General features: G+C 63.2%; 44 protein-coding genes (1 of these 44 running past the window's edge). 31 read left to right on the plus strand and 13 right to left on the minus strand.

Annotated features, from left to right (window positions below):
* From ACWGS9_RS21575 to ACWGS9_RS21600, 6 genes are all read left to right on the plus strand, one after another.
* On the plus strand, positions 1–676 hold the 3' portion of the coding sequence (locus ACWGS9_RS21575; RefSeq protein WP_454507143.1) for a hypothetical protein. It extends 470 nt beyond the left edge of the window; only the last 676 of its 1,146 coding nucleotides appear in the window; the start codon falls outside the window, past its left edge; its stop codon occupies positions 674–676.
* A gap of 22 nt (positions 677–698) precedes the next feature.
* Positions 699–2,609 carry an AAA family ATPase gene (locus tag ACWGS9_RS21580; protein ID WP_454507144.1) on the plus strand — a complete coding sequence of 637 codons (1,911 nt, stop codon included), beginning with the start codon at positions 699–701 and terminating at the stop codon, positions 2,607–2,609.
* 99 nt (positions 2,610–2,708) lie between these two features.
* Complete coding sequence (locus ACWGS9_RS21585; RefSeq protein WP_454507145.1) at positions 2,709–3,125, plus strand: endonuclease domain-containing protein; 417 nt, start codon at positions 2,709–2,711, stop codon at positions 3,123–3,125.
* A gap of 106 nt (positions 3,126–3,231) precedes the next feature.
* A complete protein-coding gene (locus tag ACWGS9_RS21590; RefSeq protein WP_454507146.1) occupies positions 3,232–4,542 on the plus strand; it encodes a DUF6638 family protein in 1,311 nt (436 codons plus the stop codon).
* A gap of 14 nt (positions 4,543–4,556) precedes the next feature.
* Positions 4,557–5,681, plus strand: coding sequence for a DUF2333 family protein (locus ACWGS9_RS21595; protein ID WP_454507147.1), 1,125 nt, complete (start codon positions 4,557–4,559; stop codon positions 5,679–5,681).
* A gap of 430 nt (positions 5,682–6,111) precedes the next feature.
* Complete coding sequence (locus ACWGS9_RS21600) at positions 6,112–7,791, plus strand: formate--tetrahydrofolate ligase (protein WP_320312107.1); 1,680 nt, start codon at positions 6,112–6,114, stop codon at positions 7,789–7,791.
* A gap of 68 nt (positions 7,792–7,859) precedes the next feature.
* On the opposite strand, the gene ACWGS9_RS21605 is transcribed toward ACWGS9_RS21600, so the two are convergent.
* Positions 7,860–9,173 carry a hypothetical protein gene (locus ACWGS9_RS21605; protein ID WP_454507148.1) on the minus strand — a complete coding sequence of 438 codons (1,314 nt, stop codon included), beginning with the start codon at positions 9,171–9,173 and terminating at the stop codon, positions 7,860–7,862.
* A 396-nt stretch (positions 9,174–9,569) separates the two neighbouring features.
* Entirely contained in the window at positions 9,570–10,211 is a 642-nt protein-coding gene (locus tag ACWGS9_RS21610) for a cysteine hydrolase family protein (protein WP_454507149.1), read from the minus strand.
* 126 nt (positions 10,212–10,337) lie between these two features.
* On the opposite strand from ACWGS9_RS21610, the gene ACWGS9_RS21615 reads away from it, so the two are divergent.
* Positions 10,338–11,327: a helix-turn-helix domain-containing protein gene (locus ACWGS9_RS21615; protein ID WP_454507150.1), complete on the plus strand. Its 990-nt coding sequence runs from the start codon at positions 10,338–10,340 to the stop codon at positions 11,325–11,327.
* Between the two features lie 52 nt (positions 11,328–11,379).
* Here the strand turns inward: ACWGS9_RS21615 and ACWGS9_RS21620 are convergent, their stop codons facing one another.
* Together ACWGS9_RS21620 and ACWGS9_RS21625 are read right to left on the minus strand one after the other, a co-directional pair.
* Positions 11,380–11,940, minus strand: coding sequence for a cytochrome b/b6 domain-containing protein (locus ACWGS9_RS21620; protein ID WP_454507151.1), 561 nt, complete (start codon positions 11,938–11,940; stop codon positions 11,380–11,382).
* A 5-nt stretch (positions 11,941–11,945) separates the two neighbouring features.
* Positions 11,946–12,212: a PepSY domain-containing protein gene (locus ACWGS9_RS21625; protein ID WP_454507152.1), complete on the minus strand. Its 267-nt coding sequence runs from the start codon at positions 12,210–12,212 to the stop codon at positions 11,946–11,948.
* Between the two features lie 184 nt (positions 12,213–12,396).
* Here ACWGS9_RS21625 and ACWGS9_RS21630 point away from each other — a divergent pair, with 184 nt between their 5' ends.
* The gene (locus ACWGS9_RS21630; protein WP_454507153.1) at positions 12,397–13,056 is read left to right on the plus strand and encodes a response regulator; all 660 of its coding nucleotides are present in this window, start codon (positions 12,397–12,399) and stop codon (positions 13,054–13,056) included.
* Positions 13,053–14,432 carry an ATP-binding protein gene (locus ACWGS9_RS21635; protein ID WP_454507154.1) on the plus strand — a complete coding sequence of 460 codons (1,380 nt, stop codon included), beginning with the start codon at positions 13,053–13,055 and terminating at the stop codon, positions 14,430–14,432. Before ACWGS9_RS21630 ends, ACWGS9_RS21635 begins: the two co-directional genes overlap by 4 nt.
* A 35-nt stretch (positions 14,433–14,467) precedes the next feature.
* On the opposite strand, the gene ACWGS9_RS21640 is transcribed toward ACWGS9_RS21635, so the two are convergent.
* Positions 14,468–15,025, minus strand: coding sequence for a sugar O-acetyltransferase (locus ACWGS9_RS21640; RefSeq protein ID WP_454507155.1), 558 nt, complete (start codon positions 15,023–15,025; stop codon positions 14,468–14,470).
* A 132-nt stretch (positions 15,026–15,157) separates the two neighbouring features.
* On the opposite strand from ACWGS9_RS21640, the gene ACWGS9_RS21645 reads away from it, so the two are divergent.
* The 6 genes from ACWGS9_RS21645 to ACWGS9_RS21670 all read left to right on the plus strand — a co-directional run bounded on the left by ACWGS9_RS21645 (position 15,158) and on the right by ACWGS9_RS21670 (position 22,987).
* Positions 15,158–15,619 carry a DUF4126 domain-containing protein gene (locus tag ACWGS9_RS21645; protein WP_454507156.1) on the plus strand — a complete coding sequence of 154 codons (462 nt, stop codon included), beginning with the start codon at positions 15,158–15,160 and terminating at the stop codon, positions 15,617–15,619.
* The gene (locus ACWGS9_RS21650; RefSeq protein ID WP_454507157.1) at positions 15,616–16,992 is read left to right on the plus strand and encodes an FAD-containing oxidoreductase; all 1,377 of its coding nucleotides are present in this window, start codon (positions 15,616–15,618) and stop codon (positions 16,990–16,992) included. Before ACWGS9_RS21645 ends, ACWGS9_RS21650 begins: the two co-directional genes overlap by 4 nt.
* A gap of 218 nt (positions 16,993–17,210) precedes the next feature.
* Positions 17,211–18,383: an MFS transporter gene (locus tag ACWGS9_RS21655; RefSeq protein ID WP_454507158.1), complete on the plus strand. Its 1,173-nt coding sequence runs from the start codon at positions 17,211–17,213 to the stop codon at positions 18,381–18,383.
* Positions 18,384–18,543: 160 nt separating this feature from the next.
* A complete protein-coding gene (locus ACWGS9_RS21660) occupies positions 18,544–19,599 on the plus strand; it encodes a peptidase M14 (RefSeq protein ID WP_454507159.1) in 1,056 nt (351 codons plus the stop codon).
* A gap of 237 nt (positions 19,600–19,836) precedes the next feature.
* Entirely contained in the window at positions 19,837–22,026 is a 2,190-nt protein-coding gene (locus tag ACWGS9_RS21665) for an anthranilate synthase (RefSeq protein ID WP_454507160.1), read from the plus strand.
* A gap of 31 nt (positions 22,027–22,057) precedes the next feature.
* Positions 22,058–22,987, plus strand: coding sequence for a cation diffusion facilitator family transporter (locus ACWGS9_RS21670; protein WP_454507183.1), 930 nt, complete (start codon positions 22,058–22,060; stop codon positions 22,985–22,987).
* Positions 22,988–22,993: 6 nt separating this feature from the next.
* Here ACWGS9_RS21670 and ACWGS9_RS21675 read toward each other — a convergent pair whose 3' ends face one another.
* The 3 genes from ACWGS9_RS21675 to ACWGS9_RS21685 form a co-directional block, all read right to left on the minus strand.
* Positions 22,994–23,380, minus strand: a complete 387-nt coding sequence (locus ACWGS9_RS21675) for a type II toxin-antitoxin system VapC family toxin (protein WP_454507161.1) — start codon at positions 23,378–23,380, stop codon at positions 22,994–22,996.
* The gene (locus ACWGS9_RS21680) at positions 23,377–23,622 is read right to left on the minus strand and encodes an antitoxin (protein WP_454507162.1); all 246 of its coding nucleotides are present in this window, start codon (positions 23,620–23,622) and stop codon (positions 23,377–23,379) included. The genes ACWGS9_RS21675 and ACWGS9_RS21680 overlap by 4 nt, the downstream gene beginning before the upstream one ends.
* A 77-nt stretch (positions 23,623–23,699) precedes the next feature.
* The gene (locus ACWGS9_RS21685) at positions 23,700–24,800 is read right to left on the minus strand and encodes a hypothetical protein (protein ID WP_454507163.1); all 1,101 of its coding nucleotides are present in this window, start codon (positions 24,798–24,800) and stop codon (positions 23,700–23,702) included.
* 100 nt (positions 24,801–24,900) lie between these two features.
* Here ACWGS9_RS21685 and ACWGS9_RS21690 point away from each other — a divergent pair, with 100 nt between their 5' ends.
* From ACWGS9_RS21690 to ACWGS9_RS21710, 5 genes are all read left to right on the plus strand, one after another.
* Positions 24,901–25,335, plus strand: a complete 435-nt coding sequence (locus ACWGS9_RS21690) for a DsrE family protein (RefSeq protein ID WP_454507164.1) — start codon at positions 24,901–24,903, stop codon at positions 25,333–25,335.
* A gap of 66 nt (positions 25,336–25,401) precedes the next feature.
* On the plus strand, positions 25,402–26,175 hold the full coding sequence (locus ACWGS9_RS21695; protein ID WP_454507165.1) for an SDR family NAD(P)-dependent oxidoreductase: 774 nt from the start codon (positions 25,402–25,404) through the stop codon (positions 26,173–26,175).
* 51 nt (positions 26,176–26,226) lie between these two features.
* A complete protein-coding gene (locus ACWGS9_RS21700) occupies positions 26,227–26,538 on the plus strand; it encodes a putative quinol monooxygenase (protein ID WP_454507166.1) in 312 nt (103 codons plus the stop codon).
* Between the two features lie 36 nt (positions 26,539–26,574).
* On the plus strand, positions 26,575–26,820 hold the full coding sequence (locus tag ACWGS9_RS21705; RefSeq protein ID WP_454507184.1) for a type II toxin-antitoxin system Phd/YefM family antitoxin: 246 nt from the start codon (positions 26,575–26,577) through the stop codon (positions 26,818–26,820).
* Positions 26,821–26,891: 71 nt separating this feature from the next.
* Entirely contained in the window at positions 26,892–27,995 is a 1,104-nt protein-coding gene (locus tag ACWGS9_RS21710; protein WP_454507167.1) for an AbrB family transcriptional regulator, read from the plus strand.
* A 129-nt stretch (positions 27,996–28,124) separates the two neighbouring features.
* On the opposite strand, the gene ACWGS9_RS21715 is transcribed toward ACWGS9_RS21710, so the two are convergent.
* From ACWGS9_RS21715 to ACWGS9_RS21725, 3 genes are read right to left on the minus strand one after another with little or no spacing between them, the layout of a single operon-like run.
* Positions 28,125–28,439, minus strand: a complete 315-nt coding sequence (locus tag ACWGS9_RS21715; protein ID WP_454507168.1) for a nuclear transport factor 2 family protein — start codon at positions 28,437–28,439, stop codon at positions 28,125–28,127.
* Positions 28,439–29,215, minus strand: a complete 777-nt coding sequence (locus tag ACWGS9_RS21720; protein WP_454507185.1) for an esterase family protein — start codon at positions 29,213–29,215, stop codon at positions 28,439–28,441. Before ACWGS9_RS21720 ends, ACWGS9_RS21715 begins: the two co-directional genes overlap by 1 nt.
* 4 nt (positions 29,216–29,219) lie before the next feature.
* Positions 29,220–30,386: an ATP-grasp domain-containing protein gene (locus ACWGS9_RS21725; protein ID WP_454507169.1), complete on the minus strand. Its 1,167-nt coding sequence runs from the start codon at positions 30,384–30,386 to the stop codon at positions 29,220–29,222.
* Between the two features lie 506 nt (positions 30,387–30,892).
* Between ACWGS9_RS21725 and leuA the strand changes: the two genes are divergently transcribed.
* The 4 genes from leuA (at position 30,893) to ACWGS9_RS21745 (ending at position 36,315) form a co-directional block, all read left to right on the plus strand.
* The gene (leuA, locus tag ACWGS9_RS21730; protein ID WP_454507186.1) at positions 30,893–32,560 is read left to right on the plus strand and encodes a 2-isopropylmalate synthase; all 1,668 of its coding nucleotides are present in this window, start codon (positions 30,893–30,895) and stop codon (positions 32,558–32,560) included.
* Between the two features lie 315 nt (positions 32,561–32,875).
* Entirely contained in the window at positions 32,876–34,666 is a 1,791-nt protein-coding gene (locus ACWGS9_RS21735; protein WP_454507170.1) for a tetratricopeptide repeat protein, read from the plus strand.
* A gap of 154 nt (positions 34,667–34,820) precedes the next feature.
* Positions 34,821–35,624 (plus strand): alpha/beta fold hydrolase, encoded by an 804-nt coding sequence (locus ACWGS9_RS21740; RefSeq protein WP_454507171.1) that lies wholly within the window; start codon positions 34,821–34,823, stop codon positions 35,622–35,624.
* A 73-nt stretch (positions 35,625–35,697) separates the two neighbouring features.
* Positions 35,698–36,315: a hypothetical protein gene (locus ACWGS9_RS21745; RefSeq protein WP_454507172.1), complete on the plus strand. Its 618-nt coding sequence runs from the start codon at positions 35,698–35,700 to the stop codon at positions 36,313–36,315.
* On the opposite strand, the gene ACWGS9_RS21750 is transcribed toward ACWGS9_RS21745, so the two are convergent.
* The gene (locus ACWGS9_RS21750; protein ID WP_454507173.1) at positions 36,305–37,252 is read right to left on the minus strand and encodes a metallophosphoesterase family protein; all 948 of its coding nucleotides are present in this window, start codon (positions 37,250–37,252) and stop codon (positions 36,305–36,307) included. The two genes, ACWGS9_RS21745 and ACWGS9_RS21750, sit on opposite strands and share 11 nt — an antisense overlap.
* Positions 37,253–37,320: 68 nt before the next feature.
* Between ACWGS9_RS21750 and ACWGS9_RS21755 the strand changes: the two genes are divergently transcribed.
* Both ACWGS9_RS21755 and ACWGS9_RS21760 read left to right on the plus strand, forming a co-directional pair.
* Positions 37,321–37,824: an NUDIX domain-containing protein gene (locus tag ACWGS9_RS21755; protein ID WP_454507174.1), complete on the plus strand. Its 504-nt coding sequence runs from the start codon at positions 37,321–37,323 to the stop codon at positions 37,822–37,824.
* A 75-nt stretch (positions 37,825–37,899) separates the two neighbouring features.
* Positions 37,900–38,382 (plus strand): ABZJ_00895 family protein, encoded by a 483-nt coding sequence (locus ACWGS9_RS21760; protein ID WP_454507175.1) that lies wholly within the window; start codon positions 37,900–37,902, stop codon positions 38,380–38,382.
* 19 nt (positions 38,383–38,401) lie between these two features.
* Here ACWGS9_RS21760 and ACWGS9_RS21765 read toward each other — a convergent pair whose 3' ends face one another.
* Positions 38,402–39,388, minus strand: a complete 987-nt coding sequence (locus tag ACWGS9_RS21765; protein WP_454507176.1) for a glutathione S-transferase family protein — start codon at positions 39,386–39,388, stop codon at positions 38,402–38,404.
* 289 nt (positions 39,389–39,677) lie between these two features.
* On the opposite strand from ACWGS9_RS21765, the gene ACWGS9_RS21770 reads away from it, so the two are divergent.
* The 5 genes from ACWGS9_RS21770 to ACWGS9_RS21790 all read left to right on the plus strand — a co-directional run bounded on the left by ACWGS9_RS21770 (position 39,678) and on the right by ACWGS9_RS21790 (position 43,550).
* Positions 39,678–40,283, plus strand: coding sequence for a GNAT family N-acetyltransferase (locus tag ACWGS9_RS21770; RefSeq protein ID WP_454507177.1), 606 nt, complete (start codon positions 39,678–39,680; stop codon positions 40,281–40,283).
* A gap of 27 nt (positions 40,284–40,310) precedes the next feature.
* A complete protein-coding gene (locus ACWGS9_RS21775) occupies positions 40,311–41,072 on the plus strand; it encodes a 3-hydroxyacyl-CoA dehydrogenase (RefSeq protein WP_454507178.1) in 762 nt (253 codons plus the stop codon).
* A gap of 5 nt (positions 41,073–41,077) precedes the next feature.
* The gene (locus tag ACWGS9_RS21780) at positions 41,078–42,262 is read left to right on the plus strand and encodes a CaiB/BaiF CoA transferase family protein (RefSeq protein ID WP_454507179.1); all 1,185 of its coding nucleotides are present in this window, start codon (positions 41,078–41,080) and stop codon (positions 42,260–42,262) included.
* A gap of 21 nt (positions 42,263–42,283) precedes the next feature.
* On the plus strand, positions 42,284–43,054 hold the full coding sequence (locus tag ACWGS9_RS21785) for a HugZ family pyridoxamine 5'-phosphate oxidase (RefSeq protein ID WP_454507180.1): 771 nt from the start codon (positions 42,284–42,286) through the stop codon (positions 43,052–43,054).
* A 157-nt stretch (positions 43,055–43,211) separates the two neighbouring features.
* Entirely contained in the window at positions 43,212–43,550 is a 339-nt protein-coding gene (locus tag ACWGS9_RS21790; RefSeq protein ID WP_027165048.1) for an ArsR/SmtB family transcription factor, read from the plus strand.
* Positions 43,551–43,723 lie beyond the last annotated feature (173 nt).

Here is a 43,723-nt window from a genome sequence, read left to right on the forward strand (position 1 = left end):
GAAGACCATGCGGCCCTATTATCTCGTCCACTGGGCCTCGTTCGACGGCAGCGCCAACCTGCCGCTGGTCTACATGGTGACTGTGGAGGACTCCTCCGAATGCATGGTGCGCCAGCTGGTCGACGTGAACGGCAAGCTCAACGAGCGTGTCGACATTCCCCTCCCCGTTGACGGCCTGCTCAATCCGGAGCTTGCCCACCGCTTCGACGATTTCACCGAAAAGAACTCGGCCTATACGCTGTCGCCAGCGACCATTGCGGTCAATCTCGACAAGGATTTCGAGCCGCTGCATCCCAAGCAGCTCCGGCGCGTCGTGCTCGGACCCTTCTACTCGGCCGGCATCACCGAAAACAATTCGACCGTGACCGAGGTGCTCGCCAAGGTACGCAAGCCGGAGAACGCCTGGCTGCTCACCTGGACCATCCAGGAAGTCTTTTCCAAGAGCGAGAAGCCCGGCCGCAAGGGCCTGTTCTCCAGCGAGAAGACGACGCAGGAATTCTTCATCAACACCGACGATCTGGAAGCGGCGCGCCAGGGCGTCTCGAGCTACGAGAACCATGCGCTGATCCCGCACGAGGCCTACCAGGCGCTCTACGCCGCGGGCGAGGCGCAGAAGATCTTTTCCGGCTACAAGGTCCACATCCTGTCCAACGGACAGGTCATCAGCGACGTCTGATTTCAACCGCGGAGCATCCTTCATGGACACCGGCCTGACCACGATCTCGGAAGCGGCAATCGAAAAGCACCGCGCGACCGCGCAGAGCTTCATCACCCGCATCGTCGTGCTGGAGGACCCTTCGCGCGAATCCGGCACCGCGCTCGCCGGCACCAACCGCCGCTTCGTCTCGACGGTGTCGGTCGGCTCGGTGCGCCGCACGCGCGAGGTCGAGCTCTCGAAGACGGTCGCGGCCGCCCACCCCGATGACCAGTTGATGACGATCCCGCAGCACACGCTCCTGTTCCGCGCCCGGCGCGGCCTGGCGATCGCGCTGGCCATATCGGATGTCTTCGCCGAAGGCTCCGATCTCGAAAGCCTGCAGGCCAGGAACGTCCGCGCGCCGCTCGAGGGCGATGAAGCGTCGACCTTCAAGAAGCTTTTGTCGGCTTCGGCTTACGTTTCGGCCTTCAGCTTCGCCTCCTACCTGTTCCAGCTGATCGACAGCGACGGCGAAGCGCCGAACGACATTCCCGAGCCCGACTTCCTGTTCGATACGCCGCAGGACGCGGTGAAGTCGATCGTCGCCGGCCTCGACAAGGCGATCGCCGGTTCGAAGGACGACGCCGACCTGACGACGCGGGCGCGCGCCTTTGCCCGCGCCGCCATCGACGGTCTGTTGGCGCGAAAAGGTCGCTTCGACGGCATCGGCCCGTTCGAGAACGCGCATATCCGCATCGATGTCGACGATTTTACCCTCGACGGCTTCGACATCGCGCCCGGCAAGCGCTCCAAGCCGCTGGTGATGACCTTCAAAAAGCCCGAAGAGGTCGTCGGCAACCACATCGCCAAATTCCAGTCGGTCAGGCTGGCCAAGATGCTGATGGCCTACGATTTCGAGCGCGAGCTGAACCCTTTCGTCGAGCTCGGCGGCTTCCTCTTCACCTTCATCGGCGACGGTGCGCCGGGCACCGGCAAGACGACGCTGATCCAGATGATCGCCGGCCTCGTCAACGGCTATTGCCAGGTGGCCGGCTACCCCTTCGCCTACGAGAATTTCGGCGTCGACCAGATTTCGTCCTACCAGGGTAAGTCCGGCCAGAACTGCCGCCAGTTCATCAACAACGTGCTCAATCCGCGTGTCATCGGCTTCGGTACCATCGACGACATCGACCAGGTCGCCGCGCGCCGGTCCGACGACCGCGCATCGGCCGGCCAGCAGGAGATCACCGGCGTCTTGATGGATGCCTTTGCCGGCGCCTCGACAGTGGTGCGCGGCAACTGCTCCTTCGGCATGTTTTCCAACTATCCCGAAAACGTCGACGACGCGCTGCGCCAGCGCGCTGGCGCCCGCTGGCTGGTCGATGGTCCGCAGACCCGCGACGACTATATCGACATCTTCGTGCTGCTCGCCGGCAAGAACCACAGGATCCCGCTTGGGCCGCACGAACTCTATGCCGCGCAGGAGATCCAGCGTGCCGTGACCGAGGCCTATGAAGAGCACGAGAAGCCGCAGGAAGACGGGCTGATGAAGGTCTATGAGCGCTACATGAAGGAGAACGGCGCGCCGAAGACCATGGCCGATGTCGGCACCTACCTGCACATGATCAAGGACGCCGAGCCGCGCTTCACCGGCCGCGCCATCAAGAACGTCACCGACGCCATCAAGATGCGCGCTATGGACATCGAGTTGCCGGACGACTGGTTCGAGAAGCCGGAAGCCTTCATGCACAAAAGCTACGACGACAAGAAGGCGATGATCGAGGAACTGCGCGGACCATTTTCGATGGATATGGTCATGCAGGAGATCAACCGCTACGCCGACAGCGAGTTCCGCTATTCCGACAAATCCGACGACGCGGCCGTGGAGAAGCTGCTGCGTGACGCGAGGCTGCGCGAGCGCGCGGCGCGCGAGATGGAGGAGATGAAGAAGAAGGGCCTGTGGAATGCTTGAGGTTGCTTTGCTGCCCACAGGTGCTGAAAGGCGTGGCTCCAACGCTTGGCCCCCCTCTCCCCGTTCTTCACGGGGAGAGGGTAGGGTGAGGGGCAGCGCATGCGTGGGCCGGTAATCGAGACGACGAAGCGAGCAAGGCGATTGCGCCAGTCAGACAACGATGCCGAAGGCGCACTTTGGTTGGAGCTACGTGGCCGCAGATTGAACGGCCACAAGTTCGTGCGGCAGTTCCCGATAGGCTGGTATTTCGCCGATTTCGCCTGCAGAGGATGCCAGCTAGCTATCGAGATTGATGGCAGCCAGCATGCCGATAGCAAGTATGACCAAGTCAGGGATAGCTTCATAGTTTCAAACGGTTGGTCCGTCCTTCGCTTTTGGAACTTTGACGTATTGAAAGCTCAAGAAGAAGTGCTCGAAACGATACTCGCTGCCGTGGAAGGGCGACTCGATCGACGTATTGAAACGCATGAGCTTCGATTCATTGCGGCTCAAGGTTACGGGGAGCCACGTCCTTGACCGCTGGCGCCGCCCCTCACCCTTACCCTCTCCCCGTGAAGAACGGGGAGAGGGGGGCGTCAGCGTACGCGCCTAGTCTTCCACCCAATTCCATGGATGCACGCATATGAACCGTCATCCCGCCAAAAAACCCGACCTTTTGCGCGACAACGATCTGATCTACGGCCGCTTGCTCACCGTCGACGAGCCGCATCTTGTCCAGCGCTACAACAAGGCGCTTGCCGCCTTCGGCCTCCAGCCGACCAAGCTTGCGAGCTTCCAGATCGATCGCACCGGCTTCTCGCCCGAGGTCGCCGAGGAGTGCGGCGACTACGACTATCTCGACCCGAACGAGGTCAACCGCCGTTTCATCATCCTGACGCCGTCGCAGATCGACCTGCCGGTGGTCCACACTGCCTTCTCCAACACCTCGCAACTGATGTTCGAGTTCATGTCGAAGAACCAGCGCGCCATCGACGCGCTGACCATCAAGGACGTGATCTACGGCGAGATCGAGGACTCCGTTCCAAAGGTCAACGACATCGAGGACCTGCTGTCGATCAACCAGGTCGAGTTCAAGGTGTTGTCGGCCGAGGACGTGCTGGGCAAGGCGGCCGAGCTCGGCAAGCTCGTCGACCGGCTGAAGCAGGAGCCCGACGCCTGGCGCGACAACGCCATGCTCGAGCGCATGGTCGATCTCGCCAAGATCTGCGGCGACATCCGCGAGAACGCGCTGGTGCCGGACCAGGTTATCTTCCGCCACAACGCCTACTGGACCAGCCATTTCGGCGGGCTCTACGTCTTCGTCGACCCCGACATGACGACGGTGATCTGCGATCCGGCCGCTCCCGGCTTCCGCCGCTCGCGCCCCTGGCAGGTGAGCTATCTGTCGATCAACGACGCCGACAAGGTGTTCCGCTTCCTTGCCGCCACCGGGCGCCTCGACCTGCCGCGCGCCTCATGGATCGAGGCTTCCGGCTATCTCGAACACCGTGCCGAGATGGTCGTGCGGGCACTGATCCGCGACACCGAACCCAACCGCAATCTGACCGATGTCGACAAGGTCTGGCTGCAGACCTGGATCCACGGCCATGCCGACCTGATCGCAAGCGACGGGAACTTTCCCTTCCTCAACGCCGCCAAGCGCGAGATCGCCCAGTACGGCCATCTCAAGATCGAGGATGTGCCGCCGCGCCAGCGCTTCCTGGTCGTGCGCGCCAAGCCCGATCATCCCGATGCCTGGCTGACCAACCAGCTGATCTCGGATTTCGTGCCGCAGGACTTCGTCTCCCGTTACGTCTTCAACAAGCCGGGCTTCTACAAGGACTATGACGGCTACAGCGACGCCTGGCGGTCGCATGTTGTGGACGTTCTGAAAACCACATATTTGACGGACAAGGCGGCGTTCCGCGCGCGCCTTTACGGCCTGACTGACTGAGGGGTGTCACAGCCATGCTCGACCCGATCGTGAACTTCTTCACCCAGATCTTCCAATGGATAGGCCGCGGCATCGGCTTTATCATCGGCGTCATCCTGTGGCCGTTCATGTGGGTCGGCCGCTGGTATGGCCAGCGCGGCTGGATCCTCAAGGCGGTGGTCGGGCTTGCTATCGTCGTGCTGATCGGCCTTTACGCCAATTTCTTCTACGCCACCCAGTGGTGGAACAATTTCGATCCAAACTATCCCGACAAATACACCTTCGAGAAGCGCAACGTTTCGGCCGGCGAGCAGGTTGCGGCCGGCGCCGGCACCGATACGGCCAAGACCTGCGGCAATTCGGCGATCGCCCAGGTTGCGGCCGATCTGACGGACTTCAACGTCAACCAGAATGCCTGGATCTCGTCGATGATCCTCTACAAGCTCGGTCTGTTCAGCATCAACTGGGACGACACGCCATGGATGGACAACAAGGCGTCCTTCCAGCGCGGCATCAATCAGGCGGTGCGGCGCACCGCGACCGAGCTTGCCGACAATCTCGGCCGCGTGCGCACCACCTCGCAGATCGACGCCGACCTGCAGGACGCGCGCGGCAATCTGCAATTCGACGAGTACACCTGGTATTTCGGGCTCAATCCGTTCGGCCCCAAGACGCCGACGCCGAGCTACTATCGCGACGCGGTGCGCAAGCTGCGCTCCTTCAACGCCCGTCTCGCCACCTGCCAGGCGACCTTCGATGCGCGCGCCGACAATTTGAAGCAATATATCGACCGCATCTCGTCGGACATCGGCTCGACCTCGGCGATCCTCAAGGAGCGCGCCGAAAACCATAACAATGGCTGGTTCGATACCCGCGCCGACGATCGCTTCTGGTTCGCCTATGGCCAGCTCTATGCCTATTACGGGCTCATGAAAGGCGCGCAGGCCGATTTCGAGGGCGTTATCAAGGAAAAGCACCTGCAGAACCTGTGGGACACGATGGACCAGCAATTCGTCTCGGCGTTGCGCATCCAGCCCTTCATCATCGCCAATGGCCGCGAGGATGGCTGGCTCCTGCCGACGCATCTGACGACGATGGGGTTCTATATTCTCAGGGTGCGCTCCAACATGGTCGAGATCAGTAACGTTCTGACGCAATAGGGCTGGCGTCCGTCAGTCGGGGCGATGGCGGATTTGCGCCTTCGCCCCTGTCGCTTTTCGCGCATTGGGCGGCTGTTTTGAGACGGCGAAGCGGCCCCCGCTCTGGCTTCTATACGGCGCGAGCGACCGGGCACCGCAGACCCGAAGCGGGTCGCACCGGGAACAGCAATATTCTTTCTTTACAGGAAACATAGTTGCATGAAAGTTGACGCCTAGGCAGCGACAGGGTTAGAAAACGCCGTGGAGGCGGATGATTTCAGGTCGAATCGACCTGAAATCGGAATCCGCCTCCAAAATCAAAGAGGAGCATGATGTCGTCCGAAAACCGCTTCACAATTTTCGGCATCATGCTCTAGCCCATGCGGCGTTCCGAACATGCACAATTGATCAAAACCGTTCCTTCCACCGCCCAATCCAGAGGAAAGCCGTCATGGCCGAAGTGAAGTCCGACATCGAGATCGCCCGCGCCGCGAAGAAAAAACAGATCCAGGAGATCGGCGCCAAGATCGGTATCCCGAACGAGCATCTGCTGCCCTATGGTCATGACAAGGCGAAGGTCTCGGCCGAGTTCATCAAGTCGGTGAAGGGCAACAAGGACGGCAAGCTGATCCTGGTCACCGCCATCAACCCAACGCCTGCCGGCGAAGGCAAGACGACCACCACGGTCGGTCTCGGCGACGGCCTGAACCGCATCGGCAAGAAGGCAATCGTCTGCATTCGCGAAGCCTCGCTCGGCCCGAATTTCGGCGTCAAGGGCGGCGCTGCCGGCGGCGGATACGCGCAGGTGGTGCCGATGGAGGATATGAACCTCCATTTCACCGGCGACTTCCATGCCATCACCACAGCGCACAACCTGCTTTCGGCGCTGATTGACAACCACATCTACTGGGGCAACGAGCTCGGCATCGACACCCGCCGCGTCGCCTGGCGCCGTGTCATGGACATGAACGACCGGGCGCTGCGCGAGATCATCTGTTCGCTCGGCGGCGTCGCTAACGGTTATCCGCGTGAAGCCGGCTTCGACATCACCGTCGCCTCGGAAGTGATGGCGATCCTGTGTCTCGCCACCGACCTCAAGGACCTCGAAAAGCGCCTCGGCGACATCATCGTCGCCTATCGCCGCGACAAGTCGCCGGTCTTCGCCCGCGACCTCAAGGCCGACGGCGCCATGGCCGTTCTTTTGAAGGATGCCATGCAGCCCAACCTCGTGCAGACACTGGAGAACAACCCGGCCTTCGTCCATGGCGGCCCGTTCGCCAACATCGCGCATGGCTGCAACTCGGTCGTCGCCACCACGACGGCGCTGAAGCTTGCCGACTATGTGGTGACCGAAGCCGGCTTCGGCGCCGATCTGGGTGCCGAAAAATTCTTCGACATCAAGTGCCGCAAGGCAGGCCTGAAGCCGTCGGCGGCCGTCATCGTCGCCACCGTGCGCGCCATGAAGATGAATGGCGGCGTCAAGAAGGAAGACCTCGGCAAGGAAAACATCGAGGCGGTCAAGAAGGGCTGTCTCAACCTCGGCCGCCACATCGAGAATGTGAAGCAGTTCGGCGTGCCGGCCGTGGTGGCGATCAACCACTTCACCACCGACACCGACACCGAAATCCAGGCGATGAAGGACTTCGTCAAGGCGCAGGGCGCCGAGGCGATCCTGTGCAAGCACTGGGCGCAAGGCTCGGCCGGTATTGAGGACCTTGCCAGGAAGGTCGTCGAAATCGCCGAATCCGGCGCCTCGCAGTTCTCGCCGCTCTATCCGGACGAAATGCCGCTGTTCGAGAAGGTCAACACCATCGTCAAGCGCATCTATCGCGGCGACGAGGCGATCGCCGACAAGTCGGTGCGCGACCAGTTGCATGCCTGGGAGCAGGCCGGCTACGGCAATTTGCCGGTCTGCATGGCCAAGACCCAGTACTCCTTCTCGACCGACCCGAACCTACGCGGCGCGCCGACCGGCCACACCGTGCCGGTGCGCGAGGTCAGGCTTTCGGCCGGCGCCGGTTTCGTCGTCATCATCTGCGGCGAGGTCATGACCATGCCCGGCCTGCCGAGCAAGCCGTCGTCGGAGAAGATCTTTCTGAACGAAGCCGGCCAGATCGAAGGCCTGTTCTAAGACAGGCCCACTTGAACGAAAGCGGGCGCCGCAGCGATGCGGCGCCTTTTTTTGTTCGCACGGATCGCTCAGGCCACCGTCGAGGTGCCGAACTTCTTGATGCCAGCGACCGACATCGAGACGAACTGGTCGAGGATGGTGAAGAAGATATCCAGGCTGAAGCCGAACAAGAAAGCGAAGGTGAACAGGCTGAAGCCTATGCCGGTGACCTCGCCGCCGAGCTTGGTGCCCGGCGCCATGAACCAGGCCAGGATCATCCCGGCCAGCCCGCCGAGCGCGATGCGGTGGATGAGCCGCGCCAGCGGCGGATTGGGCAAAAGCGGGTTGAGGATCATGCGCATGTGGAACATGATGCCGCCAAGCGCGCCGTAGAGCGCCGGCAGGATCCACAGCGCATAGGGGCTTAGCACCTCGCCCAGCGTCTTGGCCTGCAATGTCAGCGTCGAGATCGAATTCGGCGTGATCGTGATGACGCCTTCGCATTGCAGGTTGCGGGTCGCTTCATCGAAATCCGCGTTCACGTCCTCGACCTCGCCCGCCGTTCCGGTGGCGCTGATGACCTCGGTCTTGGGTTGGCCGTTGTCGCCGTTCTTGCAGTCGAAATCCGACTGTTTGAGCGGCTGACTGCTCTCAGTGCCGCTTTGCTGCTGCCCCAGCGCGACCTGCTGGTTGCAGAATTGGTTTATCGCCATCTGCCTCGGGTTCGAGAAATCGAGCGGCGCGCCGGCCTTGGCGGCGGAGGCGGAGAGCTTGCAATAGGCCCATTGCATGCCCCAGATCGGGAACGGCGCCTCCTGCGTCATGAACCCTTGCGCCCTCACCAGCAGCGACGAAAAGCGCTGATCGAGAGAATGCAAATTGTCGACGGAATTGTAGTAAGCGTCTTTGAGCAGCGTCAGGTCGGTCGTCGATGCCGGCCGCGCCGTGGCCAAGCTCAGCTGTTTCTTAGTTGCCCAGACCTGCCGGATGGATTGTCCGAACCGGGCGCTGAAATCGTTGTTGTCGATCTCCTGCAGCTCGGCGCTGATCGAAACGCCCCTGTTGTAGACATAGGTCAGCTTGCCGATGATGATCATCATCGTCACCGACAGCGCCACGAGGAAATAGGTCGCAAGCGCGGTCCGGCGCGACATGTCGCCCGGCGACCAGCCGGTGCGCAGTGCGGCCAGGGTGGAGAACGGCACGGTGCTGGAGCAGTCGTTGAGCACCGATTGCAGTTTCACGACCTCGGGCTGGCTTGCCGTCACATCGGTCAGCTTTTCCGCATCGCCGATCGCCGCGAACAGCGCGCTGTCCTTGAACACGCCGTAGCGGCCATAGCCGGCGACCAGCTTCGCATCCGCAAGCAGGCCGGAGACAAGAGGATCGTGGGATGCCGTCATCTCAGCCCTCCAACGACTAGCCCAGGTAACCCGGCACGAAGCCATATTGCGACGGGCACCCGCAAGGATAGCCGGGAGGCCCGGGCGGCTGCGCCCAGCACCAGAAGAATTGCGTGAAGCAGATCGTTCCCGGCGCGTGCGGCGGTACCTGCGCGAAGGCGGGCCAAGGCAATAGCGCGGCGCCGGCAGCGAGAGCCAGAACGAGGACAGTTCTTGCGACGCGCGCTTTCACTTCAGCCCCCAGCCAACCGCGCTAAACTTCAGAGCAGCGTGACTCTTCGAAAGAATAGGACCGATTTCTGTGAAATGGATCACGTCTTCTTGGATTATGGTTAAGCTCAAAGCAGAGGGCGCCGCATCGCTACGGCGCCTCGCTCCGGTCCGGAGCCGCGCGGTTCAGGCAGCGTTTCGCTTCAAGGCCCGCTGGTTCGATGCATAGATCGTATCGCGCTCAGGCAACTTGCCGGTCTTCAGGCAATCGATCCATTCGGCGGTCTTCAGCACCGCGGCGAAGCGCGACTGCAAAACGATGCTCACCACCCGATGGATGTCCTCGGCCGACGCATAGCCGGCGCTGTTGGCATAGGGCACCGAGCCGCTGGCATCCGAAAGGAACTCGACGGCAAAGCCCATATGCACGGCGTGGATGATGGTCGAAAGATCGCAATTGTGGGTCATGTAGCCGACGACCGCGATCGTATCGATGGCGTTGCCGCGCAGCCATGCCTCGAGATCGGTGCCGGTGAAGGCCGAAGGCAGCGTCTTTTCAACATAATGATCGCGTGCGCGCCTGGCGATCTCCGGATGCAGTTCGCCGCCATGGCTGCCCTTGGCGAAAATCGGCGAAGTCTCCGGCGCCATCTGCTTGACGACGACGATCTTGATGCCGGCCGCCGAGGCGGCATCCATGGCGCGTGCCACATTGGCGACGCTGTCGGCGAAAGGCGGATGCTGGATGGCGAGATTTCCGCCGTTGTAGTCGTTCTGGACGTCGACGACGACAAGCGCGCGGCGTGGCTGGCTGGCTGGTGCTGACATGGCGGTTTCCTTTCGACCGGGTTGATGAGCCGAAGCTAGGCGGGTGTTTCGCGAACTGAAAGTGACCCGATTGACATCGATCGAAATAATTGGGACATTCACCAATCAATCCAAACGATGCCTGCCATGAAGAATCCTATCATTGCCGCTGTCGCCTTCGACGGTATCAGCCCGTTCCACCTCTCAGTGCCTTGCCTAGTGTTCGGCGCGGACCGCACCAAGCTTGGGCTGCCACGCTTCGACTTCCGGGTCTGCGCCATGGAGGAAGGACCCATTCATACCGATGCAGGTCTGAGCATCGTCGTGCCGTATGGGCTTTGCGCGCTCGACGAGGCCGATATCGTGATCATTCCAAGCTGGAAGGACCTCGATGCCCCGCTGGCCGCGTCGTTCAAGGACGCGCTGCAACGCGCGCATCGGCGCGGCGCGCTGATCGTGGGCTTGTGTCTCGGCACCTTCGCCATTGCCGGAGCGGGATTGCTTGCCGGGCGAAAGGCAACCACCCACTGGGCCTATACGGACCAGTTGCAGACGCTGCATCCCAACGTCGCGATCGACGCGGACGTTCTTTATGTCGACGAAGGCGACATCATCACCTCCGCCGGCGTCGCCGCCGGGCTCGACTGCTGCCTGCACATCGTGCGCGCCCGCTATGGCGCGGAAGCAGCACTTCGGCTTGCCCGCCATGTCGTGCTCTCGCCGCACCGGCAGGGCGGACAGGCCCAGTTCATCGAACGCCCGCTTGCGCCGACGCCGACCGCGGACCGGTTCACGCGCGCGCTCGACCATGTGCGGGCGGCACTCGGCGAACCGCACAGCCTCGACAGCGTTGCCGATACGGCCGGCCTCACCCGCCGTACCTTCACGCGCCGCTTCCAGAAATCGATCGGTACCAGTTTCGGCGACTGGCTTGCCGACCAGCGTGTGGCGCTGGCGCAAAGACTGCTGGAGCAGACGGACAAGTCGATGGATATGGTGGCCTTCGAGGCCGGCTTCGGCAGCGCCACCTCGCTGCGCCAGCATTTCGCCGCGCGGCTCAGGACCTCGCCGACGCGGTACAGGCGCGAGTTTTCGAGACGGATCGATCAGGACGTGCGCACGGCTCGCGCGTCCTGAGAACAGCAAGGGCGCCGCATCGACGGGCCCATTGGCATTCACCAATCTGCCTTCAGACAACGTCCTGTGGCGACGGTGCGCGCTTGCGACCGGTGACCATTGCCCGAACCAGATTCTCGCTATGCCGCAGGCTGGCCAGAACCACGCCTCCTACATGAAGCCCGATCAGCACTAGGACACCGTTGCCCAGAACCTTGTGCGTGTCCTCAACCCAGGCCACGCCCCACCAGGCGTCGGTGGTCTGCATCCAGCCAGTCAGCGCAATTCCGGTGATGCAAGCCACAAGCGCCACCACCATGGCGCCGCCAGCAGGATTGTGGCCCAGATACCGCCTTTCGCGGCCCTGTACCACGTCGGCGAGATACGAACGCACGGCGCGTGGCCGGCGAACGAACTGATCGAAGCGCGTATATCTCGATCCGACCAACCCCGCGACAAGGCGAGACGCGATCAGAACCCCGGTGCAGTAGCCGGCCAACTCATGGACCTTCATGATCTCCCCGGAAGAAAGCCACGCCACCGCGACGCATAGGACCAGCGACCAGTGAAAGAGACGAACATAGGGGCTCCAGACCCTGACCAAGGTTTCCCGTGCTGCAACGGTGGCGTTCATGGCGATCAACCGTCGTCGGAATCGGAGCCGACCGACTCCAGCGTCTTGGGATTGAACACGCCTTCTAGCCTCTTGCCGTTGGCGTCGACCGCCTTGGCTTCGTAGCAGCCGTTTTCGGTCTTGATGCTGCGGACCTTCCAGCCCTCGCCTTCGAGCTTCTTTTGCAGTGCCTCGCGAGGCTGCCATTGATCGGTCGGCACGTCGCACCGGTCGGCTGCGAATGCCGGCCCAGCCAGGCCCAGTGCCAGCGCGGTCAGAACGATTGTCCTCATATCGGTTTTCTCCGTCGGTTGATTCCGATGTCGAAAACCTGCGACGGAAAGCTGACAGCAGCCTGAACGCCGGCTTGCTCGCCGGCGCAATGTCGCTTGGACAGCGGACGCGTCGATTGATCGGACCGGCGTTCAGACTACTGTCAGGCTTGTTCGCCAGGAATTGGGCTCGACTGGAGGCGGCGTGCGTGTTCTGTTGATCGAGGACGACCGCGTACTGGGTGAAGCAGTGCGCGACCACGTGGCTGCCGATGGCCATGCCGTCGATTGGAGCGGCACGCTGGAGGAAGCCCGTGAGCATTTGCATGTCGTGACTTATCAGCTGATGCTGCTCGACCTCCACCTGCCGGACGGCATGGGTTTGGAGTTCCTCAAGGCTTTCCGCCGCGATGGTCATCGTACGCCGGTCATCATCATGACCGCCCGCGATCAGCTCTCCGACAGGATAGACGGGTTGAATTCCGGTGCGGACGACTATCTGGTCAAGCCGTTCGATCTTGGCGAGCTGTCCGCCCGTCTGGCCGCGGTGGCGCGCCGCTACGCCGGGAACCCCAACCCGCTGATCCGGCTCGGGCCGGTCGAAGTCGACACTGCCCATCGCCGCGTGCTGGTTGGCGGCAAGGAGATTCAGTTGACCGCCCGCGAATGGACCGTGCTGGAACAATTTCTCGGCCGGCCGGGCGTGACCGTCAGCAAGGGTCGGATAGAGGACGCGCTTTACGCTTTTGGCACCGAGGTGGAGAGCAATACCGTTGAGGTCTATGTGAGCCGCTTGCGCAGAAAACTCGGCCGCGACGTGATCGCAACCGTGAGGGGGCTGGGCTATCGCCTTGTGGCCCGATGAGTTGGCGCTTCAGCCTCGTCGGACGACTGGTCGCCTCGTTGATCCTCGTGACGGTCGCGTTTGGAGTTGTCGCGGCTGCCACGGGAACCTTCACGCTGCATCGCGAAATCAACGAGGCCATGGACAATTCGATGCAAGAGGCGGCCCGAAGGTTGCTGCCGCTCGTCATCGACGACCTCTTTGGACGCGAAACGCTTCAGCCTCCACGCGAACTGGCGGAGGCTGTCTCGGAAGAAGATGGCCAACGGTTGATCTACCAGGTGCGAGACAGCCAGGGTCGCGTAACGCTCCATTCCTATGGCGCCCCGGCCACTCCGCTGACGACCGGGCTCACGCGGGGGTTCTCGGAAGACGCGGGGTGGCGGGTCTACACCGAGCCAGCGGTAAGCGGCACCTTGTTCGTCCAGGTCGCCGAGAGCGACGAGCGCCGCAACGAAGAGACGTTGGAAGCCGCCGCCGGCTTCCTCGTGCCGATGATTGCCCTGACCCCGCTCAGCGCGATACTTGCCTGGTTGACCCTGACACGGTTCATGCGCCCGATCGGAAGACTGCGTGCCGACATCAGCGCCCGCGACGGCGACAATCTCGCCGCGATCGACACCGAGCATCTCCCCGTCGAGCTCGCGGCAATCGCCAAGTCGGTCAACAGGCTGATGCGGCGGCTACACATGGCAATGGAAGCCGAAAAGGAATTCACCGCCAATGCCGCCCACGAACTGCGCACCCCGATCGCCGGAGCGCTGGCCCAGGCCGAACGCATGATCGCCGAGGCAACCGACGACGCGGGCATGAAGCGCCCACGTCAGATCAAGGCGGCGCTCGTCAGCCTGTCCAACCTTTCGGAAAAACTCATGCAGCTGGCGCGCGCCGACGCCGGAATTGCCGCCGGGAAATCGGCCGATCTGGCCGCCGTGGTTGCGCTTGTGGTCGCGGATTTCGAGCAGCATGCCGAGAGCAGATCCCGGCTGAGCCTGGAGATTCCGTCAAACGGCACGGTGGAGGTGGCGATCGATCCTGACGCGCTGGCGATCGTGACGCGCAACCTGATCGAAAACGCCCTTCGACACGGCGCCAAAGGTCGAACGGTGGTGGTTCGTGTCGACGACAGGGCAGGGCTGAGCGTGATCAACGAAGGCCCCGTTGTACCGGCGCCCGACAAGTTGCTGAGGCGCTTCGAGCGCGGAACGACGCATTCCGGCGGCTCGGGCCTCGGGCTGGCGATCGTCAGCAAAATCCTGCAGCAGACCGGCGCGACACTGAGCCTGAATTCGCCGGCATCGGGCCGCGAGAACGGTTTCGAAGCAACGATCCGGTTTGCCTTCGCCGCTGCAAGTCCAGCAAATCCGCGCGACGGTTTCCCGTCTGCAAGCGTGTAGAGCAGACCACAAGAACGCCCGGAACCGCAGGTTGCTCAGCGGTGCGCAACCGCCCGCGCCGGGTTGCCGACGACGGTCGTGTTGGCCGCCACGTCGCGCGTCACCACCGCGCCGGCGCCGACGATGGCGCCCTCGCCTATGCTGACGCCGGCCAGGATGACCGCGCTGCCGCCGATCCAGGCATGGTCGCCGATCGTCACCGGCCTGGCGATCTCCAGTCCGGCCTGCCGGCCGGAGGCTTCGCGATGATGCTCGGCGCAATAGATCTGCACATTGGGGCCGAGCAGCGTCCTCTTGCCGATGCGTACCGGCGCCGTGTCGAGGATGGTGCAGCCGGCATTGAGGAAGGCGCCATCGCCGAGGAACAGGTTGAAGCCATAGGCGCAATGGAACGGCGCCTCGATGCGAGCCCCCTCGCCCGCGCCGCCGAGCAGCGCCCGCAAGGCAGGACCCATATTGCCGCGCTGCCGGGGCGGCAGGCTGTTGTGCTCGAACACGGCATCGCGCGCAGCAACGCGCAACGCTTCCAGCTCGTCGTCGATGCAGCTGTACCATTCGCCGGCCGCCATCTTCGTTCGTTCGCTTGTCGTCATGGCGGCACCTCCAGATTTGTCTGCTGCCAAAGCATAATCCATCGTCAGGCAAAAGCCCGTGGCCAAACGCCCGGCCTATGCTAGCCTGCCTTCATGGAACCGTACGGGGTTCCGATTTTGAGGGGGTCGATCATGCTTTACATCCTTGCACTGCTGATAGGTGTCGTTGCCGGCCTGCGCGCCATGACCGCGCCCGCGGCCGTGGCTTGGGGTTCTTATCTCGGTTGGCTGCCGGTTGCCGGAACTTGGGCGAGCTTCATGGGTCACTGGATTGCCGTCGGCATCTTCACCATCCTGGCCATTGTCGAATTGATCACCGACCAGCTGCCGTCGACGCCGAGCCGGAAAGTGCCGCAGCAATTTGGCGCCCGGATCATTTCCGGCGCCTTCGCCGGCGCGGTGATCGGCGCCACTGCCGGCGCCACGGTCGGCGGCCTCGTTGCCGGCGCCATCGGCGCGGTGATCGGCACGCTGGGCGGCGCCGAAGCACGCGCCAGGCTGGCCGCCGCCTTCGGCAAGGATCCGCCTGCCGCCTTCATCGAGGACGCGATCGCAATCGTCGGCGGCCTGCTGATCGTGGCGGCGGTCGCATGAGCGCCAAAACTTTCGATGCCATCGTCATCGGCGCCGGCCAGGCCGGCACTCCACTCGCCGGCAGGCTGAACGCGGCCGGCATGAGCGTGGCGTTGATTGAGCGCAAGCTCATCGGCGGCACCTGCGTCAACACCGGCTGCATCCCCACCAAGACGATGGTGGCGAGCGCCTATGCCGCCCATCTCGCCCGTCGCGCCGCCGACTATGGGGTGACCCTTTCCGGTCCCGTCGGCGTCGACTACAAAGCGATCAAGGCGCGAAAGGACAAGGTGTCGGGTGCTTCCCGCACAGGACTCGAGACCTGGATCGCGGGCATGGAGAACTGCACGCTCTACCGCGGCCATGCGCGTTTCGAATCCGCCAACGTCGTGCGCGTCGGCGACGATGTGCTGACCGCGCCAAAAATCTTCCTCAACACAGGCGGCCGCGCCTCGGTGCCCGACCTGCCCGGCGTCAACGACGTCCCCTACCTCACCAACTCCTCGATGATGGATCTCGATGTGCTGCCCGGCCATCTCATCGTCGTCGGCGGCAGCTACATCTCGCTCGAATTCGCGCAGATGTTCCGCCGCTTCGGCTCGCAGGTAACGGTGATCGAGAAGGCGCCGCGGCTGACAGGCCGGGAAGACGAGGACACTTCCGCGGCCATCCAGTCCATCCTCGAAAACGAAGGCATCGCCGTTCATGTCGGCGCCGGCGACATCAGCTTCGCCAGGCAAGGCAACGACATCGCCGTCACCTTCACCGCCGGCAAGCCGGCGGCGGTGGGCTCGCATGTGCTGCTGGCGCTGGGGCGCACGCCCAACACCGACGATCTCGGCCTCGACAAGGCCGGCGTCGAGGTCGACCAGCGCGGCTTCATCGTCGTCGACGATCAGCTGCGCACCAATGTGCCGGGCATCTGGGCGATGGGCGACTGCAACGGCAGGGGCGCCTTCACCCACACCTCATACAACGACTTCGAGATCGTCGCCGCCAATCTGCTGGACAACGACCCGCGCAAGGTCAGCGACCGCATCGAAGCCTATGCACTCTATATCGATCCGCCGCTCGGCCGCTGCGGCATGACGGAAGCCGCCGTGAAGAAATCCGGCCGCCGCGCGCTGGTCGGACAGCGGCCGATGACCCGCGTCGGCCGTGCGGTCGAGAAGGGCGAGACGCAAGGCTTCATGAAGATACTGGCCGATGCCGACACCGGAGAAATCCTCGGCTGCTCCGTGCTCGGACCGGGCGGCGACGAGGCGATCCACTCAGTACTCGATCTCATGTACGCCAAGGCGCCGATCTCGACGCTGGCGCGCGCCATGCACATCCACCCTAATGTCTCGGAGCTTCTGCCGACCATCGCCCAGGAGCTGAAGCCGCTCGCCTAAATGCATGTCGCCCAGAAGTGTGCAGCGGTTCTGGGACAACGACATGCATCAAACAAAGACTTAAAAGCGCGTCGCCTGAATCCGGTTCAGCGCGAAGCGCTTTAAGCCCGGCCGGGGCGTTCTCCCGTTTCTGCATTGCTGCGTTGCAACAATGGCGCTTGTGCGCCGGGTGCATCCAGAGCCAGTCTCGATTTGAACCGATTCAGTCCGGACATCCCATGCCGCTGCCGATCCTAGCGCTTGCCATTGCATCCTTCTGCATCGGCACTACCGAATTCGTCATCATGGGCCTGCTGCCGGAAGTCGCGGCCGACCTCGGCGTCTCGATCCCATCGGCTGGCCTTCTGGTTACCGGCTATGCGCTGGGCGTGGTGTTCGGCGCGCCGATCGTGGCCATGGCAACCGCGCGCCTGCCGCGCAAACCGGTGCTTGTCGGTCTTGCCACGCTTTTCGTCATCGGCAATTTCTTCTGCGCCATCGCGCCGAACTACTGGCTGCTGATGGCGGCGCGCGTCTTCACTGCTTTCGGCCACGGCGCCTTTTTCGGGATCGGCTCGGTGGTCGCCGCGAGCCTCGTGCCGCGCAACAAGCGGGCCAGCGCCATCGCCCTCATGTTCGCCGGCCTGACGCTATCCAACATCCTCGGCGTTCCCGCCGGTACGGCGCTCGGCGAAGCCTTCGGTTGGCGCGCCACTTTCCTCGCCGTCGTCGGCATCGGCCTGATCTCGGTCGCTTCCATTGCCTGGCTGGTGCCGTCGGATGTCGCGGAGCCCAGCGGCGGCGGCCCGCTCGGCGAATTGCGCGTGCTCGGCAAACTGCAGGTGTGGCTGGCGATGCTGATCGCCTCGCTCGCCTCTGCCAGCCTGTTTGCGGTCTTCACCTACATCAAGCCATATCTCACCGACGTCTCCGGCCTGTCGACCGCGACCGTCACCTGGGTTTTGTTGCTGTTCGGCGCCGGCATGACCATCGGCAACATCATCGGCGGCAGGCTGGCCGACTGGAAGCTGATGCCGACCGTCATCGCCACGCTGTTCGCCATGGCCGTGCTGTTCGTCGCCTTCGCCAAGCTCGGCGCGGTTGCCATGGTCGCTGTTGCCATCGTCTTCCTGTGGGGCATGCTGATCTTCATCGTCGTGCCGCCTTTGCAGATACGCGTCGTCGAGGCGGCCGCCGAAGGACCGAACCTTGCCGCCACGCTCAACCAGGGCGCCTTCAATGTCGGCAATGCCGGCGGCGCCTGGATCGGCGGCCTCGCCATCTCCTGGGGCGTATCTTACGCCAACCTGCCGCTGGTGGGCGCGGCGCTTGCCCTTATGGCCGTCACGGTAGCCGTGGTTTCGCAGGCGCTCGACCGCAGAACTGTCCTGCAGCCACATCCGGCTGAATAAAGCTCGGCGTCTTCGCCGTAGCAGGCTCGGCGTCTTCGCCGGAGCAAGGTTCGGCGTCTTCGCCGTAGCCGCCCTGCCCCGACGGCCCGACGCGGCTGGACCACTCGACAGCCCGTTCGCAAAAATGCATGTGTGAAACCTCTTCACGCGGAGATATCCCATGCAGAAGACGATCGAGCGTATCGCCGGCGACAGCGAAGGCGTCGCTTACGAATTTCCGGTCTTCCGCTTCGAGGGCAAGGACAAGGCGGCCCCTTCCGCCTATCTGCAGGCCGCCCTCCATGCCGGCGAGTTGCCTGGCGTCGTCGCCATCGACGCGCTGATGCCAATGCTCGCCAAGGCGGAGGCCGAGGGTCGCATCAAGGGTCCGATCACGATCGTGCCCTGGGCCAATCCGATCGGCCGCGCGCAATATCATTTCGGTGAGCATCAGGGTCGCTTCAATCTCGGCACAAGGACAAACTTCAACCGCTCCTTTCCGCTGCTTGCGGCGCCCGATGCCAGGCTCTTGCCGGATGTCAGCCTTGGCGGCGCCGATCGCCGGCTGAAGAACCGGCTCGTGCAGCTCTCGCTCGGCAACGACATCGTCCTTGATCTCCATTGCGACGACGAAGGCCTCGCCTATCTCTACATCCACGCCAGCCTGTGGCCGCAGATGGCCGACTGCGCGGCCGCCATGGGCGCTGAAGCCGTCCTGTTGTGGAGCGAGGACAATACCGGCACCTTCGAAGGCGCCTCGATCATGCCTTACCAGAACGTGCCGACGAGCGTCGCGCGCTTCGAGCGGCGCGTCGTCACCACGGTGGAATATCGCGGCATGCTCGATGTCGATGGCGCGCTGGCTGCGTCCGATGCCGCAGGACTCTACCACCTGCTGGTGACACGCGGCGTCATCCAGGATCCATCGGCGCCGAAATTCGGTAAATTCGCCGGGCCCGTCGTGCCGCTCGAGAACATCGACATGATGCCGTCGCCCAGGGCCGGCGCGATCCTCTACGACGTCAAGCCCGGCGACCGCGTCAGGAAGGGCGACAGGCTGGCGACGATCGTTCACGCGCCCGGCGAGGTCGGCGGCCGCACCGAGGTGTTTGCCCCGCAGTCGGGCTTCATCCTGACCCGTCGCTCCCGCCGCATCATCCGCGCCGGCGAGGATCTTTTGAAGCTCGCTGGCGACGGCAGAAGCGGCGACGCACGCTCCGGCACGCTGGAGGACTGAGCACGCGCGGGCTTCGGCATCGATGTGAAATCCAGTTGCACGAACCTCCATTCGCCGCTATGGGAGTCGCCATGAACATGCGTTCGAACAAGACCGTTTGGTGGTGGGCTCGCTGACAGCGGCCGGTTCGAACGCGCGTGCGTAAAGAGAGGGTGGCCGCAACGGAATGTCCGGGCGGCCATTTGTTTTTTAAAGCCATTCCCGGGTCCGTTGCCCAAAACGCTGATGGAGACGGCAATGACGACTAAAGTTCTCGACAACGGGGCGGAGCGCTTCGTCACCGCGGGCGGCGTGACGATCACCCGCGAGCGGCACGACAGGCCCTATGAAGGTGCGATCGATGCCTATGTCGACGGCCTCAATTCGCGTCGCGGCGCGGTCTTTTCCTCCAATTACGAATATCCCGGCCGCTATACGCGCTGGGACACGGCCATCATCGATCCGCCGCTGGTGATTTCGGCGCGTGGCCGGGCGATGCGCATCGAAGCGCTGAACAAGCGTGGCGAAGTGCTGCTGCCGGTGATCGGCAAGGCGCTTGGCGAGCTCAGCGAAGTGACGATCGCCGAGACTTCGAAGACGCTCATTCGTCTCGATGTCGCCAAGCCCGGTCGGGTCTTCACCGAGGAGGAGCGCAGCCGCGTTCCTTCGGTCTTCACCGTGCTGCGCGCCATCACCGCGCTGTTCAAGACCGCGGAAGACGCCAATCTCGGCCTTTACGGCGCCTTCGGTTACGACCTCGCCTTCCAGTTCGACCCGGTCGACCACAAGCTCGAGCGCAGAGAAAGTCAGCGCGACCTCGTGCTGTTCCTGCCCGACGAGATCCTCGTCGTCGACCATTATTCGACCAAGGCCTGGACCGACCGCTACGACTATTCGGGCGAGGGTTTTTCGACCGAAGGCTTGCCGCGCGACGCCCATGCCGAGCCGTTCAAGATCGCCGATCGCATCCCCCCGCGCGGCGACCATGAGCCGGGCGAATACGCCAACCTGGTGCGGCGCGCCATGGAGAGCTTCAAGCGCGGCGACCTGTTCGAGGTCGTGCCCGGCCAGATGTTTTACGAGCGCTGTGAGACCCAGCCTTCCGACATCTCGCGCAAGCTGAAATCGATCAATCCGTCGCCCTACTCCTTCTTCATCAATCTCGGCGAAAACGAATATCTGATCGGCGCCTCGCCCGAGATGTTCGTGCGCGTCAACGGCCGCCGCGTCGAGACCTGCCCGATCTCGGGCACCATCAAGCGCGGCGACGACGCCATTTCCGATAGCGAGCAGATCCTGAAGCTGCTCAACTCCAAGAAGGACGAGTCCGAGCTCACCATGTGCTCGGATGTCGACCGCAACGACAAGTCGCGCGTCTGCGAGCCGGGTTCGGTGCGCGTCATCGGCCGGCGCCAGATCGAGATGTATTCGCGCCTGATCCACACCGTCGACCACATCGAGGGGCGCCTGCGCGAGGGCATGGACGCTTTCGACGCGTTTCTCTCGCATGCCTGGGCGGTCACCGTCACCGGCGCGCCGAAACTGTGGGCCATGCGCTTCATCGAGCAGAACGAGAAGAGCCCGCGCGCCTGGTATGGCGGGGCGATCGGCATGGTCAACTTCAACGGCGACATGAACACCGGACTGACGCTCCGCACCATCCGCATCAAGGACGGCATCGCCGAGGTGCGCGCCGGCGCCACGCTGCTCTTCGACAGCGTGCCCGAGGAAGAAGAAGCCGAAACCGAACTGAAGGCATCCGCCATGCTCTCCGCCATCCGCGACGCCAAGACGGGCAACGCCACCGGAACCGAGCGCACCACCGCGCGCGTCGGCGACGGCGTCAACATCCTGCTCGTCGACCATGAGGACTCTTTCGTCCACACCTTGGCCAACTACTTCCGCCAGACCGGCGCCAATGTTTCCACCGTGCGCTCGCCGGTGCCGGAAGAAGTCTTCGAACGGCTGAAGCCGGACCTCGTCGTGCTCTCGCCCGGCCCGGGCACGCCGAAGGATTTCGACTGCGCCGCCACGATCAGACGAGCGCGCAGCCGCGACCTGCCGATCTTCGGCGTCTGCCTCGGCCTGCAGGCGCTGGCCGAAGCCTATGGCGGGGAACTCAGGCAATTGCACATCCCGATGCATGGCAAGCCGTCGCGCATCCGCGTCTCCAAGCCCGGCATCATCTTCTCAGGCCTGCCCAAGGAAGTGACCGTCGGCCGCTATCACTCGATCTTCGCCGATCCGGTGCGCCTGCCCGACGGTTTCGTGGTTACGGCCGAGACCGAGGACGGCATCATCATGGCCTTCGAGCACCGCAAGGAGCCGATCGCGGCGGTGCAATTCCATCCGGAATCGATCATGACGCTCGGTCACAATGCCGGCATGCGCATCATCGAAAACATCGTCGCGCATCTGCCGCGCAAGGCTAAGGAAAAGGCCGCCTAGGCGGCATGTCGGGATGAGCGCGGCAATGACAATGTCGACGGCGGAAGCAAAAGCGGCGACCAGGCAAAAGGTCGCCAGCCTCGCATTCTGGTCGATCATCGTCGCCGGCGTCGTGCTCGCCCTCAAGGTCGTCGCCTGGTACATCACCGGTTCGGTCGCGCTCTATTCGGACGCGGCGGAATCGATCGTCAACGTCATCGCTTCGGCCGCTGCTTTCTGGGCGATCCAGGTCAGCTACAAGCCGGCCGACCAGGACCATCCCTTCGGCCATCACAAGGCCGAATACTTCTCCGCCGTTCTCGAAGGGGTGCTGATCGTCGTCGCGGCGCTCCTGATCATCAGCGAGGTCTGGCGATCCTGGCAGCAGCCGGCGCCGCTCGAGCAGCCCTGGCAGGGCCTTGCCGTCAACGGCATCGCGACAGTCATCAACGCCATCTGGGCCTGGATGCTGATCCGCGCCGGTCAGAACGCGAGGTCGCCCGCTTTGACCGCCGATGGCCAGCACATCATGACCGACGTTGTGACGTCCGTCGGCGTGCTCGGCGGCCTTGTCGGCGCGGTGCTTACCGGCTGGCAAATCCTCGACCCGGCGCTTGCCGTGATCGTCGCGCTCAACATCCTGTGGCAAGGCTGGCATGTCATCGGCTCGTCGATGAACGGGCTGATGGATCGCGCCGTCGACAACCAGGAACACATGCAGATCCGCGACATCATCTCGGCCAATTCGAAGGGCGCGCTCGAGGTGCATGACCTGAAGACGCGCATTGCCGGGCGCGCCACCTTCATCGAATTCCACCTCGTCGTCGACGCCGACATGACGGTCGGCGCCAGCCATGTCATCTGCGACCGCATCGAGGATGCGCTGAAGGCCGAGATCCCCTCGGTGCGCGTCACCATCCATGTCGAGCCCGACGACGAGGCCAAGCTGCCGAAAGGCACCACGGCGGTGCCTTTCGCCTGACGCGCTTTACCACGTCTCGATCGCGAGGTCTTTGATCCGTTCGAACTCCCGGACGTTACGGGTCATCAGCGTCAGGTTCCGTGCAAGCGCTTGCCCGCCAATCAGTACGTCGTATGGACCAATCGGGATTCCTGAAATCGCCATCGTCGCCCGGATCTCGCCGGCATGCCTTGCGTCTTCCAGATCGAATTCGAGCACCGGAAACTGAAGCGCTTCGATGCGTGCCACATTGTCAGCCTTTCGCTGGCTCTTTGCGGCTCCATAGTAGAGTTCGTGCACAACGACGGCTGAGAGAGCGAAGTCCTGTGGCCTGTGCCGCTTGAGCCGTGCCAGCAATTCATCGTCGCCTTTCATGACGGCAATGACGGCGTTAGTGTCGAGCAGATAAATCATTTGAAGATGTCGTCCAGGGCCGGTCGTTCTTGCCCAGTTGGCCGCTCAAGCGCTGCTTCGACGAAATCGTCGTCAAGCGCTCCAGTAACCTGGTCGAGCCAAGCCCAATCCTGAGCGACCGGTTCGAGGATCACACTCTGGCCGTGACGACGGATCGAGACCTCGTCAGTTTCGAAACGAAATTCCTTTGGCAAGCGCACCGCCTGCGAGCGGCCTGACCAGAACACCTTTGCCTTCTCCATCACGCCACCTCATTAGTGATATATGGCAAAGATATATATCATCCTCCGCCGCAGACAAGATGGTCGGTTCCCAAATCTCAAGGCGCGCAGGCAGACTGCGGCATGGGCTGCAGCCGATACACTTTGTCGTCGGACTTCGTCTTGCCGTTCGCCGCCTTCGAGCACAGATCGACGACCGCCACAGCATTGTTGGGATTGGCGAGCATCATCGTGCCGCTGGCGCCGCGCTTGAGGAAAATCTCCTTCCGCGAGATGTCGCAGGAAAAATCGCTCATCTTCGAGCTGGCCGAGCAGCGCCACTGGTCGGCCTCGCCCTGGCAGGAATAGGTCTGCGTGACCTTTGCCCCCTTCTGTTTGGTGGTCACCGAGACGGCGATGTCGGCGCCATCCGGCCAGTTCGCGGTATCGCCGCTTGCGGCGAAGGAGGCGAGCTCGACCGGGCCGCGGAAGACGCGGATCGATTGCGTCAGCTGGTTGGGATGCGACTTCAGATGCGCATCGTCGTAATCACGCCCGAAGCAGAACGGTTGATCGGGCTTAAGCCGCACGCGCAACGGATCCCCTAGCGCCGGATCGATCGTGTCGATGTGCGCGAACTCCGCCTTGCAGGTCCCGGCCGGCATCGGGTCCAGCTTGAAATTGTCGTCCTCGCTGCCCAGCGCCTGCTTGTTGTACTCCGCCTTGCTGAGCGACTCCGCCGAGTCGGCGTCGAGATAGATATCGGGCGACAGGTCGGACAGGAGAAGCTTCCCCTTGTCGTCGACCTTCAGCGAGGCCAGCGTGCGGTCGCAGTCCATACCGCAGCGGATGCCGCTCGACGGATCGCTCGGGTCGTTCTTGTTGCACCAGCCGCCGGCCCATTCCGGCGCCTTGGCTCCGCGCACAGTGGTGGTGAGAAAGCCGTTGTAAGAGCTGTCGGCGCTCGTGGCCGGCTCCTCGTTCGGCCGGCTGACCGGGTCGTGGCCATAGTAGAAGAAAATACGCACCACTTTCTGGTGCGGATGCGCCTTGAGATGAGCAGCATCGTAGACGCGGCCAAAACAGGCATCAGCGCCATTCGGGCTGAGTTCTTTAAGGCTGAGAGCATTGTCGGCGCGCGCCGCACCGGCAAAAGCGGCAAGGACAGCGCCAAGCATAGCGCCCGCCATGGTCCTCGCTACCATGGTCCTCGATGTCATGTGATCCTCCTCCCACCGACAGGACTGGGGTTATGCTAGTCTAGGAGTGCGGCCCGGACCATGCAAAATTGCGCGAGAGGGCAAGGCTAGGGAGGATGCAATGTTGCGCCGTGATGTTTTTCGTGCCGGTCTTGCCGGCGCAGCAGGCCTTTTCGGCCTGAGCCGGGCTAATGCGGCAGCAGCCGAGGAAAGGCTGAAAGTCGCCTATCACCTCAGCGACGCGGACAAGGTCAACTTCGTCCTTGGCAACATCAAGAACCACTATGAAGGCACCAACGGAAATGTCGATATCGTGCTTGTGGTGCACGGTCCGGCTCTTGTCGCCTTCAAGTCCAAGGGCGCTTCCGGCGCTATTTCCAGCCGCTTTGCCGGCCTTGTCCAGCAGGGGCTCGTCCCGCAAGCCTGCGGCAACACCCTGCGCGGCATGGACATCACGTTGACCGACCTGCTGGCGGGCTTCCAAGTTGCCGAAAAGGGCGGCGTCGTGCAACTCGCCGAACTGCAGCACCAGGGTTATGTGTATCTGAGGCCCTGAACGCGCGCACTTGAACGGCAGGCCGGCAATGGCCTACGAAAGATGGCAACCCGGAGGCCGGCCGACATGACGACACTTGCCATCCCCGATCTTGCCGGCAAGGCGGTGCTGGTTACCGGCGCCTCGACCGGCATAGGCGCAGCACTTGCGCGTGCTTACGCGGCGCAGAGGTGCCGGGTCGCGCTGCACTACAATGCGAGCCGCGAGGCCGCCGAAAACCTGGCCGAATCCATCCGTGACGATGGCGGCGAGGTGTTCCTGGTCCAGGGCGATTTTTCCGTCGCCGCCGATGTAGAACGCGTCGTCGAGGACAGTGCTCGGCACTTCGGCCGGCTCGACGGCCTCGTCAACAATGCCGGCGGCATGCTCGGTCGCGTCGCCTATGCCGATCAGGACGAAGCGCAATACGACGCGGTGATGGACCTCAACGCCCGCTCGGTGCTGACCGCCTCGCGCAAGGCGATCCCGTGGCTGAAGCGTCAGGGCGGCTTCATCATCAACACGTCCTCGATCGCCGCCCGCAACGGCGCCGGCGGCGGCGCCGGCCTCTACGGCTCGTCCAAGGCCTTCGTTTCCAACGTGACGCGCGGCATGGCCAAGGAGCTGATCGGCTCCGGCATCCGCGTCAACGCGGTCGCGCCCGGCACCATCCTGACGCCGTTCCACGAACGCTATTCGAGCGCCGAGCAGGTCAAGGCCATGGTCGCCACCATTCCGCAAGGCCGCGCCGGAACGGCGCAGGATTGCGTCGGCGCCTATCTGTTCCTGTCGTCCGATCTGTTGAGCGGCTACATCATCGGCCAGGTGATCGAGGTCAATGGCGGCCAGTTGATGCCGTGAGCTGGCAACTGCATACTGAGTTCCGCGTGTAACCTGGAGGGAGATCAAGGCATGTACGGACTGATCGGCAAGATGCGGGCGGCGCGCGGCCAGCGCGATGCGGTCATGGACGTGCTGCGCGAAAGCACCGGCGCGCTCCCCGGCTGCCTGAGCTACATCATCGCCACCGATCCGGTTGACGCCGACGCGATCTGGGTCACCGAAGTGTGGACCGACCAGGCGAGCCACAAGGCCTCGCTGCAACTGCCGGAAGTCCAGGCGGCGATCGCCAGGGCACGTCCCTTCATCGCCGGTTTCGAATTCCAGATCGAGACCAAACCGGTCGGCGGCTTCGGCCTCCCCTCGCCCGAAAAGGCCGATTGACCAAGGGAGCAGCTCTATCGTCTGTTGGGCACCTTGATGCGGAGCGTGAGTATCCACCGAGCAAAGACCTGCCTATCGCGGCTTGTGGACCGAGCCGCGAAAGGTGAGGCGTTTATCATTACCAAGGCTGGCAAGCCGTTGGTGAAGGTTGTGCCGATCGATCAACCTACCGCTGCACAGATGCGGCGTATCGGCTTTATGGCTGGCCAGTTTTCGGTCCCCGAAGATCTCGACCGCATGAGCGGCGAAGAAATCGAAGCGCTGTTTGGCATGAGCAAATGAGGGCGTTGCGGCCCTGCCAACAAGGTGCCTCGGGGGTTCGCATTTCCCACCTCCGGGTCTAAGACCAAAAGATGGATTCCTCGCCAGAGCGACCATCCCAGGACCAAGCGTTGCCTGAACGCATGGCACGGCTGCGCCCGCCACGGCAGTGGCTGATCCTCATGGTGCTTTCGATGCTCTTCGCCGGCGCGCTGGAGCTTGCCGCCCTGCCGGCGGCGCTGCTGATCGGCCCGATGCTTGCCGCGATCCTGGCCGGCACCAACGGCGCCACCGTGCGCGTGCCCCGCCCGCTGTTCGGATCGGCCCAAGCGATCGTCGGCTGCCTGGTCGCAAATTCGATCTCGGCCGACATCTTTCCGGTGTTCTATGACGAATGGCCGCTTTTCCTCGGCGTGGTGATCTCGACCGTCGCCGCCTCCAGCCTGCTCGGCTGGCTGATCAGCCGCTGGCGCATCCTGCCCGGCACCACGGCAGTCTGGGGCTCCTCGCCCGGTGCGGCCACCGCCATGGTGCTGATGGCCGGCGCCTTCGGCGCCGATCAGCGTCTCGTCGCCTTCATGCAGTATCTGCGCGTCATCTTCGTCTCGATGACGGCAGCACTCGTTGCCAAGATGTGGGTCGACACATCCGGCGTCGAGGTGCCGCCCATCGTCTGGTTTCCGCCGATCGATCTCCTCGCCTTCGCCGCTACCATCGGCATCGCGGTCGTGGGCGGCCTGCTCGGAAAGCTGGTCAGATTGCCTTCGCCCTTCTTTCTCGGCGCCTTCATTTTCGGCGCGGTGATCCATCTCGACCTCGGCGTGCCGATGCAACTGCCGCCCTGGCTGCTGGCGATCAGCTACGCCATGGTGGGCTGGTCGATCGGGCTGAATTTCACCCGGCCGATCCTGCGCCATGCGGCGCGCGCCCTGCCGCAGATCATCGGTTCGATCGTCGCGTTGATCGCCTTTTGCGGCGGCATGGCCTTCGTCATCAGCCGCCTGCTCGGCATCGACCCGCTGACCGCCTATCTGGCGACCAGCCCCGGCGGCATGGACAGTGTCGCCATCATCGCCGCCGCGGCGCGGCGCGTCGACATCTCCTTCGTCATGGCGCTGCAGTCGGCGCGCTTCCTGGTCGTGCTGCTCATTGGGCCAAGCCTAGCCAAGCTGGTGGCGCGAAATGTCGGGGCCTGATCCGGGCTGTCCGGTGCAGGGGAGCGGAGGATAAGTGACCATGTAACGCCGTCAGAATGCCGTCGATCTTTTCCGGCCGCGCCGCCGTGGTGACAGGTGGCGCGCAAGGCGCCATGACGCCATGTGGCCTCAACTGATGATCAGGCTTGCGATCCGGTCGCCGTCCAGCGTGAAGGCCATGTCGCCCTCGCCGTTGAAGCCATTGCCCGTCACCGCGACGCGGGCATGGTAGACGCCGTCGCGATGCGCGACGCGCACGATGCGAAGATTGGATTGCACGCCGATATTGTCCGACTGGTTCCATCGCGCGACCTCGTCGCGGCCATGGAAATCGCGTCCCCAGTCACTCAGGAAAGCATCGTCGGTGAATGTGCCCAGAAAAGCCTCGGTATCGCCGGCGTTGGTGGCTTCGACAAAACGGCGGATCGGGTCGGGCGTGCTCATCAATCTAGCCTGTGCATCAGGTCGTCATCCAGCCAACGGCCGAAGAAATAGACCAGCTGCTTGTGCCACCATGGCCAGTCATGGCTGACATCGCCGCCCCAATAGTCGACCCAGGCAGGGATGGACTTGTCGCGCAGCACCTGTTCCAGCTCGCGCGTTTCGACAAGCATGCGCTCTTCCCAGGCGCCCTGGCCGCAGCAGAAGATCAGCCGCAGCGCCCGCAGCCGCCCGAGCAGCTTCTGGTCGACGATGCCCGGCAGATAGTCGAGCGGCGAATTGAAATAGATGTTGCCTTCCAGCGTCCGGCCGAAAAAGTCGCGGGCCGAATAGACGCCCGACAGCGAGATCACGCCGCTCGCCAGTTCCGGGAAGCGGAACACGAAATTCGACGAATGGTAGCCGCCCATCGAGCAGCCGCAGAACAGCGGCTTCAGGCTGCGTCCGCCATTGGCCTTGGCGGCAGTCGCCTGCAATTCCGGCAGCGCCTCCTCGCGGACATAGCGGAAATAGGCCTCGTGACGGGCGATGCGATGCGCCGCATCGGCGTGCTTGTCGAAGAAGGATTCCGAATCGATGCCGTCGAGTGTGAACAGCTGGATGCGGCCGGTGTCGATGAAGTCGGCAAGTGCTGCGACCCCGCCCGAATCCTCGAACTGATAGAACCTTCCTTGCGAGGTCGGGAACACCACAACCGGGCGCCCGGCATGGCCGTAGCGCTTGTATTCCATGTCGCGGCCGAGATTGCGGGCATGACCCTTGTGATAGGAGACGTCCATCGGCTCAGGCCCTTTGCGCATGGATATAGTCGACCGCCTGGCGCAGCGCCTTCGGATCCTTCGAACGCATCTGGTAGGCGTAGTTGCCCATGGCGCGGCTGAAGACCTCTTCGATGGCCTGGTGATGGACGATCTTGTCGCCGTGGGCGGCTAGCACGTCCGCATGGCTGTGCAAATAGTCGATGTGGCGTTTGCGGCTGGCATAGGCGGTGAAATACTTGCCCTTGTAGGGGCCCCCGGCGGCATCCTTGACCACCATATCGGCCCATGCCGCATAGACGTCGATGTCGAAGGTGTAGTTGATGGCGTCGGTCATCCAGGCGCCCGGCGGGCGCATGTTGACCTCGAGCGCGATGATGCGATTGTCCTTGGTTTCGAACAGCTCGATGTGGAAGAAGCGCTCGCGCACATCGAACGCCTTGAGGATCTTGCGGCCCGCCTCTTCAACCGCCGGGGTGATCTCGGGGAAGCAGGTATAGCTCATGTGCCGGTCGTGGTTGACCGCCTCCATGATGCTCTGATCGTAACGATGGCTGGCCGCCAGCACCACCTCGCCGTCGCGGTTGACCAGCCCGTCGAAGGTCACCACCAGCCCTTCGATGAACTGCTCCATGACGAAGGTCACGCCCTCCGGCTTGTCCCTGAAGAACTGGTCGAGTTCCCTGGCGTTGGAGATCTTGAAGGTGTTCGAGGCGCCGGAGCCGGAATCCGGCTTGACCACCACCGGATAGCCGACACGGCGGATGAAGGTCATGGCGCCGGCCCGGTCGGAGCATTTGCGTTGCGGAATGGTCTCGACGCCGCTCTTGCGGAAGAAGGCGCGCATGCGGCTTTTGCGCTTCAGGTTCTTCACGAAGTCGAGCTTGGTGCCGAAGATGTTGAAGTCGGTGCGGATGTTGGCCTCGAGCTCCAGCCAATGCTCGTTGAGCGACTCGAAGCGGTCGATGCGGCCCCATTTGTGAATGAAGTGCCCCATCGCCCGGAAGACGGCATCGTAATTTTCCATGTCGGCGATGCGGTAGTATTCCGAAAGCGCTGCCTTCAGCTTGCTGTTCAAGGTCTCGTAAGGCGCATCGCCAACGCCGAGCACGGTGGCGCCGGCCTTCTTCAGCCGGTCGCAGAAATCGGTGCCGTTGGCTGGAAAATGCGGCGAGAAGAACACGAAATTCATGGACGACCCCTCCCCGGAGCTTTTGCTCGGTAGCCAAACCTTCGAAGCCAACTCTGGCGCATTTGCGTGCCGCGGGGAAGACTATCCGCATCGGCGACGATATCGGACACGATGCATTCATCCATGCGTCCCGCTTGCCTCTGCCGGGCCGCTCCTGTAAGAGAGCCGCCATGATCACGCGTGTCCGCTCCGTCGCTTCTTCTCGCACCGGCTTTGCTGGCGGGACCGCGCGCGCGCTCGCTTCGACCCTGCTTCTTCTCGGCCTTATCGGCGATCGCCGGGTTCGCTGAAGGAGCGCCCGGCGGTCGAAAACCGCCGCTTAAGGCACATGCTCCTTGGCCAGTCTTTGGCAAAGTCACATCAAGCGAACGAATTTTTGGTTGAGGCGACGCTCGCCACCCATCCGCCTGAAGCGGGCATGCGGGCCGCCGGGAGAAATGACGATGAACGCACGAGAAGAAAACCGCGCCGGCGAGGCTGAAAGCCACAAGCGCGCGGCCGGCCACATGTCGGATGCAGCACGTAAATATCAATCCTACCCAACCGTCGGCCTGACCGACCGTACCTGGCCGAACAAAATTATCGACAAGGCGCCGATCTGGTGCTCGGTCGACCTGCGCGACGGCAACCAGGCACTGATCGACCCGATGGGCCATGAACGCAAGGGCCGCATGTTCGCCATGCTGCTCGACATGGGCTTCAAGGAAATCGAGATCGGCTTCCCCTCGGCCTCGCAGACGGATTTCGACTTTGCCCGCTGGTGCATCGAGGAAGGCGGCGTGCCCGAGGATGTGTCGCTCCAGGTTCTGGTGCAATGCCGGCCCGAACTGATCACGCGGACCTTCGGCGCGCTGAAGGGCGCGCACCGCCCGATCGTGCATTTCTACAATTCGACCAGCGAGCTGCAGCGCCGTGTCGTCTTCGAAAAGGACGTCGCCGGCATCAAGCGCATCGCCACCGACGCCGCCAAGATGATCACCGACATGGCCGCCAGGGCCGGCGGCGGCTACCGCTTCGAATATTCGCCGGAAAGCTTCACCGGCACCGAGCTCGAAGTCGCGCTGGAGATCTGCAACGCCGTCACCGAGATCGTGAAGCCGACGGCCGACAATAAGCTGATCATCAACCTGCCCTCGACGGTCGAGATGTCGACGCCCAACGTCTATGCCGACCGCATCGAATGGATGTGCCGCAACCTCGACAACCGCGAGAACCTGATCGTCTCGCTGCATCCACATAACGACCGCGGCACCGGCATCGCCACCACCGAGCTCGGCCTGATGGCTGGCGCCGACCGCGTCGAAGGCACGCTGTTCGGCAATGGCGAACGCACCGGAAATGTCGACATCGTCACGCTGGCGCTCAACATGTTCACCCAAGGCGTCGATCCGGAGCTCGACTGCTCCGACATCAACCGGATGAAGGACGTCTACGAGTATTCGAACCAGCTGAAGATCCCGGAACGTCACCCTTATGTCGGCGAACTGGTCTACACGGCCTTCTCCGGCTCGCATCAGGACGCCATCAACAAGGGCATGAAGGCGCTGAAGAAGGCCAACACGCCGATCTGGGAAGTGCCCTATCTGCCGATCGATCCGGCCGATGTCGGCCGCACCTACGAGGCGATCATCCGCATCAACTCGCAGTCGGGCAAGGGCGGCATCGCGTATGTGCTGCAGGCCGATTACGGCCTCAATCTGCCGCGCAATCTGCAGATCGAGTTCAGCCAGGCGATCCAGGCGATCACCGATGCGGAAGGCAAGGAAGTGCCGGTCAAGCGCATCCACGAACGCTTCCTCGAAACCTATGTCGACCAGCCCGGCGCGCGGCTGAAGTTCCTCGACCACCGCACCTATCCCGACACCCAGGTGAAGGGCCGGCGCATGGTCGAAGCGGATATCCTCGACAACGGCAAGGAAATGACCATCGCCGGCTCGGGCACCGGCCCGATCGACGGCTTTGTCGATGCGCTCTCGCGACATGTCGGCGTCGACATGTCTGTGCTCGACTATTCCGAGCATTCCTTGCAGCGCGGCTCCAACGCCTCGGCGATCTCCTATGTCGAAATGGAGTATCCGGGTGGCAAGCTGTTCGGCGCCGGCATCAACACCAACATCGTCGCCGCTTCTCTGGAGGCCGTTGTTTCGGCCGCCAACCGTATCATCGGTCGCTAGAAAGGAATGGTTGGACTCGGCGGCTTCGCCGTAGCCTCCGTCCGGAATCGCGTTGAACCAAAGAGATAGAGCGGTTCGCCGTTTCCGTGAAACGGCGAGAACCGCTTTGGGCCGGCTGACCGGATAATACATCCATCGGAGCGTGGCGCATTCCAGCTCGCGCCACGCTTCAAGGAAAGGCGCGCCTGCCATTCGTTAACCGGCGGGGGAATTTCCGGTGGCTTACGCGATCGCATAACAGAAGCATCCTTGTGCGCGGACGCGAGCGCTATATGATCGCGCCCTAACCTGTGCCGACTTCGAAAGGATCGACACTTGGAGCATGCCCCGCCTGCCGCCCCCGCAGTGCGCGAGACATTGGAGCGACTGCTTGCCAGCGAAACGTTCGGACGCTCCGAGCGTGCCCGCAGGCTTTTACGTTATCTGGTCGAACGCGAGCAGGCCGGCGAGGCGGACAGGCTGAAGGGCGTTTCCATTGCCATGGACGTCTTTGGCAAGGACGGCGATTTCGACGCCTCCACCGACGCCGTGGTCAGGGTCCAGGCCGGTCGCCTGCGCGAACTCCTGGAGCAGTACTTCGCCAATGAAGGTGTCGCCGAGCCGGTGCGCATCGCGATCCCGCGCGGCGGTTATGTCCCTTCCTACGAGCTGAACGCAATCCGCCTGCCTGGCGCCGCCAAGCCCGCCGCCGGCGGCCATGCTGCTTCGCCTTTGGCTGAGCATTTGGAGAATCCCGGGCCCGCCGATGCCGCGCCTGCGGATGCCGCGCTGCTGATGACCAACCCTGCGACACCTGTATCCGCGTCATCGCTGACGCGCCAATTGCGGTTCTTCTGGGCTGCCATGGTTCTGGTCATCGCGATGCTGGGCGTCCTTGTCGTCCGCCAGGGCAATGCCTTCCTCCATCACGGCGACGACGCAGCCGCAGCGGTCGAAACGGCGGGCGTCACCGACAGCATCGCTTCGCAAACGTTCGACAGCTTGCCTTTGATCTACATTGCCACCAGGGCCGCCGGCGCGGAGGCGGCCCGTGTCGCCTCCGCGCTGCGCGCTGGCCTCGCCGGCTTCGATACCGTAGATTTCATCGGCCGCGACGCCGACGCAACGCGCGATGGTTCCGCCGATCCGATCAGCTTCGTTTTCGACATTGTTCCCGGACCCGCGACGGGCGACATCACGGTCGAATTGCAGAGCGTTGCGACCGGACGGGTTCTCCTGTCGCGCAACCTGACATCGGCCGAAAGCGCGCCTGGTGTGGTTGAAAGCAACATCGCCAGCCTCCTGACCTCGACCGTTCCCGCTTCCGGTGCGATCTACAGTTACATCGACCAGAGCGACATCCGGACCAGCCAGATCGGATGCCTGGTGCTCGACGACCGCTACTATCTCGACCAGAGCGCCAAGACGCATGAGGCTGCGTATCGCTGCCTTGAGAAGCTGGTCAGCGAAGGCACCAAATCATCGCTAGTCTATGCGGAACTGGCGTCGCTTCACCTCGAAGCCGTCACCAATTACTACGCCTATCCCGCCGACGCGACGCTCGAAAAAGCCATGTCGCTTGCCCACCGCGCCGTTCAGATGGGGCCGATGAGCCCGCATGCGCATCGCGCCTTTGGCTACCTCAACTCGCGTCTCGGCAACACGGACGAAGCGATCCGCTTGATGCGCAAGGCCTATGAGCTCAATCCATACGATCTCGGCATGGCCGCCGCCTACGGCTACGGGCTGATCTTCGCCGGCAAGTATGACGAGGGAACGCCGATCCTGGGCCGCGCGGTCGACGCCTTCAGCGGCCATCCGACCTGGTGGGATTACGGTCTGTTCGTCGGAGCCTTCATGCAAGGCGACTTGAAGAAGGCCGCTACCGCCAGTGAGTCGCTGCGCACGACGGCATCCAAGTCGCACTATCTGGCCGCGCGCCTGATCGGCGCCAGGATTTCGGGCCGCGACAAGCTGGCGGGAGAGCTTGCCAACGAGCTCACCGCCGAATTCCCGAAATTCGCCGCCGACCCGCGCGCGACATTCGTCGACCGCAAATACCCCGCGGATCTCACCGATCGGCTTGTGCAATCCTTGCGCGCTGCCGGGATCGGCAACCCGAGCTAAACCCGCCTACCGCCATGTTTGGGACATGCATGCGCGTCGAGCCCTCAACGGGCCGCGGCGGTCGCGAAAATTTTACTGGCCATCGGTCCGGATCAGGAGCAATTCAGCCACAATTCGAAATAGCTGCCTGGCTTGTTAACCGCTCCCATTTTTCATGCTTCCATTCCCTTATGCCGTCGAAGGCGGCGCTGGTCCGAAGACGATCGTCTTTCTGCATGGCTTCGGAGCTTGCAGCGAGATTTGGCGTGACATCATGGCATCGCTGGCGCTGGAGGCGACCGTATTGGCCTACGATCTGCCGGGCCATGGTCTGTCGCTGGAATGCGAAGGCATGGGCGGCGCCAAGCCGGCCGCGCGAGCCATCCTCGCCGATCTTGGCGCCCGCCAGCTGGTCAAGGTCCATCTCGTCGGTCACTCCATGGGCGGCGCGATCGCGACGTTGATGGCGCTTGCCGATCCTGGCCGCGTGGCTTCGCTGACGCTGTTGGCGCCCGGCGGCTTCGGCCCGGAAATCAACGCGGCCCTCTTGCGCTGCTATGCCGCCGCGGCCGGCAGGAAAGAGGTCCGCGCCAGCCTTGCGGCCATGTCGGGTCCGCGGAGCACGCCGCCTGACCACGTGGTGGATGCCCTCTGCCGGATGCGCAAACGGCCGGGCCAGTTGCAGACCCTGATCGATATGGCGGCCGTGATGACCAGGGATGACCGGCAAGGCGTCATCCCCGGCGCGCAACTGGATACGCTCGACATGCCGGTGATGGTTGTTTGGGGAGCGGAGGATCCGCTCCTGCCTGTCGAGCAGACCGAGGCTCTGCCGTCGCACATCCATCTGCACCATGTTCTTGACGCAGGTCACATGCTGGTCGAGGAGGCTCCCGACCTGGTTGCTGAGATCGTGCGCCGCAACACGCGCCGCCGCGGCCGGCGACAACGACCGGTGTTCGGCGCGACGGCAAGCTGACCGGCGCTATCATTCAGTGCATTTTGCCGGCGATTGTGTTAACCCGCTGTTAACCAACAGCGAGGCAGCCGCCATGAAGGATGCAGGCGACAAAATCACCCCGATCGAGCCGTCGCGAAAGCTCTCGGATGCCATACGCGACGTCAAGAACGCCTTTGCCGACCGCGACGACGTGGTCGTCGACATGCGCGAGGCGCACCGCATGCGGCTCGATCTGTTGGCGAGCGAGCTTGCTCCGGTCTTTGCCGATGTCCCGGCCGACATGGATAGCTTCGACTTCGCCGTCTCGTCGGGCCTGCAGCCGAGGCTATGGATCGATGCGGTGAGCCACGTCGCCATGGGACGCGACCGCCGCACCTACCGCTTCCTCAAGGATACGCGCGTCGGCCGTGTGGTGCTGGCCGAATCGACCGAGATGAAGGCCGTCGCCGATGCGGTGACGCGCTACGTGGCGGAACGTGTCGTCGAGCGGCAGCACGTGATGGAAGGCGGCATGGAGATGGCCGTTCCCGGCCTGCATCGTCCCGTGGTTCAGGAAGCGGAGCCGCCTATCCAATCCGAAACCCGACGCAACGGCTGGACGAGCTTCTTCGCCGGCCTTGGCCTGATCACCGCCGGCGCCCTTGTCGGCCTGGCGGTTTCGCTGGCCTTGTTCTGGGACCGCATCATGCAGATGAAGATCAGCTTCTGACCACAGCAATTCCTGTCTGGCCAGCCGCGCCGGCCGGCACGTCGAGGTCCATGGTCTGTAGGTCCGATGGCGGCAAGGCGGGGCCGGTCAGGCCGCGCCGGATCAGGCGCAGGCGCCAGTTGCCCTGTTCGCCATCGATTTCGAAGATGTTGTACTGCGCCGCCGGGTGCTTGCCGCCGGGCGCCTGGCCGGCGGCGGCAACTCCGACCACGGGAACTTTTGCGGCACGTGCGCCGATGGTGAACAAGGACGGCAGGTGCGAGTGGCCGTGCAGGACGAGCTCCGCGCCATGCCGGCGAATGACCTTGTGGAAACGGGCAATGCCGAACAGCCGCTTATGCTGCGGAACCGCGCCGCGCACCGGCGGATGGTGGATCATGATGGTCCGGAACAGCCCCTGTTTCGCCGTATCGTCGAGAACCTTGCCGAGCCGCTCGGCCTGCCCTTCCATGAAGAAGCCGTTTGCCATGAAGGGCGCGGTGGCGCGCGCCGTGGTGATGCCGATCAGCGCGACATTGCCGCGCACGCGCAGGTACGGAAAGGAATCGCGGTCGACCGGACTGTTGACGCCGTCGCCCGTCATCCACGGAGCCCATGCCCGGCAGACCTTGTCGAAGGCGCCCGGCACATAGGCGTCGTGATTGCCGGGAACCACGGAAACGTCGTGCGGCGATCCAAGCGTCTCCAGCCAGTGCTTCGCCATCTCGATCTCGCCGTCGAGCGCCAGGTTGACGAGATCGCCGGTGACGGCGAGGTGGTCGGGCGCGCTGGCCTTGATATCGGCGACCAGTGTGTCGATCACCGCGTCATGCATATAGCGGCGGCGGTTGCGCTGCCAGTTGACGTAGCCCAGCACCCGCTTGGACGCGAGGTCGCGATAGGTTACATCGGGCAGCGGTCCCAGATGAGCATCGGAAATATGCGCGAGCCTGAACATGGTCCCTTCTTAAGCGACGCCGGCGAGGCTTTCCACTCACCGTTTGCTGTTCGCCTGGGGATCGTGGGATGAACCGCCGAGCCGATCCGGAAGAGGCAGTCCGCCAGACCGGCTGGCCGGGACTGCGGGCGAGGCTCTTCCATTTTTATTTCCTGCTGCGCCGCCCGATGACGCTTGGCGTGCGCGGGCTGGTTTATGACCGCGCCTCCAATTCCGTCTTCCTGATCCGCCATACCTATGTTCCAGGCTGGCAATTACCGGGCGGCGGTGTCGAGGTCGGCGAGACGCTCGAGGAGGCGCTGGCGCGCGAGCTTGCCGAGGAAGGCAACATCGCCCTGACGGCCGGACCGGTGCTGAAATCGATGCATTTCAACCGCCGCTCCAGCAACCGCGACCATGTCGGCCTTTATCTGATCGAAGCTTTTAGCCAGACGGCGCCTAAACTGCCGGACCATGAGATCGCCGAAGCCGGCTTCTTCCCGATCGACCGCTTGCCAAAGGAGACGACGCCGGCGACGAGGCGAAGACTCGAAGAAATATTTGGTGGCGAACGTGTATCGCCCTATTGGTGATTTCTCAAAGCCGTTATCTTCTCTAAAGAATCAAAAGCGCTGTCGTATCCTCCATAGATTGTTGGAGACGTCTGCATGGCAACCGAAACTGCCAAGCCCGCCAACGTATGGCCGTACGTTGGCATTTACATTGCGACCACAATAATATTGACGGCAATATGGGCGATGGTTGGTTACCTGGCTCCCACTTTGGTCGAAAAAGCGAAAACGGCCGCCAGCTTCGTGACGATTTTTGCATCCACGCTTTCCGCATATTCGATCTTCATAAGACGAAACGGCAGGCTTTTTGATCGTGGTGAATATTGGAGGGTGGTCTTGCTCTCAACGGCGGCCACCCTGCTGTTTTCAGCAATCATGATGTTATTTTCGATTACGGTTAGAACCGCACCAGGAAGCGTGAACGACGTTCCCGCCAGGATTTGGATCATCCTGCTGATTATCGGCGCGATTTTCGGGCTTTGCGTCAATGCTATAGGCTTTTCCAGCCGGTTCGGCAAAACGCTTTTGAAGGCCCATAGCAAGCGACAGACTCAGCTCGACACTGAGCCTTTCCGATAAGCTGTCGCTGCAAGCAGCGTCATGCCGCCTTCCTGAATCTGCCCCGGTCATGCGGCGCGGCATAATCAAGCTCTGGCCCCACTGGAACGATCCCCGTCGGATTGATCGATCTGTGGCTGCCGTAATAATGCGCCTTGATGTGATGCAGGTTGACCGTGCTTGACACGCCCGGAACCTGATAGAGATCGCGCAGATAGTTCGACAGGTTCGGATAGTCGGCGATACGGCGCAGATTGCATTTGAAATGGCCGACATAGACCGGATCGAAGCGAACCAGCGTGGTGAACAGCCGCCAGTCCGCCTCGGTGATGCGATCGCCGGCCAGATAGCGCTGTTTGGATAGCCGCTCCTCTACCGTATCGAGCGCCGAAAACAATTCGCCGAATGCCTCCTGGTAAGCCGCTTGCGTGGTGGCGAAGCCGGCGCGATAGACGCCGTTGTTGATCGCCGGATAGACCAGCGCGTTGATCTTGTCGATCTCAGCGCGCAGCGCTACCGGATAGAAGTCGAGACCCGCATCGCCCCATTCGTCGAAGGCGGAGTTGAGCATCCGGATGATCTCGGAGGACTCGTTGTTGACGATCGTCTTTTCCTGTTTGTCCCACAGCACCGGCACCGTCACGCGGCCTGAATAGGCCGGATCGGCCTTGGTGTAGATCTGGTGCAGGAAATCGAGGCCGTAGAGCGTGTCCCCGGTGGCGCCGTCCTCGGTTTTGAAGGTCCATCCGTTTTCGCCCATGAAGTGGTGCACCACGGACACGGAGATGATGCCCTCGAGCTTCTTCAGGGCACGGAAGATCAATGTGCGGTGTGCCCATGGGCAGGCGAGCGAGACATAGAGATGATAGCGGCCGGGTTCCGCCTTGAAGCCGCGCGTGCGGCCCTCAGCCGGCCTGCCATCGCGCGTGATCCAGTCGCGCCATTGCGACTCCGTTCGCACGAACCGGCCGCCGCTGTCGGTGTTGTGCGAGCGGTCCTGCCATTTGCCTTCAATCAACAATCCCATGCAAAAAATCTCCCTGCGGTTCGCATTATCTAGGCTGATGATCGGGCTGGCGAAGCCCCTCAGGCACTGAACAGTGCGTCAAATGACGAACAGTTCGTCCAAGGGTGCAAAGAAAGGCAAAGAGCGCCGATTGCAGCGGCACAAAATTGGTGCTAGCGGAAGCGCCCATGTTCGACTTTGCTTCGATCCGGTTCGACCGACGACGAAAGGGCGCCCGCGCTTAAGAAGCGCTGACTGGCGAACGCTGCCGCTTGCAGCAACCTTCCTCGCGTGCCGGAACGCAAAGACCATGAGCCTTGCCGACGTGAAATACCTGCCGGAAACCCCGGCGCATGACGCTGAAATCGAAGCCATCAACGACGAGGCCTTCGGCCCCGGCCGTTTCGTGCTTGCCGCCTACAAGATCCGCGAGTCGGGAGGACATGACCGTTCGATGTCCTTTGTCGCCGTCAAGGACGACAGGGTGATCGCCTCCGTGCGTATGACGCGCGTCGCGGCCGGCGCCGGTCGCGCCATAATGCTCGGACCGCTTGCGGTGCGCCCCGCCTTCAAGAATCTCGGCATCGGCCGCAAGCTGGTCGCGATTGCGCTGGAGGCGGCCAGGAAGGCCGGCGCGCCCGCCGTCATTCTGGTTGGCGACGAGCCATATTATGGGCCGCTCGGCTTCAAGCGCTTTCCGCGGGGGCAGATCACCATGCCGCGCCCGGTCGATCTCGACCGGCTGCTGCATCACGAAATCAAGTCGGGCGCCGTCGCTCGCTTTGCCGGCGATGTCTGCCACGCCAACACGGCGAGGATTGCGGAATTTGCCCCGGCTTCGGCGCGCTCGGCCGCCAATGCGCAGTCGGCGGTGGGCCCTGGTATTGCTGTTGCGCCCCCTTTGCAGGCTTCGTAGCATAATCCGAAATCCTGGGAGGCTTGCATGAACCCGAACGGCCAGATCGCGATCGTCACCGGCGGCGGATCGGGCCTTGGCGAGGCGACGGCGCGCGCGTTGGCGAGCAAGGGCGCCCGTGTCGCCATCCTTGACGTCGGCATCGAGCGCGCGGTGAAAGTCGCAGCCGACGTCGGCGGTATTGCCGTCCAATGCGACGTCGGCAGCAGTGACAGCGCTACGGCCGCAATCGCCGAAGCGGCCGAGAAGCTTGGTGAACCGCGCATCCTGGTCAATTGCGCCGGCATCGCCATCGGCGTGAAGACGATCGGCAAGGATGGGCCGCATCCGCTCGACCAGTACCGCAAGGTGATCGAGATCAACCTGATCGGCACCTTCAACATGATCCGCCTCGTCGCCGATCGGGCGGCGAAACTCGATCCGCTCGCTGGCGGCGAGCGCGGAGTCATCGTCAACACCGCCTCCGTCGCCGCCTATGACGGCCAGATCGGGCAGGCCGCCTATTCGGCCTCCAAGGGCGGCGTCGTCGGCATGACGCTGCCTGTGGCGCGCGATTTGGCGCGTTCGGGCATCCGCGTCTGCACCATCGCGCCCGGCATCTTCAAGACGCCGATGATGGCCGGCATGCCGCAGGACGTGCAGGATTCGCTCGGCGCTTCCGTTCCCTTCCCGCCCCGGCTTGGCGAGCCGTCGGAATATGCCTCGCTTGCCCTCCACATCATCGAAAACCAGATGCTGAACGGTGAGACCATCCGCCTTGATGGCGCCATCCGCATGGCACCGAAATAAGCGGGATGACTGGATCGCCGATAGGCGCGAGCATTTCGGCCGAAAAGACCGGCCCGCTCGCCGGCTTGAAAGTGATCGAGATGGCCGGGCTCGGCCCGGTGCCGCTTGCCGCCCTGATGCTGTCCGAGATGGGCGCCGAGGTGCTGCGCATCGAACGCGCCGACACCGGCCAACCGCTTCTGACCCTACCGGAAGAATACGACCTCGACCGCCACGGCCGTTCGATCCTCAAGCTCGACCTGAAGCGTCCGGCGGGCGCGGAGTTGTTGCTGCGGCTTGCGGCACGGGCCGACTTGCTTGTCGAAGGCTTCCGCCCAGGCGTGATGGAGCGGCTCGGCCTCGAGCCTGATGTCCTTTTCCAACGCAATCCGGCGCTGATCTATGGCCGCCTGACGGGATTTGGCCAGGATGGACCGCTATCCGGGCGAGCCGGGCACGACATCACCTATCTCGCCTATGCCGGCCTGCTGCACGCGATCGGCAGGAAGGACGCGCCGCCTGTGCCGCCGCTCAATCTCGTCGCGGATCAAGGCGGCGGTGCCATGATGCTGGTCGGCGGCGTGCTTGCCGCTCTTTTCCAGCGTTCGCGCACCGGAAAAGGCCAGGTGGTCGATGCCTCGATGATCGAGGGGGCCTCCATGCTCGCGGCGCCGATCCACGCCTACATGGCAGCAGGTCTCTGGAGCGACAGGCGCGGCGAGAACCTGCTCGATTCCGGCGCACCGTTCTACGACACCTATGAGACGGCGGACGCAAAGTACGTTGCCATCGGCTGCCTCGAACCGCGCTTCTTCGCCGAATTCGCCAGGCTGCTGCCGCTCGCCGGGCATTTTGTCGGCGGCCAGTACGACAAGTCGCTATGGCCCGCGATGCGCGCCGCCATTGCCGGGCGGGTCAAGGAGAAAACGCGCGACGAATGGGCCGAGCTTTTCGCCGCGACCGATGCCTGCGTGGCCCCAGTGCTGTCCCTGGTAGAAGCCAGGAACCATCCGCACAATCGCGCCAGGCAAAGCTTCGTGAGGTCAGGCGGGCTCGAGCGCCCGGCGCCGACGCCGCGTTTCTCGCGAGGCCTCCAACCGCTTGCCGCGATGCCGGCCGCCGCCAATCGCCAGCCCGCAGGCATATTGACCCGTTTCGGCCTGGGCCAAGAGGAAATCGAGGCCCTTGCAAAGGCGGGTGCGCTCGGTTGATAACCGGAGAATGGTGAGCCTGTGACCGAACCGAAGAAAGATGTCATTCGCGAAACCGACGTCGAGGCGATCAGACTGGCGAAAGCCCTGATCCGCGGAGCGCGTTTCGGAGCGCTCGCGGTGATCGAGCCCGGCACCGGCGCGCCGCTGGCAAGCAGGGTCGGCGTCGCCACCGACATCGACAGCGCGCCGCTGATCCTGATCTCGATGCTGTCCGCGCACACCGGTGCGCTTGTCGCCGATCCGCGCAGCTCGCTGCTGCTTGGCGAACCCGGCAAGGGCGATCCGCTGGCGCATCCGCGCATCAGCCTGGCATGCCGGGCCCTGCGGCTGGAGCGGGGATCGGCCGACCAAATCCGCGCCGAACGGCGCTACCTCAACCGCAATCCGAAGGCAAAGCTCTATGCCGGGCTCGGCGACTTCTCGTTCTTCCGGCTCGAGCCCGAGCGAGCCAGCCTCAATGGCGGCTTCGGCAAGGCCTATCTTCTCGACCGCGATGATTTCATCACCGGCGGTGCCATTGTCGAGGAGCTGGCCGGCAGCGAACAGTCCGCGCTCGACCACATGAATGCCGACCATCGCGACGCGCTTTGCATTTATGCCCGTCATTTCGGCCGGGCCGAGGGCGACGGCTGGATCGCCACCGGCTTCGACGCCGACGGCATGGATCTCGCCGCTGCGGATACGACCTGCAGGATTTTCTTTCCCCAACCCCTGCAAACCGCGCGTGAATTGCGTTCCGTGCTGGTCGAGATGGCCAAGACGGGACGCGCGGCAGAGCAAGAACGATAGTTGATCGTGCGCCGGCGAAAGCAACGCTTGAGATTTAAACGAAATGATCTACCCTGTTGTGACGCTGATTCAGCAGCGCCTATCGACATCTGAACATTGTGGAATCGGGCGCCATTGCCCCCTGGCGCCGGGATGAGCCAGGACCCTTGGGGGATCTATGATCTCAAATAAGCTAATCGCCAATGCGGAATCGGCGGCCGCGTTTCTCACTCTCATGGGCAACGAAAAGCGCTTGTTGATCGTGGCCCATCTGATCGACGGCGAAATGTCGGTAGGTGCCATCGCCGAGAAGGTGCAACTCAGCCAGTCCGCGCTGTCGCAGCATCTCGCCAAGTTGAGGGCGCTCGATCTCGTCGAGACCCGGCGCGACCGCCAGATGATCTACTATTCCTGCAAATCCGAAGCGGTTCGCGAATTGCTGCGCATGCTGGAAGGCATTTTCGGCGACGGCGACCTTTCGCAGATGGCCTATCGGTTGCGCCGCGCCGGGGCTTGACCCGCGGCTCCTGTCGCTCATTACCTCGCTGATGAACCCCGGAGCGGTTCCAGGAACAGTGTGAGACGGTTAATGCATGTCGCCCGGAAGTGTGCAGCGGTTCTGGGACAACGACATGCATCAAAACAAAGACTTAACAGGTTGCTGAAAAAGTCGTGCACCGACTGCCAAGC

The sequence above is a fragment of the Mesorhizobium sp. Arg314 genome (assembly GCF_053714275.1).

Excerpts from the sequence above, each read along its gene's own strand:
- ACWGS9_RS21675 (WP_454507161.1), bottom strand. The coding sequence starts at position 23,380 with ATGATTTATCTGCTCGACACTAACGCCGTCATTGCCGTCATGAAAGGC.
- ACWGS9_RS21790 (WP_027165048.1), top strand. The coding sequence starts at position 43,212 with ATGATCTCAAATAAGCTAATCGCCAATGCGGAATCGGCGGCCGCGTTT.
- ACWGS9_RS21700 (WP_454507166.1), top strand. The coding sequence starts at position 26,227 with ATGTACGGACTGATCGGCAAGATGCGGGCGGCGCGCGGCCAGCGCGAT.
- leuA (WP_454507186.1), top strand. The coding sequence starts at position 30,893 with ATGTCGGATGCAGCACGTAAATATCAATCCTACCCAACCGTCGGCCTG.
- ACWGS9_RS21765 (WP_454507176.1), bottom strand. The coding sequence starts at position 39,388 with ATGGGATTGTTGATTGAAGGCAAATGGCAGGACCGCTCGCACAACACC.
- ACWGS9_RS21780 (WP_454507179.1), top strand. The coding sequence starts at position 41,078 with ATGACTGGATCGCCGATAGGCGCGAGCATTTCGGCCGAAAAGACCGGC.
- ACWGS9_RS21580 (WP_454507144.1), top strand. The coding sequence starts at position 699 with ATGGACACCGGCCTGACCACGATCTCGGAAGCGGCAATCGAAAAGCAC.
- ACWGS9_RS21645 (WP_454507156.1), top strand. The coding sequence starts at position 15,158 with ATGCTTTACATCCTTGCACTGCTGATAGGTGTCGTTGCCGGCCTGCGC.
- ACWGS9_RS21635 (WP_454507154.1), top strand. The coding sequence starts at position 13,053 with ATGAGTTGGCGCTTCAGCCTCGTCGGACGACTGGTCGCCTCGTTGATC.
- ACWGS9_RS21650 (WP_454507157.1), top strand. The coding sequence starts at position 15,616 with ATGAGCGCCAAAACTTTCGATGCCATCGTCATCGGCGCCGGCCAGGCC.
- ACWGS9_RS21640 (WP_454507155.1), bottom strand. The coding sequence starts at position 15,025 with ATGACGACAAGCGAACGAACGAAGATGGCGGCCGGCGAATGGTACAGC.
- ACWGS9_RS21690 (WP_454507164.1), top strand. The coding sequence starts at position 24,901 with ATGTTGCGCCGTGATGTTTTTCGTGCCGGTCTTGCCGGCGCAGCAGGC.
- ACWGS9_RS21705 (WP_454507184.1), top strand. The coding sequence starts at position 26,575 with ATGCGGAGCGTGAGTATCCACCGAGCAAAGACCTGCCTATCGCGGCTT.
- ACWGS9_RS21770 (WP_454507177.1), top strand. The coding sequence starts at position 39,678 with ATGAGCCTTGCCGACGTGAAATACCTGCCGGAAACCCCGGCGCATGAC.
- ACWGS9_RS21660 (WP_454507159.1), top strand. The coding sequence starts at position 18,544 with ATGCAGAAGACGATCGAGCGTATCGCCGGCGACAGCGAAGGCGTCGCT.
- ACWGS9_RS21670 (WP_454507183.1), top strand. The coding sequence starts at position 22,058 with ATGTCGACGGCGGAAGCAAAAGCGGCGACCAGGCAAAAGGTCGCCAGC.
- ACWGS9_RS21595 (WP_454507147.1), top strand. The coding sequence starts at position 4,557 with ATGCTCGACCCGATCGTGAACTTCTTCACCCAGATCTTCCAATGGATA.
- ACWGS9_RS21655 (WP_454507158.1), top strand. The coding sequence starts at position 17,211 with ATGCCGCTGCCGATCCTAGCGCTTGCCATTGCATCCTTCTGCATCGGC.
- ACWGS9_RS21715 (WP_454507168.1), bottom strand. The coding sequence starts at position 28,439 with ATGAGCACGCCCGACCCGATCCGCCGTTTTGTCGAAGCCACCAACGCC.
- ACWGS9_RS21615 (WP_454507150.1), top strand. The coding sequence starts at position 10,338 with ATGAAGAATCCTATCATTGCCGCTGTCGCCTTCGACGGTATCAGCCCG.
- ACWGS9_RS21685 (WP_454507163.1), bottom strand. The coding sequence starts at position 24,800 with ATGACATCGAGGACCATGGTAGCGAGGACCATGGCGGGCGCTATGCTT.
- ACWGS9_RS21605 (WP_454507148.1), bottom strand. The coding sequence starts at position 9,173 with ATGACGGCATCCCACGATCCTCTTGTCTCCGGCCTGCTTGCGGATGCG.
- ACWGS9_RS21775 (WP_454507178.1), top strand. The coding sequence starts at position 40,311 with ATGAACCCGAACGGCCAGATCGCGATCGTCACCGGCGGCGGATCGGGC.
- ACWGS9_RS21750 (WP_454507173.1), bottom strand. The coding sequence starts at position 37,252 with ATGTTCAGGCTCGCGCATATTTCCGATGCTCATCTGGGACCGCTGCCC.
- ACWGS9_RS21755 (WP_454507174.1), top strand. The coding sequence starts at position 37,321 with ATGAACCGCCGAGCCGATCCGGAAGAGGCAGTCCGCCAGACCGGCTGG.
- ACWGS9_RS21740 (WP_454507171.1), top strand. The coding sequence starts at position 34,821 with ATGCTTCCATTCCCTTATGCCGTCGAAGGCGGCGCTGGTCCGAAGACG.
- ACWGS9_RS21745 (WP_454507172.1), top strand. The coding sequence starts at position 35,698 with ATGAAGGATGCAGGCGACAAAATCACCCCGATCGAGCCGTCGCGAAAG.
- ACWGS9_RS21590 (WP_454507146.1), top strand. The coding sequence starts at position 3,232 with ATGAACCGTCATCCCGCCAAAAAACCCGACCTTTTGCGCGACAACGAT.
- ACWGS9_RS21625 (WP_454507152.1), bottom strand. The coding sequence starts at position 12,212 with ATGAGGACAATCGTTCTGACCGCGCTGGCACTGGGCCTGGCTGGGCCG.
- ACWGS9_RS21600 (WP_320312107.1), top strand. The coding sequence starts at position 6,112 with ATGGCCGAAGTGAAGTCCGACATCGAGATCGCCCGCGCCGCGAAGAAA.
- ACWGS9_RS21710 (WP_454507167.1), top strand. The coding sequence starts at position 26,892 with ATGGATTCCTCGCCAGAGCGACCATCCCAGGACCAAGCGTTGCCTGAA.
- ACWGS9_RS21680 (WP_454507162.1), bottom strand. The coding sequence starts at position 23,622 with ATGGAGAAGGCAAAGGTGTTCTGGTCAGGCCGCTCGCAGGCGGTGCGC.
- ACWGS9_RS21620 (WP_454507151.1), bottom strand. The coding sequence starts at position 11,940 with ATGAACGCCACCGTTGCAGCACGGGAAACCTTGGTCAGGGTCTGGAGC.
- ACWGS9_RS21695 (WP_454507165.1), top strand. The coding sequence starts at position 25,402 with ATGACGACACTTGCCATCCCCGATCTTGCCGGCAAGGCGGTGCTGGTT.
- ACWGS9_RS21725 (WP_454507169.1), bottom strand. The coding sequence starts at position 30,386 with ATGAATTTCGTGTTCTTCTCGCCGCATTTTCCAGCCAACGGCACCGAT.
- ACWGS9_RS21665 (WP_454507160.1), top strand. The coding sequence starts at position 19,837 with ATGACGACTAAAGTTCTCGACAACGGGGCGGAGCGCTTCGTCACCGCG.
- ACWGS9_RS21720 (WP_454507185.1), bottom strand. The coding sequence starts at position 29,215 with ATGGACGTCTCCTATCACAAGGGTCATGCCCGCAATCTCGGCCGCGAC.
- ACWGS9_RS21760 (WP_454507175.1), top strand. The coding sequence starts at position 37,900 with ATGGCAACCGAAACTGCCAAGCCCGCCAACGTATGGCCGTACGTTGGC.
- ACWGS9_RS21585 (WP_454507145.1), top strand. The coding sequence starts at position 2,709 with ATGCGTGGGCCGGTAATCGAGACGACGAAGCGAGCAAGGCGATTGCGC.
- ACWGS9_RS21610 (WP_454507149.1), bottom strand. The coding sequence starts at position 10,211 with ATGTCAGCACCAGCCAGCCAGCCACGCCGCGCGCTTGTCGTCGTCGAC.